The 57,671-nt window shown below is 41.4% G+C and carries 41 protein-coding genes, 10 tRNA genes and 1 other RNA gene (1 of these 52 running past the window's edge); 36 read left to right on the forward strand and 16 right to left on the reverse strand.

Translation table 11 applies throughout. From position 1 onward, the window contains the following. From AC2IOM_RS08650 to AC2IOM_RS08700, 11 genes are all read left to right on the forward strand, one after another. A protein-coding gene (locus tag AC2IOM_RS08650; protein WP_105171779.1) for an aspartate kinase crosses the window boundary here: on the forward strand, nucleotides 1-799 show its 3' portion. It extends 416 nt beyond the left edge of the window; the window shows 799 of its 1,215 coding nt (coding positions 417-1,215); its start codon lies off the left edge, out of view; the stop codon is at nucleotides 797-799. Nucleotides 800-881: 82 nt separating this feature from the next. Beyond that, a complete protein-coding gene (csrA, locus tag AC2IOM_RS08655; protein WP_010559600.1) occupies nucleotides 882-1,073 on the forward strand; it encodes a carbon storage regulator CsrA in 192 nt (63 codons plus the stop codon). Between the two features lie 117 nt (nucleotides 1,074-1,190). Then, complete coding sequence (locus AC2IOM_RS08660) at nucleotides 1,191-3,011, forward strand: DUF885 domain-containing protein (protein WP_486358126.1); 1,821 nt, start codon at nucleotides 1,191-1,193, stop codon at nucleotides 3,009-3,011. Nucleotides 3,012-3,180: 169 nt separating this feature from the next. Continuing rightward, nucleotides 3,181-3,273: transfer RNA gene (locus AC2IOM_RS08665), tRNA-Ser, on the forward strand. Nucleotides 3,274-3,283: 10 nt separating this feature from the next. After that, nucleotides 3,284-3,360, forward strand: a tRNA-Arg gene (locus AC2IOM_RS08670). A gap of 58 nt (nucleotides 3,361-3,418) precedes the next feature. Continuing rightward, nucleotides 3,419-3,495, forward strand: a tRNA-Arg gene (locus tag AC2IOM_RS08675). A 59-nt stretch (nucleotides 3,496-3,554) separates the two neighbouring features. Beyond that, a tRNA-Arg gene (locus tag AC2IOM_RS08680) sits at nucleotides 3,555-3,631 on the forward strand. Nucleotides 3,632-3,824: 193 nt separating this feature from the next. Further along, nucleotides 3,825-3,901, forward strand: a tRNA-Arg gene (locus AC2IOM_RS08685). 1,025 nt (nucleotides 3,902-4,926) lie between these two features. Beyond that, nucleotides 4,927-5,163, forward strand: a complete 237-nt coding sequence (locus AC2IOM_RS08690) for an OadG family protein (protein ID WP_105171778.1) — start codon at nucleotides 4,927-4,929, stop codon at nucleotides 5,161-5,163. A 17-nt stretch (nucleotides 5,164-5,180) separates the two neighbouring features. Beyond that, nucleotides 5,181-6,971, forward strand: coding sequence for a sodium-extruding oxaloacetate decarboxylase subunit alpha (gene oadA / locus AC2IOM_RS08695; RefSeq protein WP_486358127.1), 1,791 nt, complete (start codon nucleotides 5,181-5,183; stop codon nucleotides 6,969-6,971). Between the two features lie 16 nt (nucleotides 6,972-6,987). Continuing rightward, a complete protein-coding gene (locus tag AC2IOM_RS08700) occupies nucleotides 6,988-8,118 on the forward strand; it encodes a sodium ion-translocating decarboxylase subunit beta (protein WP_100913811.1) in 1,131 nt (376 codons plus the stop codon). A gap of 212 nt (nucleotides 8,119-8,330) precedes the next feature. On the opposite strand, the gene AC2IOM_RS08705 is transcribed toward AC2IOM_RS08700, so the two are convergent. Beyond that, nucleotides 8,331-10,526: a DUF6351 family protein gene (locus tag AC2IOM_RS08705; RefSeq protein WP_486358128.1), complete on the reverse strand. Its 2,196-nt coding sequence runs from the start codon at nucleotides 10,524-10,526 to the stop codon at nucleotides 8,331-8,333. Nucleotides 10,527-10,606: 80 nt separating this feature from the next. Then, nucleotides 10,607-11,923 carry a peptidoglycan DD-metalloendopeptidase family protein gene (locus tag AC2IOM_RS08710; protein ID WP_138634505.1) on the reverse strand — a complete coding sequence of 439 codons (1,317 nt, stop codon included), beginning with the start codon at nucleotides 11,921-11,923 and terminating at the stop codon, nucleotides 10,607-10,609. A gap of 186 nt (nucleotides 11,924-12,109) precedes the next feature. Here AC2IOM_RS08710 and tyrS point away from each other — a divergent pair, with 186 nt between their 5' ends. Both tyrS and AC2IOM_RS08720 read left to right on the forward strand, forming a co-directional pair. Further along, nucleotides 12,110-13,309, forward strand: coding sequence for a tyrosine--tRNA ligase (gene tyrS, locus AC2IOM_RS08715; protein ID WP_486358129.1), 1,200 nt, complete (start codon nucleotides 12,110-12,112; stop codon nucleotides 13,307-13,309). Nucleotides 13,310-13,338: 29 nt separating this feature from the next. After that, nucleotides 13,339-13,842, forward strand: coding sequence for a methylated-DNA--[protein]-cysteine S-methyltransferase (locus tag AC2IOM_RS08720; protein ID WP_486358130.1), 504 nt, complete (start codon nucleotides 13,339-13,341; stop codon nucleotides 13,840-13,842). Here AC2IOM_RS08720 and AC2IOM_RS08725 read toward each other — a convergent pair whose 3' ends face one another. The 4 genes from AC2IOM_RS08725 to AC2IOM_RS08740 form a co-directional block, all read right to left on the reverse strand. Further along, complete coding sequence (locus AC2IOM_RS08725; protein ID WP_486358131.1) at nucleotides 13,843-14,673, reverse strand: cobalamin-binding protein; 831 nt, start codon at nucleotides 14,671-14,673, stop codon at nucleotides 13,843-13,845. Then, complete coding sequence (locus AC2IOM_RS08730) at nucleotides 14,651-15,604, reverse strand: cobalamin biosynthesis protein (RefSeq protein WP_486358132.1); 954 nt, start codon at nucleotides 15,602-15,604, stop codon at nucleotides 14,651-14,653. The genes AC2IOM_RS08725 and AC2IOM_RS08730 overlap by 23 nt, the downstream gene beginning before the upstream one ends. Next, nucleotides 15,605-16,315 carry a 5'-methylthioadenosine/S-adenosylhomocysteine nucleosidase gene (gene mtnN / locus AC2IOM_RS08735; RefSeq protein ID WP_054981341.1) on the reverse strand — a complete coding sequence of 237 codons (711 nt, stop codon included), beginning with the start codon at nucleotides 16,313-16,315 and terminating at the stop codon, nucleotides 15,605-15,607. Between the two features lie 134 nt (nucleotides 16,316-16,449). Then, a complete protein-coding gene (locus AC2IOM_RS08740; RefSeq protein WP_010559613.1) occupies nucleotides 16,450-17,043 on the reverse strand; it encodes a DUF2726 domain-containing protein in 594 nt (197 codons plus the stop codon). Nucleotides 17,044-17,326: 283 nt separating this feature from the next. Between AC2IOM_RS08740 and AC2IOM_RS08745 the strand changes: the two genes are divergently transcribed. Together AC2IOM_RS08745 and AC2IOM_RS08750 are read left to right on the forward strand one after the other, a co-directional pair. Further along, complete coding sequence (locus tag AC2IOM_RS08745) at nucleotides 17,327-19,135, forward strand: type 1 glutamine amidotransferase family protein (RefSeq protein WP_486358133.1); 1,809 nt, start codon at nucleotides 17,327-17,329, stop codon at nucleotides 19,133-19,135. A 41-nt stretch (nucleotides 19,136-19,176) separates the two neighbouring features. After that, nucleotides 19,177-21,501, forward strand: coding sequence for an ATP-binding protein (locus AC2IOM_RS08750; protein ID WP_486358134.1), 2,325 nt, complete (start codon nucleotides 19,177-19,179; stop codon nucleotides 21,499-21,501). Between the two features lie 4 nt (nucleotides 21,502-21,505). Here the strand turns inward: AC2IOM_RS08750 and arcA are convergent, their stop codons facing one another. The 3 genes from arcA to AC2IOM_RS08765 all read right to left on the reverse strand — a co-directional run bounded on the left by arcA (nucleotide 21,506) and on the right by AC2IOM_RS08765 (nucleotide 24,805). Next, entirely contained in the window at nucleotides 21,506-22,219 is a 714-nt protein-coding gene (gene arcA, locus AC2IOM_RS08755; protein WP_010559616.1) for a two-component system response regulator ArcA, read from the reverse strand. A 421-nt stretch (nucleotides 22,220-22,640) separates the two neighbouring features. After that, entirely contained in the window at nucleotides 22,641-23,156 is a 516-nt protein-coding gene (locus AC2IOM_RS08760) for a YfiR family protein (protein WP_486358135.1), read from the reverse strand. After that, complete coding sequence (locus AC2IOM_RS08765; protein ID WP_486358136.1) at nucleotides 23,156-24,805, reverse strand: sensor histidine kinase; 1,650 nt, start codon at nucleotides 24,803-24,805, stop codon at nucleotides 23,156-23,158. The genes AC2IOM_RS08760 and AC2IOM_RS08765 overlap by 1 nt, the downstream gene beginning before the upstream one ends. A 134-nt stretch (nucleotides 24,806-24,939) precedes the next feature. Between AC2IOM_RS08765 and AC2IOM_RS08770 the strand changes: the two genes are divergently transcribed. Further along, complete coding sequence (locus AC2IOM_RS08770) at nucleotides 24,940-25,398, forward strand: hypothetical protein (protein ID WP_486358137.1); 459 nt, start codon at nucleotides 24,940-24,942, stop codon at nucleotides 25,396-25,398. On the opposite strand, the gene AC2IOM_RS08775 is transcribed toward AC2IOM_RS08770, so the two are convergent. After that, nucleotides 25,380-26,402 carry a methyltransferase gene (locus AC2IOM_RS08775; protein WP_486358138.1) on the reverse strand — a complete coding sequence of 341 codons (1,023 nt, stop codon included), beginning with the start codon at nucleotides 26,400-26,402 and terminating at the stop codon, nucleotides 25,380-25,382. The two genes, AC2IOM_RS08770 and AC2IOM_RS08775, sit on opposite strands and share 19 nt — an antisense overlap. A 4-nt stretch (nucleotides 26,403-26,406) precedes the next feature. Next, nucleotides 26,407-27,132 carry a tRNA (guanosine(46)-N7)-methyltransferase TrmB gene (gene trmB / locus AC2IOM_RS08780; RefSeq protein WP_486358139.1) on the reverse strand — a complete coding sequence of 242 codons (726 nt, stop codon included), beginning with the start codon at nucleotides 27,130-27,132 and terminating at the stop codon, nucleotides 26,407-26,409. A 163-nt stretch (nucleotides 27,133-27,295) separates the two neighbouring features. Here trmB and mutY point away from each other — a divergent pair, with 163 nt between their 5' ends. Then, nucleotides 27,296-28,354, forward strand: a complete 1,059-nt coding sequence (mutY, locus tag AC2IOM_RS08785) for an A/G-specific adenine glycosylase (protein WP_486358140.1) — start codon at nucleotides 27,296-27,298, stop codon at nucleotides 28,352-28,354. Nucleotides 28,355-28,385: 31 nt separating this feature from the next. After that, complete coding sequence (locus tag AC2IOM_RS08790; protein ID WP_486358141.1) at nucleotides 28,386-28,658, forward strand: oxidative damage protection protein; 273 nt, start codon at nucleotides 28,386-28,388, stop codon at nucleotides 28,656-28,658. Between the two features lie 308 nt (nucleotides 28,659-28,966). On the opposite strand, the gene AC2IOM_RS08795 is transcribed toward AC2IOM_RS08790, so the two are convergent. Next, complete coding sequence (locus AC2IOM_RS08795; protein ID WP_486358142.1) at nucleotides 28,967-31,717, reverse strand: hybrid sensor histidine kinase/response regulator; 2,751 nt, start codon at nucleotides 31,715-31,717, stop codon at nucleotides 28,967-28,969. A gap of 412 nt (nucleotides 31,718-32,129) precedes the next feature. On the opposite strand from AC2IOM_RS08795, the gene AC2IOM_RS08800 reads away from it, so the two are divergent. The 10 genes from AC2IOM_RS08800 to AC2IOM_RS08845 all read left to right on the forward strand — a co-directional run bounded on the left by AC2IOM_RS08800 (nucleotide 32,130) and on the right by AC2IOM_RS08845 (nucleotide 42,279). Beyond that, nucleotides 32,130-32,205: transfer RNA gene (locus AC2IOM_RS08800), tRNA-Phe, on the forward strand. Between the two features lie 27 nt (nucleotides 32,206-32,232). After that, nucleotides 32,233-32,308 (forward strand) — tRNA-Thr (locus AC2IOM_RS08805). Between the two features lie 57 nt (nucleotides 32,309-32,365). Continuing rightward, nucleotides 32,366-32,441: transfer RNA gene (locus tag AC2IOM_RS08810), tRNA-Phe, on the forward strand. 27 nt (nucleotides 32,442-32,468) lie between these two features. Then, a tRNA-Thr gene (locus tag AC2IOM_RS08815) sits at nucleotides 32,469-32,544 on the forward strand. 46 nt (nucleotides 32,545-32,590) lie between these two features. Next, a tRNA-Phe gene (locus AC2IOM_RS08820) sits at nucleotides 32,591-32,666 on the forward strand. 628 nt (nucleotides 32,667-33,294) lie between these two features. Beyond that, nucleotides 33,295-34,710 (forward strand): efflux transporter outer membrane subunit, encoded by a 1,416-nt coding sequence (locus AC2IOM_RS08825; protein ID WP_486358143.1) that lies wholly within the window; start codon nucleotides 33,295-33,297, stop codon nucleotides 34,708-34,710. After that, entirely contained in the window at nucleotides 34,700-36,004 is a 1,305-nt protein-coding gene (locus tag AC2IOM_RS08830; RefSeq protein WP_486358144.1) for an efflux RND transporter periplasmic adaptor subunit, read from the forward strand. The genes AC2IOM_RS08825 and AC2IOM_RS08830 overlap by 11 nt, the downstream gene beginning before the upstream one ends. Beyond that, on the forward strand, nucleotides 36,001-39,114 hold the full coding sequence (locus tag AC2IOM_RS08835; protein ID WP_105171761.1) for an efflux RND transporter permease subunit: 3,114 nt from the start codon (nucleotides 36,001-36,003) through the stop codon (nucleotides 39,112-39,114). Before AC2IOM_RS08830 ends, AC2IOM_RS08835 begins: the two co-directional genes overlap by 4 nt. 437 nt (nucleotides 39,115-39,551) lie before the next feature. Beyond that, nucleotides 39,552-40,379: a TonB-dependent receptor gene (locus tag AC2IOM_RS08840; protein WP_486358145.1), complete on the forward strand. Its 828-nt coding sequence runs from the start codon at nucleotides 39,552-39,554 to the stop codon at nucleotides 40,377-40,379. A gap of 139 nt (nucleotides 40,380-40,518) precedes the next feature. Next, entirely contained in the window at nucleotides 40,519-42,279 is a 1,761-nt protein-coding gene (locus AC2IOM_RS08845; protein WP_486358146.1) for a TonB-dependent receptor domain-containing protein, read from the forward strand. 107 nt (nucleotides 42,280-42,386) lie between these two features. On the opposite strand, the gene AC2IOM_RS08850 is transcribed toward AC2IOM_RS08845, so the two are convergent. Further along, entirely contained in the window at nucleotides 42,387-46,751 is a 4,365-nt protein-coding gene (locus AC2IOM_RS08850) for an ImpA family metalloprotease (RefSeq protein ID WP_486358147.1), read from the reverse strand. A 150-nt stretch (nucleotides 46,752-46,901) separates the two neighbouring features. Next, nucleotides 46,902-47,084, reverse strand: a non-coding RNA gene (gene ssrS / locus AC2IOM_RS08855) — 6S RNA. 176 nt (nucleotides 47,085-47,260) lie between these two features. On the opposite strand from ssrS, the gene AC2IOM_RS08860 reads away from it, so the two are divergent. From AC2IOM_RS08860 to AC2IOM_RS08895, 8 genes are all read left to right on the forward strand, one after another. After that, nucleotides 47,261-47,821, forward strand: coding sequence for a UPF0149 family protein (locus AC2IOM_RS08860; protein ID WP_010559630.1), 561 nt, complete (start codon nucleotides 47,261-47,263; stop codon nucleotides 47,819-47,821). 15 nt (nucleotides 47,822-47,836) lie between these two features. Further along, the gene (gene pepP, locus AC2IOM_RS08865) at nucleotides 47,837-49,156 is read left to right on the forward strand and encodes a Xaa-Pro aminopeptidase (protein ID WP_336435314.1); all 1,320 of its coding nucleotides are present in this window, start codon (nucleotides 47,837-47,839) and stop codon (nucleotides 49,154-49,156) included. Between the two features lie 16 nt (nucleotides 49,157-49,172). Then, entirely contained in the window at nucleotides 49,173-50,345 is a 1,173-nt protein-coding gene (gene ubiH, locus AC2IOM_RS08870; RefSeq protein ID WP_486358148.1) for a 2-octaprenyl-6-methoxyphenyl hydroxylase, read from the forward strand. Then, nucleotides 50,345-51,511: an FAD-dependent oxidoreductase gene (locus tag AC2IOM_RS08875; RefSeq protein ID WP_486358149.1), complete on the forward strand. Its 1,167-nt coding sequence runs from the start codon at nucleotides 50,345-50,347 to the stop codon at nucleotides 51,509-51,511. Before ubiH ends, AC2IOM_RS08875 begins: the two co-directional genes overlap by 1 nt. 21 nt (nucleotides 51,512-51,532) lie before the next feature. Then, entirely contained in the window at nucleotides 51,533-52,684 is a 1,152-nt protein-coding gene (gene zapE, locus AC2IOM_RS08880; RefSeq protein WP_486358150.1) for a cell division protein ZapE, read from the forward strand. A gap of 121 nt (nucleotides 52,685-52,805) precedes the next feature. Then, nucleotides 52,806-53,036 (forward strand): TIGR02647 family protein, encoded by a 231-nt coding sequence (locus AC2IOM_RS08885; RefSeq protein WP_054980885.1) that lies wholly within the window; start codon nucleotides 52,806-52,808, stop codon nucleotides 53,034-53,036. Nucleotides 53,037-53,112: 76 nt separating this feature from the next. Further along, nucleotides 53,113-53,940, forward strand: coding sequence for a DUF4124 domain-containing protein (locus AC2IOM_RS08890; RefSeq protein WP_486358151.1), 828 nt, complete (start codon nucleotides 53,113-53,115; stop codon nucleotides 53,938-53,940). Nucleotides 53,941-54,170: 230 nt separating this feature from the next. Then, on the forward strand, nucleotides 54,171-54,554 hold the full coding sequence (locus AC2IOM_RS08895) for a DUF1842 domain-containing protein (protein WP_486358152.1): 384 nt from the start codon (nucleotides 54,171-54,173) through the stop codon (nucleotides 54,552-54,554). Between the two features lie 94 nt (nucleotides 54,555-54,648). Here AC2IOM_RS08895 and speB read toward each other — a convergent pair whose 3' ends face one another. Together speB and speA are read right to left on the reverse strand one after the other, a co-directional pair. Next, nucleotides 54,649-55,578, reverse strand: a complete 930-nt coding sequence (gene speB, locus AC2IOM_RS08900; protein ID WP_486358153.1) for an agmatinase — start codon at nucleotides 55,576-55,578, stop codon at nucleotides 54,649-54,651. 3 nt (nucleotides 55,579-55,581) lie between these two features. Next, complete coding sequence (gene speA, locus AC2IOM_RS08905; protein WP_486358154.1) at nucleotides 55,582-57,495, reverse strand: biosynthetic arginine decarboxylase; 1,914 nt, start codon at nucleotides 57,493-57,495, stop codon at nucleotides 55,582-55,584. Nucleotides 57,496-57,671: the final 176 nt, after the last annotated feature.

Raw genomic sequence — 57,671 nt, forward strand, 5'->3', positions numbered from 1 at the left:
TGACATTGAAGGAAATATCACCACGCTTGGCCGCGGAGGCACAGATACCACAGCGGTAGAAGTAGCAGCAGCAATTAACGCGGATGAATGCCAAATTTATACTGATGTAAATGGTGTTTATACAACCGATCCACGAGTTGAGCCAAAAGCAAAACGAATGGACTACGTTACCTTTGAAGAAATGCTGGAGCTTGCTAGCTTAGGTGCAAAAGTACTGCAAATTCGTTCAGTGGAAGCTGCTGGTAGGCATAACCTACCTTTACGTGTGCTTTCAACATTTGAGCCGGATCACGGAACACTGATTAGTTATGAGGAAAACCCTATGAATTCTAAAGTAGTTTCAGGCATCGCGTTTAGTAAAGATGAAGTACTAATTAAAGTGCATAATTTGGATAATACGCCTGAACAACTCGCTGAATTATTAGAAGTATTCTCTGATAATAATATAGAAATTGACATGATCAGTAATTTTTCCTGCAAAGGCGATAAAGTCGGCTATGCTTTAACTGTACATGCAGTCGATTCGCAGTTGGCAGAAAAGTTAATTAAACAAAATCTTACAACTCTTAATGCGGATTCAGTTACAGTTAATGAAACTGTTGCTAAGATTTCTATAGTTGGCATAGGAATGAAATCTAATGCTGGGGTAGCAGGAAGGCTATTTCGTGCATTAGCGAATGAAAATATTAACGTTCAACTTATTTCAACGTCAGAGATAAAAGTCTCAGTTTTAGTAGATGAGAAGTACCTAGAATTGGGAGTTAGAGCTTTACATAGTGCTTTTTCTTTAGACCAGTAAAAGTTTCTAACTTTTTGAATAATATTCATGTAAAATGGAATTGATACGGAATCTTTAAACTTTGGATATTTAGGAGCAAAGAATGCTAATTTTGACTCGTCGCGTAGGTGAAACCCTAATGATTGGGGATGAAGTTACAGTTACTGTACTTGGCGTAAAAGGAAATCAAGTACGTATCGGTGTTAATGCACCAAAAGATGTTTCAGTACATCGTGAAGAAATTTATATGCGTATTCAAGCTGAGAAAGCAGGTGCTGAACCAGGCAACGAATAGTTTAAAGCAGAATTTTAAGAGCCAGCATTTTATGCTGGCTTTTTTTGTTTTTATTGTATTGTCAGAGCCTTGTGGGCTGATATGATGTATACAATTTTAACAATCAGACAGAACGCTATGATCAAACAAACTTCTCTCGCGTTTGCTGTAGGCCTTGCACTAACAGGCTGTATGGATACGCAAACAACTACACAAAAAACATCAGCCGAACAAGCGGCAGCAGAGCAATCAGCTCAAGTCTCAGAAAATCAAAAACTAAATCAACTGGTAGAAACTTACTTCGATGAAGCGTTAGCATTTTCACCTGTGTCAGGTACTTATGTCGGTGAGTCTCAGTACAATAATCAGTGGAGCCCGGCAATTAATGCAGAGAATAGAGCAAAAGCCACTGCATTTACTAAAAAGTATCAGGCTAAACTTGCTGAAATTAACGCATCAAAATTAACAGGGCAAGACCTACTAAGTTATCAAATTTTCAAGCGTGATTTAGCACTATCACTTGAAGCAGAGCAATTCCCTAGTTACTTAATTCCCATTGATCAAATGGCGGGTCAGCATAATACCTTTGCCAGCCTTGGCTCGGGCAAAAGTGCGCAACCGTTTTCTACTAAAGCCCAGTTTGACGATTTTATTGGCCGTGCAAATGGTTTTGTGACTTGGCTTGAAAGTGTTGAAGCAAATATGCGCGAAGGCATTAAGCAAAATGTGACTTTGCCGCAAGTACTAGCCAAAAAACTACTGCCACAATTCCAAGCGCACGTTGTAACGGATCATACGCAAAGTGTTTTTTGGATGCCTGTGGCTGAAATGCCAGACAGTATTTCTGCAAAAGATAAAGCGCAAATCGAAGAAGACTATCAAGCGCTTATTCTGAACACGCTGGTACCAGCATACGCAAAAATGGCTAAATTCTTAGAGCAAGAATACATTCCAGCTGCAAACGAGAAAGTAGGCTATGCAAATTTACCAAATGGTAAAGCTTGGTACGAGTTCTTAATTAAGCAACACACCACGCTTGATTTAAATGCCGACGAAATTCACGAAATAGGTTTGAGTGAAGTAGAGCGCATTTTAAATGAAATGAAAGGCGTAAAAGAAGCCGTTGGTTTTGAAGGTGATTTAGCCGCATTTTTTGTTCATTTACGTGATAGCGATGAATTCTACTATGATAAGCCTGAAGACCTTGTAAAAGCGTATGAAGATGTAAAAGTTAAGATTGATGCTCAGTTGCCAAAACTCTTCGATATCGCGCCTAAGGCAGATTACGTAGTTAAACCAGTAGAAGCATTTAGAGCGGCGTCTGCTGCGGGTGCTTCTTACCAAGCCCCAGCACCAGATGGTTCAAGACCGGGTGTGTTTTACATCAATACACATAACCTAAAAGCGCAGCCTAAGTTTTTACTTGAAACGCTCTCTATTCACGAGGCAGCGCCTGGTCACCATTTCCAAATTGCACTACAACAAGAAGTGGAAGGTTTACCACGCTTTAGAAAGTTTGGTGGCTACACCGTGTTTGCTGAAGGCTGGGCACTGTATGCTGAAAGCTTAGGTAAAGAACTTGGTTTATTTACTGACCCTTACATGTGGTACGGACGTTTAGTTGATGAGCAATTACGTGCGATGCGTTTGGTATTAGATACCGGTTTCCATGCCAAAGGTTGGACACGTGAGCAGGGTATTGAATACATGAAAGCAAATTCATCTATGGCTGAAAGTGACATTATTTCAGAAGTTGAGCGTTATATCGGTTGGCCTGGTCAAGCGCTATCATATAAGTTGGGTGAATTTAAAATCCGCGAGCTTCGTGAAAAAGCAAAAGCCGCGCTTGGTGACAAATTTGATATTAAAGCGTTCCATACACAAATTCTAATTGATGGTGCACTGCCAATGCCGATTCTAGAAGCTAAACTAGATAGCTGGATTGAAAGTGTAAAATAGGCAAATTTAAGTAGCAGTTTCGGCTGCTACTTAAGACAAAAACTTGTATATTATAGCCGCCTTAGCTACAAAAATAAGCAAACTGCATATTCTGTGAACGAACAGAAAAAATATGACTAAAATTGTTTGACTTATTTTCAATAGGCTTTAATATACGCACCCACAAGACGGAGAGGTGGCCGAGTGGCCGAAGGCGCTCCCCTGCTAAGGGAGTATAGGGTTTGTAGCCCTATCGAGGGTTCGAATCCCTCCTTCTCCGCCATGTCTTGTACGGACGCGTAGCTCAGCTGGATAGAGTACCTGGCTACGAACCAGGCGGTCGGAGGTTCGAATCCTCCCGCGTCCGCCACTTTACTAAAGTGGTTAAATAAATAGTCATCGACTAAGATGTAAAGTTAGAAATATACGGACGCGTAGCTCAGCTGGATAGAGTACCTGGCTACGAACCAGGCGGTCGGAGGTTCGAATCCTCCCGCGTCCGCCACTTTACTAAAGTGGTTAAATAAATAGTCATCGGCTAAGATGTAAAATTAGAAATATCGCGGACGCGTAGCTCAGCTGGATAGAGTACCTGGCTACGAACCAGGCGGTCGGAGGTTCGAATCCTCCCGCGTCCGCCACTTCTTTTGAAGTGACATCAACCGACAAACGTCGGTTTTTTTGTCTCTATGATTTAATGGAAACAAACATCAGAGTGAGATGTAAACACTAAGCATACAACAAACTCGATGCACAACTGGATAGGTTATTTAGGTTGGCTACGAACAAGGTTCGTAAACATCAGAGTGAGATGTAAAAACTAAAGCATACTGCGGACGCGTAGCTCAGCTGGATAGAGTACCTGGCTACGAACCAGGCGGTCGGAGGTTCGAATCCTCCCGCGTCCGCCACTTCTTATGAAGTGATATCAACCGACGAAAGTCGGTTTTTTTGTGCCTAAATTTCATTACTTATTTATACCTAGATCGAGTTGGCTACGAACACGGTTTGTAAACATCAGTGTTAGATGTAAAAACTAAAGCATACTGTGTACGTGTAGCTCAGCTGGATAGAATACCTAGCTACGAACCAGCCGGTCGGAGGTTCACTCTTTTAGGTAAACAAGTCCCGCGTCCGCAACTTCTTCTGAAGTGACATCAACCATTGAGCGTCGGTTTTTTGTGCCTAAATTTCATTACCTATTTATACCTAGTTCGAGTTGGCAACGAACAAGGTTCGTAAGCATCAAAGTTAGTTTTAAACACTAAGACATATTGCGAACGCGTAGCCCTGCTGGATAGAGTACCTAGCTACGAACCAGGCGGTCGGAGGTTCATTCTTTTAGGTAAATAAGTCCCGCGTCGACCATTTGCTTTAGGAAGCAATTACCAAATTGAAGCAGTTGCCGATATGTGAAATTTAGTTATTCTCTTTCTCAAATCTCAAATCTCAAATCTCAAATCTCAAATCTCAAATCTCAAATCTCAAATCTCAGTCTAGCTACAAACGTATCTGGCTAAATTGCCTATTTTCAAACGCTTTTCATTGTTACTTTACGTTAACGTAAAGTGTACTTTGAATTTGAATAACCATTCTTATCGAACAGTATAAGTTAGAACATAAAAATTGGTCTTACCAATTTCATGTGTTATTTCTAGAATAACTCATTCCGAATAGATTGATTTGATTATAACGCTAGGTGTTTAATTTCTATTGCCTAGCTTGTTAAGCATGACTAATCATGGGGCAAAATAAGTCATGAAATAAGCTCATGTTTGTCATCTTTTTAGCCTATTGTTAATGGAGTGTTTAATAATGTATAGTGTTGTGAATTGGTTTTACCAATTGACAACTAAGTTTAAGTGATCAATATTGATTACCAATTTTGAATAGTTATTAAAAATATTTAACTAAAAATTCTTGATTGAGGTGGGGAATGGACGTATCAGGATTGCTGTTAGAGGCGGCTGTTTTAATGTTAACAGGTATGGTGGTGGTATTTGTCTTTTTGACGATACTGATCTTTACCATCAAAGCAATGTCTAAAGTACTTGCGAATTTTCAAACGCCTGAGGTAACGCCAAATCCAGTTAAATTATCTGGGAATCAAGTACCAACAAGCCACGTAGCTGCGATTGCCGCGGCAGTTAAGCAATACCGCGAAAAGCAATAATAAGAAGGGGCCAAATCATGTCACAACTAAAATTAACCGAATTAGTACTGCGCGATGCACACCAGTCATTACTCGCGACCCGTTTACGCTTAGAAGATATGTTACCAATTGCTGAAAAGCTGGATAAAGTAGGTTATTGGTCAATGGAATCGTGGGGCGGGGCGACGTTTGACGCCTGTATTCGTTATTTAGGTGAAGATCCTTGGCACCGCATTCGTGCGTTAAAAGCGGCAATGCCGAATACCAAACAGCAAATGTTGCTTCGTGGTCAAAACTTATTAGGTTACCGTCATTATGCTGACGATGTGGTAGAGCGTTTTGTTGAACGAGCACATAAAAACGGTGTCGACGTTTTTCGTATTTTTGATGCAATGAATGATGTGCGTAATTTAGAAACCGCTATTAAATCAGCGGTAAAAGTAGGTGCACACGCACAAGGTACAATCTCATACACAGTTAGCCCTGTGCACAACCTGCAAATGTGGCTTGATCAAGCAAAACAATTGGAAGATTTAGGTGTTCATTCTATTTGTATTAAAGATATGGCGGGTCTGCTTAATCCATACGATGCAGAAAAACTAATTACCGGCTTAAAAGAGACTGTTGCTGTACCAATCGCAATGCAATGCCACGCAACTACCGGACTAAGCACCGCAACGTATCAAAAGGCGATTGATGCTGGTATTGATATGCTAGATACCGCAATCTCAAGCATGAGTATGACCTATGGCCACAGCGCTACTGAAACAATTGTATCTATCGTAGAGAATACTAACCGTGCAACCGGCCTTGATATGAACTTACTGGAAGAAATTGCTGCGTACTTTAGAGACGTACGCAAGAAATACGCTAAGTTTGAAGGCAGCCTGAAAGGTGTTGATGGCCGTATTTTGTTAGCGCAAGTGCCAGGTGGTATGTTAACAAATATGGAAAATCAGCTTAAAGAACAAGGCGCTGACGATAAGTTAGACGATGTATTGTTGGAAATTCCTAAAGTGCGTGAAGATCTTGGCTTTTTACCGCTTGTTACACCTACATCGCAAATTGTTGGTACCCAAGCAGTGTTAAATGTTTTAACCGGTGAACGTTACAAGTCGATCACCAAAGAGACCGCTGGTGTGCTTAAAGGCGAGTACGGTTCTACCCCTGCGCCCGTAAATAAAGAATTGCAAGAGCGTGTACTTGATGGCGCAGAGCCAATCACGTGTCGCCCTGCAGATCAAATTGAACCAGAACTCAGTAAATTAGAGCAAGAGCTTGATGAAATTGCACAAAAAGATAAATTAGATTTAGCCGATGATGTGATTGATGATGTATTAACGTATGCATTATTTCCGCAAATTGGTCTGAAATATCTGAAAAATCGCAATAATCCTGAGGCGTTTGAGCCAGCACCAAGTAATGAGCCACTGCCTACTGAGCAGGTACCCGCGCCAAAACCAAGTGGCAAAACAGAGCATTACAGCATCAGTGTTGATGGCAAAGTGTATGCAGTAAGTGTTGCCCCAAGCGGTGAACTTACCAATATTCAACCAGCACCAAGTGCATCGAGTCAACATACTGATGTATTACCGCAATCAACCTCTGTTGATGCTGCCGAAACGCTAAATTCTCCGCTGTCTGGCAATATTTTTAAAGTGAATGCCAAGCCTGGTCAACAAGTGGCGAAAGGCGACGTTGTGATCATTATGGAAGCCATGAAAATGGAAACTGAAGTTCGTGCGGCTAAAGATGGCACTATCGCAGAAATATTTGTATCTGAAGGGGATTCAGTTGCAACTGGCGAACCTTTATTGTCGTTAGCGTAAAGGTTGGAGAGTTGTAATGGAAAGCTTAATAACCTTATGGCAAGCCACGGGTATTGCCAACTTAGAACTTCCTCAGCTGATTATGATGCTGGTTGGCGCACTGTTGCTGTATCTCGCAATTGTACGCAACTTTGAGCCATTGTTATTGGTGCCAATTGGCTTTGGGGCAATCTTAACCAACATTCCACTCGCTGGTTTATCAGAAGCCGGTGGATTGCTGTACTACGTGTATAAAATTGGTATTGATTCAGGGGTGTTCCCGCTGCTTATTTTTATGGGCGTAGGCGCGCTTACTGACTTTAGTGCATTGATTGCTAACCCTAAAATGTTGCTGTTAGGTGCAGCGGCACAATTTGGAATTTTTGCTACATTATTTGGCGCGATTTTCTTAAACTACATTCCAGGTTTTGAATTTACGCTACAAGATGCATCGGCAATTGCCATTATTGGTGGTGCAGATGGTCCAACGGCTATCTTCTTAGCGTCTAAACTTGCCCCTGATCTATTGGGTGCAATTGCTGTTGCTGCGTATTCTTATATGGCGTTAGTGCCGATTATTCAGCCGCCAATAATGAAGTTGTTTACCACAGAAGAAGAACGCAATATTGAAATGCCACAGTTACGCCACGTTAGCAAAGCGGAAAAAGTGATATTTCCATTATTAGTGCTAGTGCTTATTGCCATGTTCTTGCCAGCAGCTGCACCACTTGTGGGTATGTTCTGCTTAGGTAATTTAATGCGTGAGTCAGGTGTGGTGGATCGTTTGAGTAAAACCGCGCAAAACGAGCTGATTAATATTACAACCATATTCCTTGGCTTGGCTGTTGGTTCAAAGCTTGCGGCTGATCAGTTTTTAACAGTTGAAACCTTAGGTATCTTAGCACTTGGCGCGGTGGCGTTTGGTATTGGTACGGGTTCAGGTGTTCTGATGGCAAAGGCAATGAATAAATTCAGTAAAACACCTATCAATCCATTAGTTGGTGCGGCGGGCGTATCTGCAGTACCAATGGCTGCACGTGTTGTTAACAAAGTTGGTTTAGAAGCAAACCCACATAACTTTTTACTAATGCATGCAATGGGTCCAAATGTGGCAGGCGTATTAGGCAGTGCAGTTGCTGCCGGTATATTACTTGCCATGGTGGGATAAGTTTCATCGTAGAGCTCAACCAGCTCATTTTGCGGCCGTTAACTCGGCCGCTTTTTTATCTTCACTTTTCTCGGTACAATCACTCATAAAGCTTATACATTGGATCGTTTTAATGAATGTTTTTATTTTGTTGATTGCGCTTTTTGTGGCGTTAATAGTGATTATTCCCCTAATTGAGAAATCAGGTGTACGCTTTTCAGATCAACAAACGGCTAAGATCGCCCGTTGGATTTGGCCACTTGTGATGATTTCAATGGTGGTAAGTCTGATTTATCATTTAGTACGTTAAACGGATTACCTAAATCAGGTTTATCGTAATCACACACACCATCGGGAAAAGTGCGCTTTAGTTCAGCAAGGTACGGCGTCATATCGATGGGCGCATACACTCCGTTTGCTATCGCTTTTTCTACAGCAATACGCTGACATTTAAAAATACTGCCAGAAAATGGCCCGCCGGCTTGAATTCGTGAATTAGTATAAATGGGAAAATGTTTTGTACATGCACCTTCTGGCTGATTATTCCAATCTCCGTGCCATACATTTTCACCTTGCGCGATTATCTCACCCGACTTATTAAAACAGCGATCGCTTGAATCATCTGGTGCATGCTGAGTAGTCAGCCATTTATCAATAACAGAAAAAGCTTCATTGAGCGGTGTGTAGTGCTTATCAGCAATCCAAATACGGTGGTTTTTGAGATGCCCTTGTTGTTTTAAGATTCTAAGTCGCGTGGCAAATGACGTAGAGATATGGTGCATATCAAGCTGATCTTCGAGGTAGTGATGAATATCGATTGTAGGTATGCTGTTAAATCCCAAATACACTTGACCATAGCGATAAGCTTGTCTTACGGCTGCTAGGTTCGCCACCGTACGCTTGGCTGGCTTTTTTCCTGCAACATAAATATTGTGCCGGCTCCACTGTGTAAGCCAAATAGGGGTTTTTACAAATGGAAAAAACAGTAGTTGTTCAGGGCGCTGCTCTGCTTGTGCTTTCCACCCACCAATATGATAGTTTAAATGCAAAAACTCAGTCGCTGATAAACTGCCTTGTTTAAGGCCATTTAAGCCATATTGAACCCCTTGGTTATCCCAAAGAGCGGGTGCACTTGTTGCAGCATTAGGTGCTTGTGTTATTAAGGCCAAATCTTGCCAATAACTCCAGTTAGTTTGGTGATTAACCGTTTGGCTAAATATAGGCTTTAGAAAGCCTTGTGCGGGATTATTAACAAGACTGCTTAGCCCAAAGTAGCCATGCACACACTCGCTATATATTTTAGGGCGATAAAACGCCTTACCAGTGAGAAATTGATTTATCGGCGTATAAAACCAAGATTTATGTTCAATCTCGGCATTGTTTAAACCTTCAATTGCACGTTTTTTGTCACTGTTATCCCAGTTAGCTAAATCACTTTTAAAGTGGTAATAGGTATTGAATAAATCGCAATCAAGGGCATAAATCGTTTGTGACACCATATCTGGGTAGGAATAGAGCGGTATGGCTGCATCAATTAAACCAGGGCTATTTTGTGCAATTAAGTACTGTGCCAAACCGCCACCTGAGCCACCAATGCCAACGGTGTAAATGGGTTTGCCATAAAGTGCTTCAAATTGTTTTTTTACCCGCCATGCTGTGTCTTCGGCAAGCAGCATATTATAAGTGTAGCTGGTTTTGTTGGCGCTTGAGGTGATCACTGCATAGCCGTTATGTAGTTGGCTAAAGCGCCGCTGTAATAGTTTTTTAGGATTTACTTTGCCTTGGCGAAAGCCAATACCAACACCGCCAGCAAATTGATAAATAAGTTTTTTGTTCCAAAGAGAGCTTGTTCGCCAAGTGTTAAATTCCGTTTTTTTGATTGGCATTGCAATGGTATAAATATGTCGATTTATCGTGCCTTGCTCTAACCTAACGAGTTGTTGATTGCTATCGAATTGATGTTTATCAAGGGATGAAGAATCGGTAATTTCTTCACTTTCGCCGTTTAAGTTCACTACAAAGTAGCGCAATGTTGAGGGCACTAAACAGTCTTTGCTGTAGCCAATAACGGTGTTGCTTAAGCTGCCGTCTGGATTTTCTCTGAAAACCGCAGTGCCGAGCGCTTGTTGATTATCGACTAAGGGCTGTCCAAGCCCTGAGCGAACAGTATCACATGAGAATGGATAGCGATTGCTACCGGCGTAAAGAGGCTTTATCGGCCCAACATCACCGAGCGCAATGGGGTATTGAGTATTATCAGCCGGGCGTGGGGTCGTGCGAAGGTGATTAGTGACATTTATGCGATTAGATTGCTGTTCGGGAGCGGTATTCAGTACGCGAAACTGTGAATGGGGCACAGGCGTACACGTTAACAATAAAGAGCAAAAGGTGATCAGCATTAAGCGTTTAATAAGCACAAGTAACAACATAACTACCTCCTGCATTAAGTATAGGCAGAAGATTTTTGCTCTGTTAGAACGAATAAGGCACCGTTAGGTGCCTTATTATTCTATTTTGCTAATGCGAGCTGTAACTCTCTGTTTTTCTGTAAACTTACAAGCATCTCTTGCGCGTATGGCCTGAAATTAGCAAGTTCAGATTTAGGCAGTGATTGTGCCTTTGGTAACTTAACTGTTCGTGGATTACGGTGTACACCGTTAACTAAAAACTCATAATGTAAGTGAGCGCCAGTAACGCGACCGGTTGCCCCAACAGTACCGATTAGTTCACCTTGTTTAACTTTTTCGCCGCGTTTTACCTTGCGTTTATGCAGGTGTAAGTACTTAGTCACATATTGTTGACCATGACGAATAAATACATAGTTACCATTGTATTTATTGTAACCCGCTTTAATCACAGTACCGTTACCCGCTGCAACCACAGGTGTGCCAGTTTTCGCTGCGTAATCGATACCGCGGTGCGCTTTAACTCGGCCTGTAACAGGGTGCTTGCGACGTGGGTTGAAGTTTGAACTTATATATCTAAAGTTAACAGGAGCGCGTAAAAATGCTTTACGTAAGCTACGCCCTTCAGGGGTATAGAAATTATCATCGGTATGACGCACCGCGGCATAGCTTTCGCCTTGGTTAACGAATTCAGCGGCAAGAATTTTACCGGTACCAATAAACTCACCATCAACGTAGTGGTTTTCATAGATCAGAGTAAACGAATCGCCTTTACGAAGATCGTTGGCAAAGTCGATATCCCAACCAAAAATATTGGCAAAGCTAATAATTTGTTTTTCATTTAGACCAGCGCTAAGACCTGCGTTCCAAAAACTTGAATCAATCGTGCCCGACGCGTAATCAGTGCGTTTTTCAATTGCTTTTTTGTCTAGGCTAGAACTAATGGTTTGATCGTCATTAAGTTTAACGACCAAAGTTTCTGTGCGGCTAATTTGATAGTTTAACTGAATTAGTTCGTTGTTTTCATTAGCTGCGAAAAATAATGAGTCACCAGGATGAATTTTAGTTAACTGTTTATTGAGTTTGTTGGCATTAACTATTTTATGAAGTGTGGAAGCCGAAAAACCTGCGCGTTTAAATATTTTAGCTAGGTTATCGCCTTTTTTAACTTTGAACTCTTTAAAATTAAGTGTTACTTCTGGCAACACCTCTTCTGCTTTGGCGGTAACAGCTTCTTGTTCTAACTTTTCTACTTCAATTGCTAATTCATAACGCTTGCCAATTTCTAGCGCATCATGATTTGTATGCCTTGATGCGCTCGCCTTCTCAGAGGGTAGCAGCACCAATGCGGAAATAAATGTAACTACCCCAGCGAGCAACAATTTATGTTTTTTCGGTAGTTTTTGTACTTGCAAAACCATAATGTGCCTTTTGCTACATTAATTAAATAAAAGTGAATAAAATCAGAATAACCTTATATCACCTGTAGCGCCAGTGTTTTGTGCATTTAAAGTGACCAGAATATAGGGTAGAATCAAGAAATTGTTATCTTAAAAATGAATTTTTTGCAAAAGTGCGACAACGTGCTTTTTCGAATGGAGAAATACATGGCTGATATCCAAGCAGCGTTAGCAGAAATAAAGCGTGGCGCTGAAGAGATCCTGATAGAAGATGAGTTAGTTGAAAAATTAAAGTCAGGTAAAAAATTAAAAATTAAAGCAGGCTTCGATCCAACGGCACCGGATCTTCACTTAGGCCATACTGTGTTAATCAATAAAATGAAAACTTTCCAAGACTTAGGTCACGAAGTTATCTTTTTGATTGGTGATTTCACGGGCATGATTGGTGACCCTACAGGTAAAAATGTAACGCGTAAGCCACTTACTCGTGACGATGTACTTGCTAATGCTGAAACATACAAAGAGCAAGTATTTAAAATTTTAGACCCTGCGAAAACTACGGTTGCATTCAACTCACAGTGGATGGAGAACCTAGGTGCAGCAGGTATGATCAAACTAGCTGCGCGTCAAACGGTTGCGCGTATGTTAGAGCGTGACGATTTCAAAAAGCGTTATGCAGGTGGTCAGTCAATTGCTATTCACGAGTTCCTATACCCATTGGTACAAGGTTGGGATTCAGTTGCACTAGAAGCAGATGTTGAACTCGGTGGTACCGATCAGCGTTTTAACTTGCTAATGGGTCGTGAGCTACAAAAAGACGAAGGTCAAAAACCACAAACCGTATTAATGATGCCTTTACTTGAAGGTACTGACGGCGTTCAAAAGATGTCTAAGTCATTAGGTAACTATATTGGTATTACTGATGAACCAAACGATATGTTTGGTAAAGTAATGTCGATTTCAGATGATCTAATGTGGCGTTACTACGAGCTACTTAGCGCATTAAGCATTGAAGAAATTGATGCACTGAAAGAAAAGGTAGCAAATGGCACAAATCCACGTGATATCAAAATTGAATTCGCGAAAGAGATGATTGCACGCTTCCATTCAGAAGAAGCAGCTGAAGGTGCGCACCAAGATTTCATTAAGCGTTTCCAAAAGAATGCGTTGCCGGATGATATTCCAGAAGTAACGATCACTGTAGATGGCGAACTAACCATTGCAAGCTTACTAAAAGAAGTTGGCCTTGTGGCAAGTACATCTGAAGCAATTCGCATGATCAAGCAAGGTGCGGTAAAGATTAACGCGAAAGAAAAAGTTTCAGACAGCAAAATGTTGATTGAAGCTGGCACAACGGAAGTTTACCAAGTTGGTAAGCGTAAGTTCGCTAAAGTAACTGTTAATTAATGAGAGCCCACGAAAGTGGGCTTTTTTATATGTCTAAAATACTAACGACCGAATATTTAAGCCCTGTAGGCAAATTACTAATAGGCTCGATTGATGAGCAATTATGTTTGTGTGACTGGCAAGAGCGAAAAGCCCGCAGTACTGTTGATAGTCGCTTAGCGAAAGGGTTAAGCGCAGAGTTTGTTTGCGCAAACAGTGATTTTAACCAGCAGGTTATAAATCAACTAGAAGCTTACTTTGCAGGCGAATTAACACAATTTTCAATCCCTTTAAAGTTGGTGGGCACTTACTTTCAAAAGTTAGTTTGGCAAGGGTTACAAACAATAGGCTATGGTCAAACGCAAAGCTACGGTGAATTGGCAACAAAGCTTAATATGCCAAGTGCCGTGCGCGCAGTTGCGAATGCCAATGGTGCTAACGCAGTTTCGATAATTGTGCCATGCCACCGTATTATTGGCAGCAATGGCAAGCTAACGGGTTACGCAGGTGGTTTAGCCGCGAAAAAGCGATTACTCGAAATTGAGGGGGGTTAGTTAGTTTTGAAAGGCGCTGACCTTTTCGCATAACTCATTTGCGGCAATAAGCACTCGATTGGTGTAGCGGTGTAAGTGATCAGGGTTGAGTTTTATTATTTGACCTTTTTTAACCGCTGGAATTGAATTCATATCACGCCAAATTTTTGCTTGTGTGTTGTCTTCATCCATTTCTGAAATCACAATAAATTCTGGCTGTTTTAACATGACCTGCTCTTTATTAACGGTTGGGTAATTAACCGAGCTGTCGGCAAATACATTGCTTAGGCCGCAGATGTCAAAAATTTGATTAACCAAAGTATGTTTATTGGCTGTCATAATCGGTGTATGCCAGAGTTGAAAAAATGCAGTGGCAGGCTTTTCTTTTTGATAGCGCGTTTTTAACTCGTTAATCTCATGCTTAAATTGTGATGTGTAGTCAATAGCTTTGTTTTTGGCGTTTAATGTTTCGCCCAGCGCAAGTACTTCGTTTTCTATATCTTCTAAAGTATGTGGGTTGGAAATAAACACATTTAAACCCAGCTTTTTCATTTTCTCAATTTGGCCAAGTTTAGCGTTAGAGCGCCAGACCAGTACAAGATCTGGGTTTAACTCAACTAATTTGGCTAAGTTAATACCATTAGCATCGGCTATTTCTGGGTGCTTTTTTGCATCTTCAGGAAAATCACTGTAACTGCTTACGGCGACAATATTTTCACCTAATCCTAGCGAGTATGTCCACTCAGTTAAATGGGGGGCAAGTGATGCAATGCGTTTAGGCGTCGCTGAAAGCGGTAAGCTTAACAATAAAGTAAAAACAAATATAAGCTTAGAGATGGTTAGTCGCGGCATAAATAATTTCCAAGAAAAGAATAAGGCAAAGCCAAAATGCACTGGCAAACATCAGTGCGTTTTTCGCTTGTTTAATTGCTTTTTGCTGTGGCAGTGTTTTAGGTCCGATGCGTGTTTTGCTGTAGCGCTTACCAGAGTAAAAAGCAGGACCACCAAGTTGTACGCCAAGATATCCACTAAGACAAGCAAGCAAAAAACACGAGTTTTTTTGATAACCATTATCTACAAATAGCGCTAAGTAATGAAAACCTTGGGTTTTAGGTTTAAGCAGTAAAGGCAAGCAAAAAAGCCTAATCGGTAAAAATTCTAAGTAATAAATAATGGCGTTGGTTGCGTTACTGAACTGGCTATCTGGTGGCGCAGTTTTAGAAAATACATTGGCACAATGTAAAAATAGGCAATAAATAAGTGCCGCGTTAAAACCCAAGCAGTAATAAAGAATAAGCGGCAAAAAAAAGTGGCGAAAATAGCTTAAACTTTGGTGTTCAATGATTGCCTTTATTAATCCAGACTCTGATAAGTTGTTACTATCACGACGTAAAAACTGGCTTAAAATATCACGTACCACGGGCTTTTGTTGTTGTGTTAATAGCCATGCTGCGCGTTTTAATTTAGCGTTACTGTAAGGATTGTTGATCAGTAAAAATAAGATTAACAACTCAAACGCAACGGGGTATTGTGCAAAGCTTGTGATGCCAATCGCCAAGATTGCGACGCAGCCCACAATTAAACAACTTAGTAATAAGGAAGAAAAGGACGCGTACACATTCGATGCGTTTGCATCATAAATACGCCCAGCCATTTTGCTTATCAGTAGGCGAAAAAGCGGAGTGGGGTGATATTGCGAGGGGATAACTAATAGTGAGCTAACCAGCGCAAGCAATATTGTTTGCCATGCGCCGGTTGAAAAAAATGGCAGCTCAAATGCCACTTACAGCGAGACCTGCTTTAGATTCTTTAACAGTGCAATCACCATCTCTGATGAGTTTTCTGATGCTTTCACTAAATAAGACTCGAATGATTCTGGTGATTCTTTACCAGCAATATCTGACAGCGAGCGAATCACTACAAATGGTGTATTTAGCTGATGACATACTTGTGCAATTGCTGCACCTTCCATTTCAACCGCTAACATATTTGGAAATTGTTCGCGTGTTTTGTCAATGCGCACAGGATCACACATAAATGAATCACCGGTACAAATTTGGCCAACCATTGTTTTAATGCCTTTCGACATTTCAGCAATCGCTTTCTCAGCATTTTCTACAAGTGTTTTATGTGCAATAAACGCTGGTGGCATTTGTGGTACTTGACCCATTTCATAACCAAAAGCAGTAACATCAACATCGTGATGACGCACTTCACTTGAAATAACCACATCGCCAACGTTCAGGCTTTGCTCAAAACCACCTGCAGAACCAGTGTTGATAATGCAATCTGGTGCGAACAACTCAATCATTAGCGTAGTAGCGAGTGCCGAAGCCACTTTACCAATACCAGATTGAACTAAAATAACGTCTTGATCAGCAAGTTGACCTTGGTAAAACGTGAAGCTACCGCGCTCAGTAATTTTAGTGTTTTCAATCGCAGCTTTTAAAATAGCTACTTCTGGCTCCATTGCGCCAATAATACCGATTTTCATAATGGTTACGCCTATTTATAGGGAATAAATAAAATATGGCGGAATTATAGCTAGGTTACTAATAAATTCACAGACAAAATAAAACCCGCAATATGCGGGTTGTTAGGACGGAAAGAACAACACGCTGTAAAAAATTAAACTTGTGCCAGAGCCGTTGACTGCGACTTAACCTGTGACGGAGACAACACTGCCGTAGGTTTACTGGTTGCTTTTCGAATAGGTGGTTTAGAATTGGTTACTTGTTTACCCAATTTAAATAAAATGGCCTGTCTTACTTCCTGTGGCTTGTAACCTGTTTTAACTTTTATGCGAATAAGCGGTACACCGGCAGATTCTAACGCGCCATTTACAAACCAGTCTTTTTTCGCTTTGTGACCATTTTTACTAGCATTATTGACTAAGTCGATTGCTGCAACAATCTTCAAGCTTTCCTTATCCAATAATACGTAATCAAGCTGTTTATTTTGCGCTTTAGCAAGTGCACTGCGACGTGACTTGTCATCGGTGCCCGGTTGAAAATCTAAAATATCAACCAACCTAACGCGACTTACAATTTTGTAGTCAGAGCCAATCGCTTTTTCCAGCAAATTTAAAAACGCCGTTTCTACCTGAGTAAATAACGATTTTTTTTGTGTAAACGGGTAAGGATTTCCCGAATGGGTAAATTTTGACGCAACAAACGCCGCCATAACCACTAACACTAGAATTAATAACGAAACAAGTTCCATAGATACTCCAAATCAAAACTTTGACGCAAACTTTTTCAAAATGAATTAAGCAATAAAAGTGCCAAAACTTTATTACTACGTCTAATAGGTTTTATGGGAATTTTGTTGGCTTAACAGCGCTACTACTTGTTACTCGCGCAGATACTGGGTAAAATTCAAGATTCCGTTGTGCTCATTCGAATTTGGGGTTTGCCGACTCGCTCTGTTCGGTATCTAGATTGACGCAATAAAATAACAATAAATGGTGTTACTTATGCGCTTCGCTCGACTTTGCTTGTTTAAAATGACAAATAAAAAAACGTTTAGTAAGAACGTACAAACTTTTGTTAGTTCAATAATCGCAACTTCTTTTGTTGCGTTCACACCCGTGGCGGCTGTTTCGGCTAACACATTGCTTATGCTCTCAGACGACCTTAAGGTTTGTTCCAGTGAAAATCAACGTTTCTGTACTAAAGAGGGTAAAGAATCGTTTTCCGATGATGTAAAACAAAAAGCAATTTTTGATATTACCGATGAAGCACTGTTACGGGTTTCTGAGTATGCTTGGACTGAACAAGAAGAGTTAAAGAAACAAGTTGCTGATATTCTAAAAGCGGTAAAACCTAAGTTTGAGAACAAAACACTAACTGAGCGCCAGTTTGTGAGAGCGCTGCGTGGTGTATCAATTGAAGTTGGCACAGAAACAGTTTCGGGTCGTGATATTTGGCAGAGCTTGTACGAATTTGAAAAGCGCAACTTGTTCGATTTGTTAGAGCAAAAGCAGGCTGAAAGTCGCTCTAAACGCAAAAAAACCGAAGTTAACTGGGCGCAAAGCACAAACTTAGAGGCAACACTTGCTTACCAAAAGTTATTTGATTTAAGTGTTGAAATTTCAGGACCTAAGCGCAAACCGCGTATTGCTGTAGTAACAGGCACAGATCGCGACCCATATGCACGCGTTGACTATTACCTAGGATTGTTCGAGCAAATTGGATTTGAAGCGACTTGGTTGCCAATTGATGCAGCAATGCAAACGGCTATTACGGCAAAAGAATATGAAAAGTCGTCTTGCGATAGTCTAGAAGAATTCCAAATAAAGCGTTTAGCGAGCTTTCGCCGTGAAGTACTTTACCCAGATTTATATCGTCAGCAAGTAAGCGAATGTAAAAAGTCGTCGCCATTAATTGACACAATCAAGCGAATGGATGCGATTTATATTGCTGATGGTAGCCCGCTATTAAGTTACCACGCGTTTTACACGCCAACCGGTGCACCTAGTGAATCGCTTACGAAAATCATTGATATGTTTAATAAAAATGAAGTGTTAGTGGCGGTTGAAGGCGGCAGTGTAAATGCGATCACCAATGCTAGAAAACCACTTAGCATTTTGGCGGGCGCTGTTAATGAAATTAATACGATTGTGCCTATGTCTTTCGCATCTGGCCATGACGCATGTAGCTTAGGTGCTGATTGTATTGCACTTGAAAGCGAACGTGACTTTACAGTTGTTGAATCACCAATTCTACCATTACTACCGTTTGGTATTGTTGACACTCAAGTATCGAAACGAGGTAAACAATTACGCGGCCTACATGCAGCACTATTCAGTGATAATCAGCGTATATTTGGTTTAGATGATAAAACAGCTGTCGTTGTTACCAATCAAGACAATAACCTTGAGCTAGAAGTGATTGGCTCTGGCGGTATGTGGTTGTTTGAAGTAAACAGAGAAAATAATGAAGGTGGTGTACGCGAGTTTACAAGTCACTACTTCACACATGGTGATCATATTGCAATGCGCAGCGGTGGCGTTTCGGTGGAGTTCCCAAGTTGGAAGTATGCAACTCAGTTAAATGGGTCTCAGCCACAAGTAACTTCAGCACAGGCGCTATCACGCAACAACTTCTTTAAGTTGAACGAAATGATGTGTCAAACAGGTGCTAAGCAGGCACTTGGCAACGACCGAATTAATGAGCAAGACGTTAGTTTATCAATTGCACAAAGCAGTTCAGCATTGGCACGCTTAGGCGTAGCTAAAGTACGTGGCGGCGAGTTTAGAGTATGTTCGCTTTCGCAAGTCGCAAATAAGCTGACGGTTTCACCAAACCTATAACTTTACGTGGTGAGCTATAACTTGAACTATAGTTACATATTATGAATAGCTCACTTTCAAGCTTTTGGGTAATCGCCCTTAACCGATTAATTGACCGCCTTGGCACAGGTAAAGCTGGGGCGGTCATTTTTGTTTTAATTCAACTGATTGCGTTAGCGGTAGCCTGCACTTATTACTATATCTCGTTAGGCGAAGTGCCTTGGTTGGAAGTTGTGGGCATGTTGGTATTTGCCGCAATTCTAGCGCCATTATTTATCATTTCTATCTTTGATATTAACCATCAATTGAGCGCCTCCAATCACTATATTGAAAGTGCGACCAAACAAGAAAAGCTACTTAACCAAAGCCTAAAAGAAAACATTCGTCGTTTAAATAATGAAATTGACGACAGAAAATTGGCATTCCAAGCAAAGCGCCGAGCGATTGAAGAGTTGCGCCGAGAAATTGCTGAACGTAAACGCACACAACAAGAGCTAGATGAGCAAGAAGTGTTGTTGCGCTCAATTGTGGATTCATCTCCCGACTTATTTTATTACCGCGATAACTCAGGCCGTTTTGCAGGTTGCAACAGAATGTTTGAAGAGGTGATGGGGTTGTCGTCGGATCAACTTATTGGACGTCGCGCGGATGATATTTTTGGCAAAGGGTTAACACCATCGGTACTTAATACCGACAACGAAGTTCAACAAAACCATGTTTCTGTCACGCTAGATGTAAGTTGCCAAGTTAATAAAGAATTACGCTGGTTTGAAATGCGTAAGGTGCCGTTCTTTAATCCAAATAACGAATACATAGGCCTGCTGGGTTTTGGTCGAGATATCACATCGCGTAAGCGCGCAGAGCAAGATCTCGAAACTGCATATAAAGACAAGGGTAAATTTATTGCAACCCTGAGCCACGAGTTGCGTACACCGCTTAATGGTATTGTTGGTTTAACTCGCATGCTACTTGATACTGAGTTAAACGATGATCAGCGTAGCTGGTGTAACACAGTATTTTCGAGTGCAGAAACCCTTGGCAATATATTCAACGACATAATCGACCTCGATAAGGTGGATCGAGAGCAATTAGACATAGCATGTGAGAGCGTCAATCTTGCTGATTTTCTCAATGACATCTTTAATTTTGGCGGCTTAATCGCGCAACAGAAAGATCTTGAATTTAAAGTACACCAAGACGGCGTGTTTGATGTACATGTGGAAATCGACCCGACCCGTTTACGCCAGGTATTGTGGAATCTTATTAATAATGCGGTGAAGTTTACGCAGCACGGAACCGTCACTCTCGATTGTAAACGTGTTTATCGCGGTCACACGTCTTATCTCGAAATTAGTGTGAGCGACACAGGTATTGGTATCGCCAAGGACGAGTTAAGCCGAATCTTCGATTTATACTATAAAGTACCTGATTTATCAGGGGGCAATGCACTTGGCTCTGGAATTGGCTTAGCGGTGTCACGTGCACTTATTTTGGCTATGGAAGGCGATATTCACGTTGATAGTAGTGTGGGAGAGGGCAGTACCTTTAATATTGAAATTCCATTGGTATTAACCGAGCAGCCAGTGCAACAAGTTTATGATGGGCGTCCACTAAATATATTATTAGTAGAAGATGTGCCGCTTAACGCAGATATCGCAATTAACTTGCTAGAGCAGCGTGGGCATGATGTGATTTGGGCGGAAACAGGTGAAGATGCACTTTCGTTCATCGAAACCGAAGATGATTTAGATTTAGTGCTGCTCGATATGCAGTTGCCCGACATTAATGGCGACCAAGTGGCGCGAATTGTACGTTCACGTGAAGAGTTTGACCATTTACCATTAGTTGCATTAACTGCAAATGTGCGCCGCGCTGAGGAAGATTTAGCAGGTGTTACTATGCAAGGGTCATTGGCTAAGCCGATTAATACGCGAAAGCTTGATGGAGTACTTGCAGAGTTATTCCCTCATTCAACCAAAGAGGTTGAAGTAGAAGATAAGAGTCACGATAAAAAGTCTACGCTGATTACAACACAGGATAGTGAATTACTAGATGTTGAAACATTAGAAGATTTTGTTGAGTCTATGGGCGCTCAGTCTTTCTTACGTGGTGTGCAGTTGTTTGAAAAGCTATGGCCAAATTACTTAAAAGAGTTGGAACAAGCCCTTGAGCATAAGCAGTACAGCGAATACAAGTCAGTTGCCCATAAACTAAAAGGTGCGGCAGGCTCAGTGGCTTTAAAAGTAGTGCAACAGCTCGCAAAGCGAATGGAAGACAATGCTGAGACTGCTGAGGATAGTCAATTAGCACAGTGGTTGATTGAGTTAGTTTCAGATATAGAAAAAGGGCTTAAAGCCCTTCATCAAGTATTGGATTTAGCTGATTAACTAATTAGTCAATCTTACCAATAAAGCGGTAGCCTTCACCGTGAATTGTGCTGATAAGCTCTGGTGTGTTTGCTTCGCTTTCGAAATGCTTACGAATACGACGAATCGTTACATCTACTGTTCTGTCATTAGCGCGTAATTCACGACCTGTCATGTGCTTAATTAGCTGCTCACGGCTAAAGATACGACCAGGAGCGTCAAGCATTAAACGTAATGCGCGATATTCACCTTTAGGTAAGCGCTTAACATCACCTGTTGGCGAAGTTAAACAACGGCTATTTTCATCTAGCTCCCAGCCATTAAAGGTAAGAAGGCCAGAACTATTGCTTTCGATTTCGTCGCCATTTGAGTTAGTGCGCGTTAAAAGGTTACGTGCACGAATTGTCAACTCGCGTGGGTTGAATGGTTTAGTTATGTAATCGTCTGCACCAATTTCTAGACCAAGAATACGATCTACGTCGTTGTCACGACCAGTTAAAAAGATAAGACCAATATTACGTTGCTGACGAATTTCGCGTGCTAAGATTAAGCCGTTTTTCCCTGGCAGATTGATGTCCATGATCACCAAGTTAATATCATCATTTTGTGAAATACGCTCGTGCATTTCTTCACCGTCAATGGCTTCTAGCACTTTGTAGCCTTCAGCTTCAAATAAGCTGACAAGATTTAACCTAGTTACGTCTTCATCTTCGACGATTAAAATCACAGGCGTTTGCATTCTTATTTAACCCTTATAGGTAAATTAAAATTATTTTCAGTAACTACTTACATTTTAGGATTATAGGGGCTAACACATTAGTAAACAAGTTTTCACGACTAGTGAAAGGGTAGATTTGTGACCTTAGGGGAGATTTTGCAATAATTTGTCGAAGTTAAGCTTTCTGATGCGGATTTTTAGCGTATTGCTTGATAAATTATGCGCACTATTTGGCATGTCATAACCAAGCATTGCATCGCACTCAAACATAGACATTAGTATAGTGCTTACTTAAATAAGCGCGTTGAACAGAATTAAAATGTTGCGTTTTTGTGTTGATTTATCGCTTGACGTTAACACGAGTTTGTTGCACATAAATTGATCGCGCTAATAAGTCTAACTAAAAACCAGAATGCAACTTGTTATCACACTCTCAGGTTATTTAATAAGATGCTACTTTTGCTAATGCCAATAAACGTGCATTAAAACTAATAATGTTTTCGTCCAACTTGGTTTGGTTTATGTGCATACGTATTTTCTTTTGTTCTTGCACTAATGCCATCAGGGCGCCCGCGCTTAACGTTGATTCTTGTTCGCCAACGGTAATTGTGTGATTCGTTATTTTCTCTAAATAGCGGTCGGTATTTTTAATGTCTTTTGATAAGTATAAATACGAGCACTGTTTTAGTTTATCTGAATCTAAATCTAATGTATCAATAACCTGCAGGGAAAAGTTAAGTCTTTGACGTAGCACCTGCTGTTGCGCATTGATCAATTCGCCAACAGGGCCTAATTGTTCGGCAAAACAAAAAGTTATTTCGTAAGGTTTATGATTTGGATCTGTGTAGCGTACGAAAGAAGGAATTTGCATTAAGTAGGCCGCCCGCAATTGCTCCGCGGTTTTTGCTGATACAAATGAGCTGAATAATCCAATAACAACAAGCAGTAGCAAACGCATTACTGAGCTCCTTGTTTGATTGGTAATTCAATTACGAAATGCGCACCTGTTTGTGCTTCGGTATCGAGTTTAATGCTGCCATCAAGGGCTTGGGTTACCAAGTTATAAACTAAATGCAAACCAAGGCCACTGCCACCTTCGCCACGGCGTGTTGTAACAAACGGGTCGAAAATACGGTTGCGAATACTAATTGGCACACCATTACCATCGTCTTGGTAGTCAATTATCGTAGTATGTTCGTTTGCTGATACCGTTATGACGATATTACCTTGCTGCTCGGGGCCAAATGCATGGATTAAACTATTGCTAATAAGGTTTTCAATAATTTGTTGAATAATTGGTGGTTTTGTCCAAATTTCAAGGTGTGTATCACCTTCAATACTTACCTGATGTGGGAATTTGGTTAATTCACCGCTAAGTGTAGTAATGACCTGATTAATAAAATCGTGAAGGTGGATTAATTTATCTTCTTGCGTTTCGTGGGTAACAGCAAGTTGCTTAAAGCTTGAAACCAGTTCAGCAGCGCGATTTAAATTACGATAAATTAAATCTAAGTTTTCAACACCATCTTCAATAAAACGACTCATATGAGATGAGGTAAGGGTTTTATTTTCGAAATTAACTCTAAGCTCTTCAAGCTTGTCTTTTAGCAAAGTAGAGCCAGTAATACCCAATCCAAGCGGGGTATTTACCTCGTGAGCAACGCCCGCAACCATTTGCCCAAGCGATGCCATTTTTTCGTTTTCGACAATTTTTGTTTGGTACTGGTGCATTCGCTCAAGCGTGCTGAGCAGTTCTTGATTGGCCTCTTTTAAGGCTTCTGTACGCTGGTTAACTTTCTGTTCAAGGTTTTGGTTTAACTGTCTTATTTCTTGCTCATCTTTTTTCTGACGTTCTAACTGCGCTAACGTTCTGGCAAATAAGGTATTGATGCTCTTAGCCAACAAATCAAGCTCAGTAATTTTGGCAGTAGGTACAATGACATCGTAATTTTTGTTTTTTGAGACATCTTTAACCACTGTACTGAGTGCTTCAATCGGACGTGAAAAGCGACGCTGAAAGGTGAGCGTTATCAGCAATACAGAAAGCAAAATAACAACGCCGACAACTACATCAACTGAAATTCTATTTTTTAGTGCTTCTTGAATCGGCGCATCGGTTCCCAGTATATACACATAACCGTCAATTTTAGGGTTAGCACTAATTACGTTATCGTTGTCATCGGTTCTAATTGGATAAATTACTTCAATATTGTCGCCATCAATATTTGAGCTTACTCGGTTAGTGAGCTTTTTGACTTTCGAGGCTATAGGAGGATTTTCACCAGTGTTGTAGGTTGCAAAAAGTGAGATTGCACCACTAAACTCATCAACTTGATAAATGTGAATGTTTTTAATGTAATCAATCTTTTCATAGGCTTTTAACTGCTTTTGCATTTCGTCTTGATCGAGAAATACTACGGGCACATAAGCATTAAAAGAGATAATGCCGGCAATCGTATTTAGCTCTTCAATCAGATTTTTTTTCTGATTAGAGACGTCTAATACTGTACTTACGATAACCGAAAGCAATATGCTTAAAGAGGTGATGACAATCACCGCACGGCTTAACGCCTTTCTAATTGTTATTGTTTTATGATTATTTTGCATATGGCATTAAGTTTTCAGGGTTAATTTCATATTACTGAGCGCCATCACGTTAAGCAAATTTATTAAATACGTAAGAATATAAATTGGCGCTATTGCAAGTTTAGACGTTAATTTGGTGGATAATCAATAAGGTTATGGAAAATAACAGTTTGGCATTGTGGCAAATATATCAAACAGCGAGATTTAGTCAGTTTTCGCACGACTCGCGGACTAACCGTGTTTTAGTCGTTTTGAGTGTTTGGAATGCGCACGGAAAAACCTGCTCTGCCATGCAAAATCGCAAACTGGCGGCCTTTGTTGCTGCGCTACTTAGAAAGCGAGGGATTCAGTTTCAAACTCTTTGGGGAGGCTCAGAGAATATGTGCTATCGCGAATTAACTTTTGCTTTTTATGTAAGTAATACAAACGATGCGTATGTCTTTGCAAGACTCGCTAAGCAAAAGGCGTTTTATATTGTGAAAAATCGCAAACTTACTTTATGTGCGACAAATAAACGCTATTTGCCAAAAACGCTTGGCAACGTAAAAGAGTATTTGGTTGCTGTGGCGAAAAGGCAGTTAATCTATGCTAATAATCAGGCAATTGCTGAATAAATCGTGAATTTTTTGTTGTCTTTTAGTTTGCTGAAGTCACCAAACTCATCACGCAATGCATCGGCATAGGGTAAAAAGCTGTTAGCAACAATAAGCAATTCACCGCGTTTATTTAAGCGCTTTTTTGCATCCGCGATAAACAGTTGGGTGATGTCGTAGTTAGTTGAAAGGCCAGTATGAAATGGCGGATTAGAGACAATATAGTCAAATTTTGCATTTATTGATGAAATACCATCAGCCAGTTTTAATTCGGCATTTACCCCATTTTTGGCAAAGGTTAGCTCTGCAGCTGCCAATGCAAGCGCACTTACGTCTGATGCAACAATCTTACACTCAGCATAGTGCTTGGCTAAAAATGTAGAGATAACACCACAGCCGGTTGCAAAGTCCAAAAGCGTTTTAGGATTGTTTAGCTTAATTGTTTCAAGCAGCAACTCAGTCCCTTTATCAAGTTCGCCGTGGCTAAATACGCCTGGTAAAGTTACTAAGCTGAGCAGTGTTCCCGCAACATTGATTTCGAACTGTTTTGCGTAGCTGGCTAGTTGGAAATCAGGATTAACGGTTAAACCTGTGAACTGAAACAAACTGCAATGACGAGCCGAGTCGACTTTACGGGAAAATTGCGCATCTGCTTTAAGTTGTTTTACAACAGACTTAACGCCACCTTTGTTTTCACCAACTACCAATAAGCGTGTTGACTCTGTACTGATAGCACGAATGTTATCAAGCAACATTTGCGCTTCAGCTTTTGCTTTCGGATAGTAAAAAACTACCAAGTCGAATTGCTTTTTAGGCAAGCTAGCAGCAATTACTTGTTCAAAATTATCGTTTTGAAAATGGGTTTTGTTGGTCAATATGCTGGTAAACCCGGTGACAGATGCGTTCGGGTATAGGTCGCACAGCTGCTCAGCAAAGCCATCGTTTACATGGTTTACTAATAAAACAGATTCGGCTTCTAAGTATTCTTGATTGCGAATTAATACTTGGCTGGCAGCTGATAGCATAGTGTTATACCTTTCTTTCGAACATTAAGTCCCAAACACCATGACCTAAACGGTGGCCGCGCTGTTCAAATTTAGTCAATGGACGGTCGTCCGGACGCGGTACGTAATCGTTAGTTTCTGATTGGTTTTGGAACTTTTCAGCCGCAGTCATCACTTCTAACATGTGCTCAGCGTAGTTTTCCCAGTCAGTTGCCATGTGGAAAACACCACCGATTTTAAGTTTGCTGCGCAGGTTTTCAACGAATTCAGGTTGCACAATACGACGCTTGTGATGGCGCTTTTTATGCCATGGATCAGGGAAAAACAGCTGTAACTTAGCGAGTGAACCATCGGCAATGCAGTCGGCAAGTACTTCAACTGCATCGTGCTCATAAACACGTAGGTTTGTTACGCCGGCTTCGCTTGCATCCATTAAACATGCACCTACACCTGGGCGGTGAACTTCAATACCGATAAAGTTTGTATCTGGCGCATTTTTTGCCATTTCAACTAAAGACTTACCCATACCAAAGCCAATCTCAAGTACAACTGGGTTGTCGTTGCCAAACACTTTGGTGAAATCAAGCAGGCCGTCTTGGTGGTTTAATCCCGTAGTCGCCCAGTTATCCTCAAGTGCTTTTGCTTGCCCTTTGGTTAAACGACCTTCGCGTTTTACAAAGCTGCGAACTTTACGAATGTATTTACCTTCTTGTTCTGCTTGCTCTAAAGCAGTTTTAGATGTATCGCTCATATCTCACCGACGTTGAAAATTTGGTGGCGTATTATCCCTGCAACTTGCTTTTAGCTCAAGTAACCGAACGGCTTTTTTATAAGAAATAGCAACAATTCCTTGAATTTTCAGTTTGCCTTTATAGACTGGCGACGATTTTGATGAAATCTATTTAGGGTCGTGCGTGAAAATAGAAAAGAAAGAAAGAGAGTGGTTTTCTAACCAAGTGGTTGAATGGTATCACTTATATGGTCGAAAGACGCTGCCATGGCAACTCGGCAAAACGCCATATAAAGTATGGGTGTCGGAAATTATGTTGCAACAAACCCAAGTGATTACGGTTATTCCATATTTCGAACGCTTTATGGCAAGTTTTCCTACAGTGCAGGATTTAGCGCAAGCAGACGAAGATCAAGTGCTACATCATTGGACTGGTTTAGGGTATTACGCACGTGCTCGTAACTTGCATAAAGCTGCAAAGATTATTGTTGATAAATACAATGGGCACTTTCCAGAAGACATTGATGAAGTTATTGCATTGCCAGGCATTGGGCGTTCTACCGCGGGCGCTATTTTGTCACTATCTCTTGGCCAACATCATCCGATTTTAGATGGTAATGTTAAGCGTGTATTGGCGCGCTTTTTTATGGTGTCAGGTTGGTATGGTGAAAAGAAAGTAGAAACCTTATTGTGGCAGCTTTCAGATCAAGTGACGCCAAAAGGAAATGTGGTAGAGTTTAATCAAGCCATGATGGACTTGGGAGCGAGCCTTTGCTCTCGTACCAACTTTGATTGCGATCCTTGTCCATTAGTTGATAAATGTGGCGCACATAATGTCGAACGTGTAAAAGAGTTCCCAAATCCTAAACCGAAAAAAACCAATCCAACAAAGTCATGCTTGATGGCAATTGTTAAAGTAAATAATCAAGTGCTAATGGAAAAGCGTCCATCATCGGGTATTTGGGGTGGGCTATTTGGCTTTTTTGAATTTGCTAACGAAAATGAATTAGAAAATTGGCTGTTAAGCAATGGGTTGGCAGGTGAAAAAACATATCTAGATGAGTTTAAACATGTGTTTAGTCATTTTAATTTAATGATTACACCTGTTGTGATTGACGTTACTAAGCTGCCATTGAATGTCGCTGAAAAAGAGGTTTTGGCTTATAACTTAACGCAGCCACAAGAAGTGGGGCTTGCTACGCCTACAAAGAAAATAATTAAAACTTTAACCAGAAAAGGGTAAACTGAAAACAAAGTTTACAGTGAGATTGATTATGGCACGTATCGTTTTTTGTCAAAAGCTACAAAAAGAAGCAGATGGTTTAGATTTTCAACTTTACCCAGGTGATGTGGGTGAACGCATCTTTAATAACATTAGCAAAGAAGCATGGGCTCAGTGGCAACACAAACAAACTATGCTAATTAATGAAAAACATCTAAATATGATGGATCCAGAACATCGCGGGTTTTTAGAGGAGCAAATGGTTGGCTTCTTGTTTGAAAACAAAGATGTTGAAATTGAAGGTTACAAACCGGTAGAAAAATAAAAAGGCGCCAATTGGCGCCTTTTTTGATTTTTGTTTGCTGCTATTAGGGTCTGTTGACCTTTCAAGTTCGTTTTTGCAGCAGTTTGATTGGGTTTTCTACAAGGCAGAGGCTGCGTGGCATAGTTATTCTATGTGAGCCAGCCGATAACACAGTAGAAAAGCCAATCAAGCGCTGCCGAACGGTTCTTTTGAGCGCACTTTTCTCATTGTTGCTCGATATTCGCTTAGATTACTAGGCCACACATCGAGCGCCGCGATAAAAGCACGCTCAAACAGAACAAAAATAGAACAGCAAAGATCAACAGACCCTAGTTATTCAGGCTATTTTTCAAATAGTCATGTATAAACTCATTGGCTTCAAAGAAGCTGCGCTCAAGCTCATCAGCGTAATGCGTTAAGGTTACGCTAGCAATGTCTCTTTCTTGATTAACAAGTGTTTCAATCGCTTGTGCTGCATTGGCAACGCTTACTGCACCAATGGTTTGTGCTGTTGATTTTAATTGATGTGCGAGTTTACCTGCTTGCTCTACATCTTCTTGTTTTAACGCACGTGAAATATCAAACGCGAGATCTTGCCCGTGTTTAGCAAACATATCTAAATAATGTTGATGCTGCTGAACATCATTTCCAACATAACTGATTAACTTTTCGATTAAAATAGGTGTAGCGGTGGTTTGTGCTTGTCCCTGCGGAAGCCATTTATCCATTAGCTCTTCAAGTACATTTAGCTCTACTGGTTTAGTAATGTAGTCGTTCATGCCGCCTTCAATACACTTTTCTCGCTCACCTTTTAGGGCATTAGCAGTAACTGCAACTATGGTAGTCGCAGTTTTTAGGTCTTTACGATACGGAGACTCTTGTCTAATTTTACGCGCTAAATCATAACCAGACATTTTAGGCATATGTAAATCGGTTAATACAAACTCGTACTGGCCGTTTTTCCACATGTCAAAACCTTCTTCACCATTCGAAGCAATATCTACACTGTAACCAAGTAAGTTAAGCTGGTCGCAAATCACTTGTTGGTTCATTAAATTATCTTCAACTAATAATACTTGGCAATGCCCTTTGTTTTGGTGATTCGTTAACGGGCTAATTTGTTTCTTAGTATTAATAACTTTAGGAGACTGCAGCCCTGCAGCAATTAACAATGAGTTAAAAAAGGCTGTTTTACACAGCGGCATTGCCGAAAGGTAAAATAGGTTGTTTAAACTTAGTTTGGCTTCGGTTAAGCGGCCTAAAACAATTGCTTGCTGTTTATGCTCTTCTAAGTTGTAGGCAATTTTACGTAGCAGCTTATTTGCTTCATCCATGTCATGTGTGCCATCAAGCACCCAGATCAGACCCTGTTTAGTTTGCCATTCGGCAAGCTCATCAGATATTTGATTGAACGGTGTTATCTGTGCTCCTAAATAGCTTAGGTAAGATTGTAAACGCTTCTTATTAATGTCTGTTGGGCTAAAGAGTGCAATTTGACGCTTTTGTAAACGTCCGCGGTTACCTTTTTTCGCTTCTGAATCTTTGGTGAAAGGAATGCTCACAATAAATTCACTGCCAAGACCAAGCTCAGAACTAACGCGAATGGTGCCGTACATCAATTCCGTTAAGCTTTTACAAATTGAAAGGCCTAAGCCAGTACCGCCATATTCACGAGTAATGCTTTCTTCAGCTTGGCTAAAGGGTTGGAAAATACGCGCAAGTTGCGTTTTATCCATGCCTTTACCGTTATCGCTAATAATAAAATCGATAGTATCGAAATCATGGCTATTTGAGGCAAGTTTGGCTTCAATAGACACTTGCCCTTGCATATCACTATTGGTTTGGGTGAATTTAATTGCGTTAGAACACAGGTTATATATTACTTGGCGCACGCGCACGGCATCACCAAGCACAGATTCTGGAATTTCGGGGTCAATAAATAACGAAAGTTCTAAATCACTCTTGTGTGCGATCGAACTCATTACTTTTGCAACTTCTTCAACAACATTAACAACGCTAAATGGTTTGTTTTCAACCGTTAGTTTGCCCGCTTCAATTTTAGAAAAGTCTAAAATGTCGTCCAAAATTCCTAACAGCGAAAAAGCAGATTCACGAATAATGCTACTAAGCCTATGCTGAGAGCCTGTTAAGGTTGTATTGCGTAATAAATCAATGGTGCCAATGACACCATTCATTGGTGTACGTATTTCGTGGCTCATGGTTGCAAGGAACGTTGTTTTAGCTTCGCTTGCACGCTCAGCAACTTTAATTGCTTTTTCTAGTTCTTGGGTGCGCGCAACTACCTGATGCTCAAGACTAGATTGTAAGTCTTGTAATTCGTTTTCAGCCTTAATATGCAACTGCTCGCTCTTGTTTACCGCATCAAGTAGCAAGTTAACGCGTTCAGCAGTGGGGGCAAGACCTAACCCGATATTTGTATCGACGCGAAGTTGATAATCACCTTTTTCAGTAATGACGCTAATTTCTTTATCTAGCTTTTCTGTATTCGAGATGATTTTTCGTGAAAGTGCGGTTGGTAAAAAGGTAAAACAAAAAATGCCGCTTAAAATAGCTAATGCTGTCCAAAGGTATGCTGCGGTTGGCGAAGTAACCGTATTTATGATTTGTGATGGTTTTTTGTATTCGATAACAAGTAAGCCATGGTTCTTTCCTGCAAGGGTTAATTGTTGGCTTACGGTAATGGCGCTATCTGTTTCGATTGCGGCGGTTTTGTTTTCAGGGTTTGAAAAGTTGCCACCAGTTTTACTGATTAGCTGTAACTCGTCACGTTTTAAGTTGTAAAGGTAGTAATCAATTCCTTTATCGACGGATTTTAAAGAATGAAGAATTTGAATCGCATTATTAAAACCAAATCGGGTGATGGCATCAACCAATGGTCTATCAACTTTATCTGCAATGGTTTGAATATCGAGTTTGGTGTAGCTGGGGAGTTGTGGTTCGTTAGTCTGTATTTTGGAAAAGCTGTTTATTGCCATATATAACGATGCGGCGAAAATTATAAAAACAATGGCATTAATTGTATGAATAGCTTTTAGCGATAAAAACTTGTTAGTAAGCATTTTAAAACCTTACTCCAGTAATAGGGGCTTCTTTGGATATTATTGTTGCTTTATTTGTACAAGGCCAAAAAATTATGTTTTTGACCCAATTACTAGTACAAAATACCGATAAATCTTACTATTACATACGAATTTAGCAAAGTGAAATCATTTGTAGTGCTTTGTTTGTGTTCAATTTGGCGGATAAGTGTGCAAACGAAAATGAATGTTGAAAAAAGTGTTGACTTGAAGCGGCAAAACCCGTTTAATACGCCGCACGCCCAGACAGGCAGAACGCAAAAGCAAGATGCGAGTAGCGCTCAAATGTTTAGTGAAATTAGTTTCACGTAATGCCCAAGTAGCTCAGTCGGTAGAGCAATTTGGAATAGCATTGAGAATCCTTTTTAGATTTTCTAGTTTACCGAATTAAAACGCCCAGATAGCTCAGTCGGTAGAGCAGAGGATTGAAAATCCTCGTGTCGGTGGTTCGATTCCGCCTCTGGGCACCATCTTTTAAAGATGACCAGTTTTAGTGTGCCTGCTTAGCTCAGTTGGTAGAGCAACTGACTTGTAATCAGTAGGTCGCCAGTTCGACTCCGGCAGCAGGCACCATTTATTTACTCGCAAGAGTGTACTTTAGCAGTACTAAAATAGCTAATGCATTAAAGCGCCCAGATAGCTCAGTCGGTAGAGCAGAGGATTGAAAATCCTCGTGTCGGTGGTTCGATTCCGCCTCTGGGCACCATCTTTTAAAGATGACCAGTTTTAGTGTGCCTGCTTAGCTCAGTTGGTAGAGCAACTGACTTGTAATCAGTAGGTCGCCAGTTCGACTCCGGCAGCAGGCACCATTTATTTACTCGCAAGAGTGTACTTTAGCAGTACTAAAATAGCTAAGCCCAGATAGCTCAGTCGGTAGAGCAGAGGATTGAAAATCCTCGTGTCGGTGGTTCGATTCCGCCTCTGGGCACCACTTATTCTGAAACCCTGACCTTTAGGTCGGGGTTTTTTTATGTCTGAAATTTAGTGTTTTGCGAAATCTCATTATACTAATTGCATTAATTGATAAGTCACTTATTGCGACAGAGAAACGGTTCATAAACAAGGCGAAAAATTTAACATGTAGTTGTTCTACATAAGAATTTTTTAACGCAGTTAATGAGACGTTTAACTCGCTAGAATGACAAAGTAGTTAATAAAATTGGTATGAGTTCGATGAAAAAATACCTACCTGTATTTTCCAAGCCATGCTGCGCATGTTCAAAATTGTTCCTGACAATTTTGTCCGCCTCAATTACCTAGAACCAATTATTCTAACTTCCTTTAATTATTTCTTTTGTTAACTTATATTTTTTAAGTGACTGTTTTAAGTGACTGTTTTAAGTTGACTTTAAGCTCTTTTATCTATTGGCGACTAATTCAATCGTCCATTAACTCCTCACGTACTCGATTAAGTTTTGACGGCAAGCCATTATGATCTTATTGGCAGGTGTTTCTGTATTAGCAATGAATGTAAGTCTATGTAAAGTTTATTGAGACACTTCTTAGACAATTATTAAACTATGATATTGAAGATATTTATTCTCTAGTGAGAAGACACCATGGGCAACAGGTTGAAGCCGCTTTTCAAAGTAAATCTCGTTGTAGGTTTACTGATAACATTAGCTGGCTGTAATACAACAAATAAAATAACGTCAGATTATCGGGCTAACATAAATACCCCCGAAGCATGGCAGGCGCAAAGCCAATACTTGGCGGTGAAAGATAATTGGTTGAACGAATTGCAAAATACGCAAGCGTTCGAGTTGGTTGAAAAAGCACTTGCGAATAACCGCAGTTTGCAGCAAAAGGCATTAGATATTGCCGTTTCGAAGCAACAACTCATTGTGACTGGTAGTGATTTATGGCCAACTCTTGATTTATCGCTTGCAAGTAATCGCCGCTATAATCCAACTACAGACAGCTACTCCAATGGTAATGGGTTAGACCTAAATTTATCTTATGAATTAGATGTTTGGGGAAAATTATCGGCAAAAGAGCGAAACGCTAATTTAAATGTGATGGCATTAGAAGCCGACTACTTATCGCAAAAACAAGCATTAGTTGCTGCTGTCGTTAAAGCTTGGTTTGCCGTAATTGAGGCGAATAACCAAGTTGCACTTCTAAATGAACGGCTTGTGCTTGCACAACAAAATTTAGAGATCATTGAGTCGGGATACCGCCAAGGACTCAATGACGCACTGGATGTGTACTTAACACGCAACGAACTTAACAACGAAAAATCTCGCTTAGTTGCACAGCAAAATACGCAAGTAGAGCGCATTAGGGATTTAGAGTTGCTGCTAGGTGACTACCCATCGGGTTTACTTTCGGTGACTGCTGAGCTGCCGTTATTAACATCAGATATTCCACTTGGTATACCGTCAGAGTTAATCACTCGAAAGCCATCGCTTATTGCAAGTTGGTATAACTTGCTGGCAAAAGATGCGGCGCTTGCCTATGCCCATAAACAGCGTTTCCCTAGTTTAAAATTGACCGGCAGCATTGGGCCAGATAGCAGTGATATCAGTGATTTACTGGCTGGTGGTAATGTTGCGTGGTCGTTGGCGGGGTCACTTACTGCGCCATTATTTAATGCGGGACGCTTAAAAGCTAACGAAGAAAAAACATTGCTCGAACTAAATAAACAAGAGCTTAGCTATTTGGATAGTCTCTATTTAGCATTCCAAAGTGTTGAAAATGGCATTTCAGCTGAGCGTAATTTGCAGCAAAGATACGAATCAACTTTGCTCGCTGCTAATAACGCTAAGCTTGCTGAAACCTTATCATTTGAGCAGTACTTGAAAGGTTTGGTGAGTTATACCACGGTACTTGATGCGCAGAAGCGTTCTTTTGACGCACAAAGTAGCTTAATAACAATCAAAAATTTACTGATAGCAAACCGTGTTGACTTACATGTTGCACTCGGTGGCGATTTTAATGTCGCAGAATTAAAGGAAAACGCTAATGCCAATTAATAAAACACGATTCCCACGTTTTGTAATGCCAGTTTTAATTTTGATTGTGGCGGGCATTATCGTCAGTGTTATTTTTAAAAATCCACCGACAGCAAAGCGTTTTGGTGGCGCTAAACAAGCGCAACTTATTGTTGATGCAAAGACTATTGAACCGCGTTCTTACCGAGTACAGGTAGCAAGCTATGGAATTGTAAAACCGCGCACGCAAAGCGTTTTAGTGGCACAAGTGTCAGGCGAAATCAGCTTTATCAGCGATAGCTTGCGCGATGGTGGTTTTTTCGAAAAGGGTCAAATGTTACTCAGCATTGATGAGCGCGATTATCTTGCTGAAGTAAAAATTGCAGAGGCCAGTTTATTATCGGCAAAGCAAGCGTTAGTTGAAGAGCAGGCGAGAGGAAAGCAAGCGCTGGATGATTGGCAGCGTTTAGGAAGTGGCGATGCACCCAGTGATTTAGTGTTACGTAAACCGCAATTAGCCGCGCAGCAGGCTAACGTATTGTCGGCGCAAGCAAAACTTGAAAAAGCACAGCTTGCACTTGAGCGCACAAAAATTGTCGCGCCATTCTCTGGGCGTGTACTTAAAAAGCATGTTGATATTGGTCAGGTGGTGTCAAACAATGCCCAACTTGCCGAGATTTTCGCCACCGATAAAGTCGAAATTCGATTACCGATTAATAATAAAGATTTAGCCTTTATAAATTTGCCAGAAGTGTATCAAAGTGGTGAAAAAACCAATCAAAATAGCCTTGTTACGTTTAATTCAGATTTAATTGGCGAGCAAACATGGCAAGGCACCTTAGTGAGAACGGAAGGGGCAATTAATGATGCGTCACAACAACTTTATGTCGTTGCTCAAATTGAAGACCCTTACTCAACGCCGGTATCGGGACAAAATCCAGTGAAAATTGGCCAATATGTTAGTGCTATTATTAAAGGTCGTGAAATTCCAAACGCCTTGGTCATTCCAAATAACGCGATTTATCAAGGTAGCTACGTTTATGTGTTGGATAAAGAAAATCAATTACTAAGAAAAGATATCTCTCTTGCTTGGCAGGGCGAAAGTGAGAGTTTGGTCGCAACAGGCTTAATGGCGAATGAGCGCTTGGTAGTAACACCGCTTGGTCAAGTAAGCAGTGGCACACGTGTTGCTGTTATTGGTGAAGCACCAGCAAAAAAACGCGACTCAGAGCAACGTGTAACTAAGTTAAAAGAAATCGCAAAACAGCGCGGAATTACCGTAGAGCAATTAAAAGCGGAACGTAAATCCATGCGTGAACAGGAGAAAGCACTATGATCGCCTGGTTTACACGCAATCATGTTGCCGCAAACTTGTTGATGATCAGCATTTTAATCGGTGGCCTGTTTTCGCTAACAACACAATTACCGCTTGAAGTGTTCCCGTCGTTTGAAACTGATCGCATTAGCGTCAGCATGTCATTGCGCGGCGCAACACCGGAAGATGTAGAGCAAGGTATCACTATTCGCATAGAAGAAGCGGTGCAGGATTTAGAAGGTATTAAAGAAATCCGCAGTCGCTCCTCTGAAGGTTCGGCGTCAGTCACAATCGAAGTCGACACTGGTTACGACCCTCGCGATATGCTGGCCGACATAAAAAGTCGCGTAGATGCAATAAATACCTTTCCAAGTGATGCCGAAAAACCCGTAGTATCACTTGCCCAGCGAAAACGCGATGTGATTAACGTGACAGTTTCAGGCAATTATTCAGAGAAAGAAACCCGTGAATTTGCTGAACAGGTTCGCGATGATTTATTGCGTATTCCGGGCGTAACTCAGCTTGAGCTTGACGGTGTTCGTAACTATGAAATTGCGGTCGAAATAAGCCAAGATAAACTGCGTCAATATCAATTAAGCATTGCAGATATTAGCAATGCGATTGATCGTTCAAGTGCTGATATTTCGGCGGGTAATTTACGCTCAAGTGGCGGTGATATTTTACTGCGCTCGAAAGGCCAAGCGTACTACAAAGATGAATTTGCAAGTATTATTGTAAAGAGCTTGCCAGATGGCTCACTGATCCGTTTATCTGATGTGGCTAATATTCAAGACGGCTTTGAAGAATCACCCGTTCGCACGCGTTTTAATGGTAAACAAGCAGCGTTTATTGAGGTCTATCGCATTGGCGACCAAAGTGCGATTGATGTGGCTGATAAAGTAAAAGAGTATATTCAAAGTCAGCAAGGCAAATTACCCGCAGGGTACGAGCTAAGTTACTGGGATGATGACTCTGTTATCGTCAAAAATCGTATTTCAACATTGACCTCAAATGCATTACAAGGCGGCATTTTAGTGCTTGCTTTATTGACGTTATTCTTACGTCCCGCAATTGCGTTTTGGGTGTTTATCGGTATTCCTGTGTCATTTATGGGTGCATTTCTAGCCATGCCACTTTTTGGCATCACACTCAATATTATGAGTTTGTTTGGCTTTATATTGGTACTTGGTATTGTTGTTGATGATGCCATTGTTACCGGAGAAAACGTTTATACTCACTTAAATGGCTCTGAGTCAGGAGAGGAAGCGGCCATAAAAGGCACACAAGAAGTTGCAACGCCTGTAACGTTTGGCATCTTAACCACAGTAGCGGCGTTTTTACCGCTCGCATTTATTGATGGCGCTCGTGGCGCATTATTTGCACAAATTCCGGTTGTTGTGATCCCAGTTCTACTTATGTCGTTGGTGGAATCTAAATTTGTATTACCGGCTCACCTTAAGTACTTAAAGTTGCGTAAGGAAAAAGGGCAGGTAAGCAAATTTAGTCAGTTTCAACAGAACTTTGCAGATGGCTTTGAACGCAAAATTTTTAAATACTACCGTCCTCTTCTAAACAAAGCAGTGAGTAATAAAGGCATCACATTATCTTTATTTGTGGCGATATTTTTTATTATCTTGTCATTGATTATGAGCGGCTGGACTAAGTTTATTTTCTTTCCACGAATTCCGAGTGAAACCGTACGTGCAAACCTCACCTTACCAACCGGTACGCCTTTTAACGTGACGGCAAAATACATTGACTTAATGGCTGATAAAGCCGAGGTATTGCGAGAAAAGTATCGCGACCCCGATACCGGAGAGAGTGTTATTATAAATGTACTAGCTACCACGGGCGGGCGCGGTGGCGCAACAAACACCGGTGGTGTGCGTTTTGAAATAACGCCACCAGAATCTCGCGCCCTTGATATTGGCTCGCGCGAATTGGTATCCGAGTGGCGCGGTTTAATAGGGCAAATTCCGGGTGCTGAAACGCTAACATTTAGAGCTGAAATTGGTCGTTCAAGCGATCCAATTGATGTGCAACTAACGGGTATGTCTCTGACTACTTTGCAGGAAGTGGCCGACCAAGTTAAAAAGCATTTGGCAACGTACCCTACCGTTTTTGACATCGCAGATAGCTTAAGTGATGGTAAGCAAGAGTTACAATTGGAGCTTACTGCACAGGGTAAGGCGCTGGGTTTAACCCGTACGGATGTAACACGTCATGTACGAAATGCATTTTTCGGTGTTCAGGTGCAGCGTATTCAACGTGGTAGAGACGATGTGCGCGTCATGGTGCGTTTACCACTGAGTGAGCGCAGTTCACTTACTACATTAAATGCGTTGCTGATTGATACGCCAAGCGGTGGTCAAGTACCGTTAAATCATGTAGCAACATTAACGCCGGGTAAAAGCCCATCGAGCATTTATCGTATTGACCGTTTCCGCACGGTAAATATCACCGCGGATATTGAAAAAGCCAATACGAATATGACCGTGTTGCAGGCAGAGCTAAAAGACTTTTTAGATGGCTTAGTTGCAAAGTATCCTGGTGTGCGTCATTCACTGGAAGGTGAAGCAAAAGAGCAGCGCGAGTCGTTTAGTTCCCTTGGTTGGGCGCTGATTTTCGTATTTTTTGTCATTTATGCGCTATTAGCGATACCTTTTAAATCGTATATTCAACCGCTTATTGTTATGAGTGTAATTCCTTTTGGCATGATTGGTGCGGTACTAGGTCATTGGATAATGGCAATGGAACTAACCATTATGAGTTTACTCGGCATGCTTGCGTTAATTGGCGTAGTGGTTAACGACTCCTTGGTATTGGTTGATTATATTAATAAACGACGAAATGATGGCCATGATCTTATGGAAGCCGTGTTAACGGCAGGTGTATCGCGCTTTAGACCAGTAATGCTTACAAGTATTACCACGTTCTGTGGCTTAATGCCGTTATTGTTTGAGCAGCAAACTCAAGCGCAGTTTTTAATTCCAATGGCCGTATCACTTGGCTTCGGTATAATTTTTGCCACGTTAATTACGCTAATTCTGGTGCCAGTAAATTACTTAATTGTTGAGAAGTTAAAGACGGGATATGCAAAACTAACCGAGACAAATCAGCAAACAGCTTAAGTAGCGAGTTACTCTAGTGCCCTAAATATAGCGTACTGAGTGTACTTAAATTTATCGCATTCGAATGGCTATATTTGAGAACTTTGCGCATATTTGGTTGGTACTAAATCTGTTGATGTTCCTGATGCAATAGGTTCGCTAATCAAAAACGTCATTTGTAAAAAGGAGCTTAGGCTCCTTTTTTATTCTTTTTATAAAAATTTTTCGTGATTACATTTAGTCACATGCCTTTTTCTATCCTACTGATAAATAAGTATTAAAAATACTATTGCAGTCAAATCAATAAACCTCTTATTAATATTTTGTATACAAAAGTGTAAAAAAGTATTAATTTATGTAGAAAGTATACAATATATTTTATATAAATTAGCGCGTGTTACGAACTCTCACATCAGTAACACGTACGTAAATTATTTTTATAAATGGCGAGTAAAATAATGAAAACAAATAAATGGGGTTCTCAAACGGGCTTTAAAAAGGCATTACTACCTTTCACGATTTCTTCACTTCTTCTTGGTGCACCAGCACTTATGGCTGCCGAAGAAGATGCAGCAGCAGAACAAGTAGAACGTATTGCAATTACTGGTTCGCGTATTAAACGCGTTGATATGGAAGGGGCGTCACCGGTTATTTCAATTACTGCGGCTGATATGGAATTATCGGGCTTTTCAACAGTAAGTGACGTTTTACGTAACTCAACACTAAACAGTTTTGGCTCATTTGGTGGCGCATCAAACAATGGGTGGAGCTCGCAAGCGCAAGTTGCACTGCGTGGTGCCGATCCTCGTCAAACTTTGGTTTTAATCGATGGCGTTAGACTGACTAAATCACCAGTTACGGGCGGCTCTGCAAACTTAAATATGATCCCAACTGCGGCAATTCAGCGCATTGATATTTTAACTGATGGTGCGTCGGCAGTTTACGGTTCAGATGCCGTAGCGGGTGTAATCAACGTAATTTTAAAACGTGATTATGAAGGCGCTGAGTTTTCAGTAAAACTTGAAACGCCAGATACAATCGATAGCGGCGATTCGCAGCGTTATACGTTTACAGCTGGTGGTTCGTCAGATAAAACATCGTTTGTATTTGCTTGGGAGCACTATAAAGAAGAGCAAGTTCTTTACGCTGACTTACCTTATGCGAAAGCGCAACTTAAAGAAGAAGGGTTAGATCCACGTTATCTTGATAACTGGCATGGTATTAGTCCAACAGGTCGCGCATTAGAGCAATGGTTGGGTAACGCAATCACTAAACCAAGAAAATAACTGTGATGTATATAACGGTCAAGGCTCTGGCACATTTATCGGTCCATTAACGCGTTTATCTGATGAAAGCTACTCAATTTGTGGTTACGACTGGACGCAAGCGGCGCAAGTTTTACCAGAAACGCGTCGTGACTCTGTAATGGCTAACTTCACTTATTCATTAACTGAAGATACAAGCATGTTTGTTCGCGGTATGTGGATGAACCAAAATACAGTCGATGTTTCGGCTGGCGACCCTGCATGGTTCCCAGTAGATGACGCATTGCCAGCACGCACAATTACCACATCAGATGGTACAACACTTAACTTAATGCCGGTGGAAGCGGGCGGTTGGTTCGGCTACCGTATGAATTCAGCGGGCGACCGTACTGCAGATCACAATGACAACTCGCTTGATTTAGCAGTTGGTTTTGACGGTAACTTTGGTGATGTTTACTGGGACCTAAGCGCTAACTATGCACGTTACGATGCATTTACTTGGGGCACAAATTACACAAGTACGCCACAGCTTTCAGGTTCAGTAGGTAGCTTTGATGACGACGGTGTATGGCAAGGTTGGGATCCGCGTGACCCTGAATCTCGTCCACCAGCATCAGTATCAGCAAACTTTGATAAGTTCCGCCGTGCAACACAAACAGCCGTTCGCGGTGGTTTACAATTTGATATCGTAGAATTACCGGCAGGTGCATTGTCAACTTATGTTGGTGCATCACATACCCGTGAAACTTACTACAGCAAAATCGATGGTCAGGCTGAAGCGGGTAACGTAAGTGGCGGTAACGGCGGTAGCGGTGGTGTTGGTTCACGTACTGTTTCTGCAGCATTTACTGAGGTTGCTATTCCTGTTATTGAAGGCATGGAAGTGAAACTAGCCGCTCGTTATGACGATTACAGCGACTTTGGTGGCACATTTAACCCGCAAGCAAATATTAGTTACCGTCCAATCGATAGTCTATTACTTCGCGCTTCAATAGGTAGTGGTTTCCAAGCACCATTATTAACTGATTTATACAGCGATGTAGTGCGCGGTTATGCTGAAAACGAAGTGGATTTTATTGGCTGTTATCAAGATGGCATTAGTATTGGCGATTGTGAATATCGTACATCTTACTGGGCAAGTTCAGGTGGTAACCCAGACTTAGAGCCAGAAGAATCAGATAACACGAACTTGGGTGTAGTTTGGCAGTTCTCAGACGGTTGGTCTCTTTCAGCCGATTACTGGACGCTTGATGTAGAAGGCCGTGTAGATACGATTGACCATGAATTACTGCAAATTATGCAAATTCAAATTTGGGAAACTGAAGGTCAAAACGTACCAATTTCAGCGCGTTTACCGGGTGTTGATATTCTTTACCGTGGTGACAATGTTTCTGAAATTATTAGCCCATTAGCAAACGCTGGTTTACGCGAAAGTGCCGGTCTTGATATGACCCTGACAGGTAAGTTTGACTTTGAAGCTGCAGGTGAACTTGATTTTGACCTAAATTGGTCGCACATGGTGGCGTACAAAACCAGCTTTATTAATGAAGAAGGTGGTGTAGAGCTTGGTGAAGATGAACTTGGTGATGTTTACCGTCCACAAGATCGAATCAACGCTAACATTACTTGGTCACTTGGCGATCACGCTGTAAACCTATACTCATACTACATTTCTGCACAAGAAAATGCGTATGTTGATGATAACGGTGAAAAGCAAGTTACCAATGAGTTGGATTCGTTTACTGGTCACAACTTAACGTACACCTATAACGCGCCGTGGGATGCAACTGTGTCAATTGCTGCGTTAAATGTACTTGATGAAGATACGCCACGCGAAACCAGTTCACCGCGTGAACCTGTGTTATCGCTTTATGATGTGCGTGGTCGTGTATTTACGTTGAACTACACACAGCGTTTCTAACATCAACCTAATTATTAACTCTCTTAATTTCCCTGGAGTTAGTTAGCGAAAGCCCAGTTTAATAACTGGGCTTTTTTTGTTGTTGCTGTTGTAAAAGGGTGGAGTGGTTAGTTATGTGGCCATGTTTGTGTGCCATCAACCGGTAACTCAGTTTGATTTAAACTCGAGCAATAACCCGTACCGTCACTTGTGTAAAATACTTCTGCTAGTTCGTTAAAACCATTCGATTTTACCTGTGTTTGCGCTTTACCTGATACGGTGAATCCGTACATGGTAAACCACTTGGTTAAATCAAGCTGCGTAATGTGGCTCAATGAAATATACAGCCAATCGTTGCGCGCAATACTGGCAACTTCCGCTCGGGTGTAATTGGCAAAGCCCAATCCTACTTTTTTACTTTCCCACGTGCTATCTGAATCATCAGCTCGATAAAATTCTCGCTCCCAAATATGCAAGCGTGGGTAAACATACCAGCCGTTATTTAGCGTGTTTCGTGCTTGTGCGGCCATCATAAGCTGCATGTAAATAGCATGATGCTCAGACCAGCTTTTCGTTAAGTTAGCTTGCATATAAGCGACAGGGTCGGCATCAAGTTTACTTTGCTGCAGTGTATTAAATAGTTCTTTAAATGGTAGGCTTTGGCAACTTGCAGACTCACCTGTTTCATCTTCGTAAACTGATTTACTAAAGTACGAATAAAAGTTTGTATTGGAGTGACCGCCATAGCCTTCAAAGCGCATGCTACCACGTTCTATGCCATGGCCAAGTTCGTGTAAGTCACCATGACCCGTTGGGCTAAAGTTCCAGCCTGCATCATATGGGTTGCCACTACAACCCCAGCCACAAGTGGGTTGGTCGGCATTCATGTGCTTAACAATATCAATGGTATCAACGTCCAAACCTCGAGCGGTTACAAAGTCGTGTATTTCTGGTTCAACATCAATGCCAGGTCCTTTAAAACCTGCAAGCACATGCACTAAGTTATGAGTATAGCGAGACGTTGCATTGGCAAAGTCAGATGCCACAGGCCAAATGCTACCAGCTAGCGATGCTTCTAATTTAGTCAGTTTTGAATGCACTTCAAAGCCGGGAGTTGCAATTTCTGCCCAGTCATAATCGCCGCTTGCCATACGCTCTGCAAAAATGGCGTCGTCAGCTTTATTGCGCCAGTGCGGGTGACGACCAATGTGGGTAAAGCTAAAGCTCACATCCACATCTTTTTTATTAAATGCGATTTGAATTGGCCCACCATAACTTGAAGTAAGGGTAACTGATTCGTTGGGTTGTACTTCAATTTTTTGCGTTTGCAGTAGATAAGGTCGGTTGTATTTATTTTCATTAAATATATGCGTTGCGCCGGTACGCAGCGTATTAATAAACACGTGGGTTGAAACATCTTGGGTGTCGGTGCGTGTCACGGTAAAGCTTTGCCCAGGAATAGCGTACACCCCAGCAGAGCGAAAGTATGGTTTTGCCGTTAGCGTAACTGAAGCATGCTCTGGGGTAATGTGACTGAAATCAGAGCGACTAAAGTTACCCATATCTGGCTGAATAGGGTTGATATCTCGTACATTGTAAACCGCGTAATCGGCATACAAAGATTTAAAAAATGAGGTAGTGTCCGTCGCGATTTTATCCATCGGGAAACTAACCGTTTGACGATAATGATCAGCCAGCAAAATCAGCAGTTTATTTAAACGATAGTCAGCACTTGTAAAAATATTACGTTTTTCACTATCAAACCTGTTAAACATTGCTTTGACGGCATCGGCACCGGCAAAAAATTCGCTCTGAGTATTTGATTCTGCAGGGCAGCTGCGCGTTTCACAATTTGATAAATCGACATTAAAGTTACCCGCTTTAAAATTATTTAGCAGGGTATTTATTGCCACCATATCGCTTGGCAAGGTATTAAATACTGTACTTGGATTAAAGTCGTCCAAGTAAAGCTTCCACCAATAGTTATCATTTTGATGGCTAATATTTAGCAGTTGTAATAACTTACGGCCATGATCGCCTATACCACCATCATACTGGATGTATATTACAGGGATATCTTGTTCGAGAGCCGAGCTAACCGCATCTAAAACGGCTTGTTTGTCATCACCATCACGCACCATACGAGAAATAATAATTACATCGGGCTTAGCAGCAATACACTGAGCTAGTTTAGTGCCATCGCAATCACCTGCTTGGTTGTAAGAAACATTGCTGTAGTTATTATCAAACCACGCGCGCGTTAAACTGCGATCTCTAAACCAGTAGCTTTCGTCAAGCTGAGTTAGCACCACATTAAATTGGCTTTTAGTGGTTGTGGATGTTTGTGTAAGCCAATCAAATGCATTGGTCATAAAGGTTAGCATTTGGTCGTTTACCGTGTTTCTAAATGGGTTGCCACCATATGCGAGGTATCTGCCTGTGTTTTCAGTTTTACTGCCGGCAATGGCGATAGGTAATATTCTATCTGGCCCGCCAGATTGATTTGAGTTGGTGGTGTAAAGCACAGTATCGTTAAACGGGTATTGGCCTTGTAAAATCGCAGCGTCATGCGTTGGGTCCCAATCAATCGCGGTTAGCACGCCACCTTGTGCATTTTGTTTAAACAATTGTGATTTAATCGAGTTAAAACGCGCCTTATGTGACGATAACTCGTTAATAGCAGCATTTAAGATGGTATCACTTTCCTTAACAACTAAGGCATTACCGGTTTCAATGGCAATTGTCAGCCAGCTCTTTTCAACGTCTAAAGTGAGTGATTGAGTATTACTTTCTTTACCGTCAGATAAGCTAAACGTTAACTGCTGTGAGCCAACATTGTCATCATTCGCACTGCCCGTAAGCGTCTTAGTATTTTGATTAAACGAAAGCCATGTTGGTAAGTTAACCGGGGTAATAGTGATTGTATCGTTATCATCGTCTTTAACGTTTAGCGCTAGGCTAAATGGTTCATCCGCTCGTGTTTTAGCTGTTGTTGTGAGCAGTACAGGCAGACTGTTAATTGCTTCAACGGTTATCTCAATAGTGAGTGTTGCTTCGGCCTTACCGTCAGATACGCTAATTGCGATATTAGAATACGTTGCCACGTTATCCTTAGTTGGCGTACCAAATAGGCGACCCGTTTTATTATCAAAACTTAGCCAATTTGGTAAGTTTTTCACGCTAAAGTTAAGACTATCCCCATCGCTATCTTTCGTGGTTGGAATAAATTCGTAAGCAGTGTTTACTACCGCATTATTAGGTGTACCTGAAATTTCAGGTGGGTTATTGGTAATTGGCGCAGCATCCACGGTAATGCTCACGGTCATACTCGCAGTATCTTTGCCGTCATTAACGGTAATTACAATATTGTTATAGGTACCAACGTTTTGTTCATGCGGCGTTCCGTAAACTTCACCCGTAATAGTATTAAACGCAGCCCAACTTGGCAGATTACTTACACTAAAGCGTAAAGAGTCACCATCAGCATCATTTGCGGTTGGAATAAACGAGTAAGGGTAATTAGCTTGTGCAGTAGTTGGTGTGCCTGAAATTTCCGGTGGGCTATTGGTAATTGGCGCAGCATCCACGGTAATGCTCACTGTCACACTCGCAGTATCTTTGCCGTCATTTACGGTAATTACAATATCGTTATAGGTACCAACGCTTTGTTCATGCGGCGTTCCGTAAATTTCACCCGTTAAAGTATTGAATGCAGCCCAACTTGGAAGATTACTTACACTAAAGCGTAAAGTGTCACTATCAGCATCACTTGCGGTTGGAATAAATGAGTAAGGATAGTCAGCTTGTGCAGTAGTTGGTATACCGGATATCACTGGTGGGTTATTGGTAGGTTCGGCAGCTAATACAGTAATCGAAAAGGTTATTTCGCTTTGCAGCTTGCCGTCACTTACAGTTAGGTTGATGTTATTGTGTTGTCCAACATTGTCGCTTGATGGGGTGCCACTAAAAGTGGTGTTTGACTCATCAAACGAAAGCCATGTTGGAAGGTTATTAACCTCAAATGAGAGTGTATCATTTTCTTTATCGGTAACAGAAAGCACAAATGTATATGCTTTGTTTTCATATGCGTTTGGCGGCGTACCTGAAATTTCAGGCGCTGTATTGGTTTCTTGTGAGTCAATGACTTGAAGGCTGTATGTATAAGTTGATGAGCCTTTGCCATCCGATGCAATCAATTCGAATGTAGTACTTCCTAAATCCGTCACGGCTGGTGTGCCTGTTAGTATGTTATTAGAAAGCGTCAACCAACTGGGCAAATTGTTCGCACTTATTGAAACAAGATCGTTGTCTTTATCTGTAACAGTTGGCTTAAACTCGAACATTTTGCCAACGAAGGCATTGTCTGGCTCGCCAGTTAATGTAGGAGGAGTGTTGAGTACTATTTGCGTATTCTCTTCGCTGCTATCGCCACCACCACAGCCCGATAACGTAAGAGATGCAACAGCAAGAAAGATTGCACTGATGTTTTTCATTGTTATTGTTATTGTTGTTAATTTTGCATTTAAGTTGAGTTTTAACTCTAACATTTGTGTAATAACAGAGGTATAACCAAAAAGTCGGTTTTTTAAGCTATGAATCAAAAAGTTAGCTTAAGGTAGAAAGGGAAATCACAAAGCAAGGAAGGTGTTCCCAAAAGTGCGGTATCAGGTGTCAGCCCTTGAACCCTAAGGCTCAAGGCGGAGCGCAGTTAGTTACCGTAGGCTTCTCGGTACATGCCGAGCTTGCGCAATAGCAATCTGAACTGAGTTCCTAAGAAAAGTTTATCGGCTCAGGGACGTAACCTTTCTCCAACACTCGAGGGAACTTCTTTATTATAAGAAATATTGCCGAGATAACTAGTGCAAATCTAAGATTGTTTGATCAAGTGCAGCAAAAGTATTCAAATTGTGTGTGTTTTCAACACTGTTGTCTAAAACAATGGCGTGAATAGGGCGTCAGTGTTAGCATTATCATTGAACTACAGCAACTCAAATAGCGCGTTATGTCACAAGATTATCAAGCAACTCAAGTTACTCTCGAACAAAATGAACTGTTTATTATGCCAAGCGAAGTACACGGCGTTATTACCGGCTTACTTGCTTGCGGCATTGATATTGAAGATAAAGAATACCTAACAATTTTAAGCGATGTGTTTAATGACGGCATTGCATTTTCTGGCGATCTGAAAAAGTTATTAGTGGGCTTTTACAGCCAAATTCGCAGCACGCTAGACAATCGAGAACTGCAATTTGAGTTGTACCTGCCAGACGAAGATGAATCGCTACATGACAGAGCAAACGCTTTAGTATCATGGGTGTCAGGTTTTCTACTGGGTTTTGGCTTAAAACAAAAAGACTACGGCAAGTTATCCGCAGAGGTAAAAGAAGTTATTCACGACTTTACCGAGATTAACCAAATGGATACAACCTTTGATGAAAGCGAAGAAGATAAACAAGCGTTTCACGAAGTAGTTGAATATGTGCGTATTTCGGTGCATTTATGTTTTGCTGAACTAGGCAAAATTGAACAACAAAACGCCGCGGTTAACACCACCATTCACTAAGCAGTAGGAAGTAATATGACACACCCACTTTCAATTTCAGTTGAAGAAGTAAATGCGCGTCGCAGTAAATTACTTGATGCAATGGCAGATAACTCAGTTGCGATTATTCCTGCCGCTGTTGAAATAACCCGTAGTCGTGATACTGAATTTGCGTTTCGTCAAGACAGTGATTTTTTCTATTTAACGCAATTTCCAGAGCCTGACGCAGTGCTCGTACTGGTAAAAGGCGAAACGGCAGAGTCGCACTTATTTTGTCGCGAGAAAGATAAATTAGCAGAGATTTGGTGTGGTCGTCGTATCGGTGCTGAAAAAGCAAAACAAGACTACGGTTTTGATAATGCATTCACATTAGCAGAACTTGACGACAGCTTGATTGATTTAGTGTCTGGTAAACAAACACTGTATTACGCACAAGGCACTTACAAAGAATTCGATGACAAAGTATGGTCGCTGTTAAGCACATTACGCGGTGCGCCAAAGCGTGGCTGGAAAGCACCAACGGTGATTAGTGATATTCGCAGCGCTTTGCATGAAATGCGTCTGTTTAAATCAGACGCCGAGCTTGCAATTATGGCTAAAGCAGGTGAAATCAGTGCACAAGGCCATATCCGTGCAATGCAATTTGCTAAAGCGGGAGCGACCGAATACCAATTAGAAGCTGAACTTCATCACCATTATGCAATGAATGGTGCGCGCCACCCAGCGTATGGCACTATTGTTGGCGGCGGCGATAACGCTAATATTTTACACTACACCGAAAACAGCGATGTACTCAATGATGGCGATTTAGTGCTGATTGATTCTGGTTGTGAGCTAAATGGCTATGCAGCAGATATTACCCGTACCTTCCCAGTAAATGGCAAGTTTAGCGACGCGCAGCGTGAAGTATATGACTTAGTCTTAAAAGCGCAGCTAGCGGCACTTGAAATGGTAAAACCAGGCAATACCCTAAAACAAACCGCTGATGTTGTGGTGCGTATTTTAACGCAAGGATTAGTTGATTTAGGTATTTTAAACGGCGATATCGACAGCCTGATTGCAAACGAAAAATACAAAGATTACTACATGCATGGCTTAGGCCATTGGTTAGGGTTAGATGTACACGATGTTGGTGAATATAAATTAGACGACCAAGATCGCCCATTTGCGCCAGGCATGGTACTGACTATTGAACCGGGTTTATATATTGCTAACGATAGTGACGCACCAGAGAAGTACCGTGGTATTGGTATTCGCATTGAAGATGATGTGGTCGTTACAGAGCAAGGTCATCAAAATCTTACTGCAAGTGTGCCAAAAGCGATTGACGAAATTGAAGCAATAATGGCTCAGTAATCTCAGGTATAAAGCTATGTTCGACATTGTAATTGTAGGCGGTGGTTTAACTGGTGCGTGCGCAGCCCTTAGCTTAAAGTTGCGCAACCCAAAGTTAACTATTGCCGTGATAGAAGCGTTTGTTGCAACTGATGAAAGTCAACCAAGCTTTGACGACCGCAGTATTGCATTGGCAAGTGAATCATTTAAATATTTATCGGCACTTAATTTGTTAGATGCCAATAATGACTTTACTGCCGCAATAAACGATGTATTAGTATCTGATCGCGGCCATTTTGGTAAAACCCAAATATCGAGCGCGGAATATCAAGTACCAGCGCTTGGTTATGTGGTTGAGGTAAGACCATGGGGCCAACAATTACATAAAAAGATGGCATCACAAGGCATAGAATTGTACTGCCCAGATAAGGTGAGTACTTACCAACAGCACGTGAGCAGTGTTGACCTCACGCTTGAGTCAGGCGCTGAGATCAGCACCAAATTGATGCTGGTGGCAGATGGCGCGCATTCTAAAACATTGGCGCCATTGCACATTCATACCGAAACCCTTGATTATGACCAAGTGGCACTGATCGCCAATATTGAGGTGGCAGACGGTCACCACAATAAAGCATTTGAACGTTTTACAGAAACAGGCCCAATGGCACTATTACCAATGACGAAAAATCGTTTTTCATTGGTGTGGTGTGTTAAACCTGAACAGCAAGAGACCTTATTAGCACTGCCAGACGACGAATTTATAGCACAATTACAGACATCATTTGGCTATCGAGCGGGACTTTTCACCAAAGTGGGTATGCGTGCAGCGTATCCTCTTAAAGTGGGTAAGCCGGAGCGTTTAATGCATCATCGCGTTGCGATTTTAGGCAATGCTGCTCACCTTGTTCATCCTATTGCAGGTCAAGGCTTTAACCTTGGTTTGCGCGATGTGATATTACTTGAAAAGCTCGTGACTGACGCGCTTGCAGCAAAACAAGATATTGGCGATGTAAGTCTGCTTAATCGATACCAAGTTGAGCGAAATCAAGATGTTGACACTGTGTTGTGGTTAACTGATGCTCTCGTTAGAGGATTTTCTAATGATAACCGTGCGTTTGCATTAACGCGCAGTCTTGTTTTAACCGCTATGGCCAAGTGTAAACGTGTAAAAGCGCCACTAGCAAAACAACTGATGGGGAATGTAGGTTAGTGAAACAGGTTCAAGCAATTGTTGTTGGTGGTGGCTGCATTGGGTTAAGCGCAGCGCTAGGCTTAGCTAACCTTGGCAAAAAGGTACTGTTGATTGATGCAGGCAAGCCAGCTCAGGTAGATAGCGACGAATTTGGTTTACGAGTCAGCGCGATTAGTAAAGCAAGCCAAGGTCTTTTTGAAAAGCTAGGGATCTGGCAGGGCATTGAAGCACAGCGCTTAGCTGCTTACACAAATATGGATGTACGTGATAAAGATTCAATTGGTCGCATTCACTTTGCTAGTAACGAACTCGATTTATCTGAGCTTGGTCATATTGTCGAAAACGAAGTGATCCGTCAGGCGCTGATTACTCAATGTGAAAAAAACGACAATTTAGAAATTTTGTTCGAAACACCGTATAGCAGCATTCATCAAACCGATGAGCAAGTATTGGTTACCCTTGCTTCTGGTGAGCCGGTTATGGCAGAGCTGTTAATTGCGTGTGATGGCGCAAATTCAGCAATTCGCAGTCAATTTAAAATGCCAATTACGTTTTGGGATTACGACCATCACGCAATAGTGGCAACCGTAACAAGCCAAGTTCCACACGCAAATACAGCGCGCCAAGTGTTTTTACCTACAGGCCCGCTCGCATTCTTGCCATTACCTGAGCAAAATACCCACTCAATTGTGTGGTCTACTTCGCCGGAACATGCCAAACAACTATTGGCAATGGAAGAGGGCGAATTTAATAAAGCACTTACTGCTGCATTTGATAGTGAACTAGGTTTATGTCGTGTAAATAGCCAACGACTGAGTTTCCCACTTAAAATGCGCTATGCAAGAAAGTGGGTCGAAAATCGCGTGATGTTAATGGGGGATGCGGCGCATACCATTCACCCGCTAGCTGGCCTTGGCATGAATTTGGGCTTAAAAGATGTAGCAAAATTACTACAGTTAGTTGCAGATGACCAAAGTAGTGTATTTGCCAATGGCAAACTATTGCGTCAATACGAAATGGCACGAAAAGCCGATGCACAAACGCATATTGCAATGATGCAAGGTTTAAAAGAGCTGTTTGAGGGCAGCAACCCAGTTAAAAAGCTGATCCGTGGCATTGGTTTAAATGTGGTTGATGCCGCTAAACCAATAAAGCACTTGTTTGCTGAAAAAGCACTGCAATAACGTCTCCCAGTTTGGCGCATAATGCGCCAAATCTTTGCACTTATGTCTATCTCTCAAACAGCCATCGGACCTCTCGATACATACAACAACGCGTTAGCCAAGGGTTTTAAACATGATGCGGCGCAAGCGGTTGCTGTCGCTGCGCTGCAAGATTGTTATTTAGCGCTGGAAAATAAGCGAAAAGCCGTAACAGGCGTTTATTTATATGGCCCTGTTGGACGCGGTAAAACCTGGTTGATGGACAGCTTTTTCAACGCGTTAACCGTGCCTGCAAAGCGTCAGCATTTTCATCACTTTATGCGCTGGGTACATCAACGCTTATTTCAATTAACAGGTCGTGAAAACCCGCTTAATGTGCTTGCAAGTGAACTGGCAAGTGAAGTTGATGTACTGTGTTTTGATGAGTTTTTTGTTAGCGATATTGGCGATGCAATTTTATTAAGTGGTTTGGTACAGGCGTTTTTTGACCAAGGTTTAGTGCTGGTGGCCACCTCTAATCAGCACCCTAATGCGCTTTATGAAAATGGTTTTAATCGTGAAAGGCTGCTTCCTGCCATTAATGCGTTAAAACAGCATATGCAGGTGTTAAGTGTTGATGGTGGGCAAGATCATCGCTTACACCCAGGTGAACAATTTTGTCGCTATTGGGTTAACCAAGCAAGCGCATTAGAGACGAGTTTTACCAATACGTTTTTAGCACTGGACCAGCAGCAAATGTTAACCACACCGTTTGAGTTAGGTCACCTGCAAATTCCAATACATAAGCGCAGCGAGCAATTGCTTTTGTGTGATTACAGTGCGTTATGCGAGCAACCATTAGCTGCGGTCGATTTTATTGCTTTATGTGATTCGTTTAAGGCCATATTTTTAGACAAGGTACCGCAACTTTCATGTCAATCGGTTACTAAGCAAATAGCGCGGGGCACTGAAGATGGTGCGGTGCGCGTTGCTGCTGGCGATCGTGAATTGCCAATGCTGTCGCGAAAAGACGATGGCGTGCGCCGCTTTATCGCGTTAGTTGATGAGTGCTATGACCGTTCAATTCCACTTTACATTAATGCCGATGTGCCTTTAGATGAACTATATACGCAAGGCATTTTGGCGTTTGCATTTAGGCGTACACTAAGTCGTTTGAATGAAATGCAGCTTGCGCGTTTTCAGTACAAATCTTAAACAAAATACTGTGTAAACAAAGTATTATTGAAAATTCAGTGTTTTACATGAGCAAGATCAAGCAATTTTAAAAAGCTTATCTATACTGTGTAACGGAACCAATAATAAAAAAGGAAACACAATGAGCCTAGCGACAGAACAAATCACCGATTTAGAATTACTTTTAAAATTCCCTACAGCGAGTGCGATGCAAGGTCTTAAAATTCATCATGATGCGCCAGAAAGTATGCAGGCCTCGGCAAAACGTTTATTTGACCGTGGCATTATTGATCAAGTAGATGGTGGCTATCTAACCGAGTTAGGCCATGAACTACAACAACACGCGTTACATTTAACCAACGCACTAAAATAATACCGCGCAAAATAAACAGTCCAAAACCTGTCTAGATTGGTGTAATCTAGACAGGCTACGTTAAATAAGGACTGTTATGTTTAATCTTAAATTTCCCCTTTTATCTGTTTGTTTATTTAGTAGTTTTGCGTCTTATAGTGCAATTTATAAGTGCGAAATTGATGGTGTACTAACGTTTAGCGATACCCCATGCAGTGATAAATACGAGAAAATCGAAGTCAGTCCACAAGTAATCAAAAAGCGCCCGCAGTCGGGAGCGAAGCAAAATACCGATTCAACCGATAACTATGTTAAATCTCGTCAGTTAAAGCGCGATATAGATAAAGTGAAAGCGCGTATTAAAAAGCTACAAAAAGACATGGATGCCGAGATAAGCGAGGTTAAAAACATGACAGTGCGTACTGCAAATAACCTTTATGGTGCCACTCGTTCAGAAGCGTTAGCACTTGAAATGAATGCCATTACAGAACGTTACAAATCGTCTATTGAGTTAGAGCAAGGTAATTTAGAGCGTTTGCAAAAAGAGCTAAATAATCTTAATAGCAGTAGTCAAAGTAGCGGTTTTAGCGGTAACTCACACGAGCAAGAATTAAATCGCATTGGCAGTTATGTTGAACAGCGCGCGGTAGAACGAAAAATAGCGAATAATAATGCCCAAATAAAGCGTTTACAGCGTGAAATGAATGACGAATTAGCAGCCTTAAAAAATCAATCTGGGCAAGCCAAAAGCAATATAGCTGGCGCCAAACTGCAGCAATCGCTGGCACAAGAAATGGCCGCAATTAACAAGCAATATCAAGTAAAAATCGATGCGTTGGCAAAAGATAATACACTGCTACGAGCACAAAAAAATAAAGCGCCAAAATCATCCTCGCAGAATTTTAACGGTGATGGAGAACAATAAATACCGTTATACTACCTTTTGACAATCTTGAATTAATTTCTACCTAGATAAGCAATTGATTTTGAATGGCTATTTGTTTTTTTAAATCCTTTCTTTTTGGCATGTTATAAGATGTGATAACCAAATATAGCTACGTAAACTAGCCTTTTTGATGGTTGATAACTGTTCAATCAAACATTGCTTAACCTGAATTCAGGTTGCTTAGCCAATTCATTAAAGAGGAACTTAACATGGCTGATTCAAGTTTATATTTGGTAAAACTGCAATTTAAACCCGATGCACTAGGTGCAGGATCTATGGTGTTACAGCTCGCCGTTAATCCAAGCACAGGTACAATTAACGGTGCAGCAGAAGGACATATTTTAGAAGGCACGCAGCATTCACCAAGCTTTACAGGAAGTGGTTCAGGGCATTTGCATGCAACAGGCTTAGGCACAAGTACAAAAGTGGCGGCATTAACCGGTAACGCTGTTGTGTCATTCCCACCACCTGCGATTGGCAGTTATCAAACTAATTTCACCGCATCGCTTTCTGTTGATAATAACTGGAGTGGCACTGGCAGTTTCTCTGTAGGTGATAATACCTATGCATGTCAGGTATCTATGATTGATTAATAGGGCTTGAAAACCCTATAAAAAGTAAACACGCCCCTAAAAAAAAGCCTGTGAAAACACAGGCTTTTTGTTGGGTGCCAAAATATAAACGAGGTTAATTGCCAAGCTTATGTTTATATGTCCACAGATGCAGCATTTCGAGCGCAATGGTGGCGCCTGCAAGTGCGGTTATTTCGCTGTTATCGTAAGCCGGAGCAACTTCTACCACATCCATTCCGACAATATTCAGCCCTTTTAATTCGCGAAGAATATTGAGCGCTTTGTCGGTCGTTAAGCCACCACATACTGGTGTGCCCGTACCTGGTGCAAACGCAGGGTCAAGCGCGTCAATATCAAATGTTAGATAGACAGGTAGCTCACCCACTGAGTGTTTAATCATCTCGGCAATCGTGTGTGCCGATAGTGCATTACTTTCAGCGCCATCAATCACTTTAAAGCCATGCTCAGCTTGGGTGTAATTAGTGCGAATACCCACTTGCACCGAACTGTTTTTGTCGATGAGTCCCTCGTTTGGCGCATGGTAAAACATAGTGCCATGATCATACTGACTGCCATTAGCATAGGTATCTGTGTGCGCATCAAAGTGAACTAACGCCATTTTGCCAAAACGTTTTGCATGGGCGCGTAAAAGCGGCAAAGTAACAAAGTGATCGCCACCAAAACTTAAAAGGCTTTTACCTTGTTCTAAAAGTTGTGTGGCTGCATCTTCTACTTGTTGTGTAAAACCTTCGCTATCGCCCGGTGCAAACACCAAGTCGCCTGCATCAATTACAGTACAATGGTCGTTTAGTGTAAATGGCCAAGGGTAACGGGTTTCTTCCCATGCAAGATTAACAGATGCGCGGCGCATCGCATCTGGGCCCATGCGGGCACCAGAGCGACCAGAAGTTGCCATATCAAATGGCAAGCCCAGTATAACCACATCAGCATCATTTGATGTTGGGTCGTTAACTAATGGCTGACGCATAAAGGTTGCGCCATTGCCAAAAAGCATGCCATTGTGTTTTTCAAAAACTTTAACCATAGGTTAAATATCTTCCAAATAAGTGTAGCCTTTTAAACCTGCATCTAGCTCAGCAAGAACTGCGCTGCGCTCATGCTCTGGTAATTTGCTATTCGCTAATTGAGCAAATGCGTGTCTAAATTCTTCTGCATCTAAGTGTACATAACGCAGCATATCTTCTACGCTGTCGCCTTCGTTAATTTCAACAATTTCGCTGTTGCCATCTTCATTTACATTCACTACCACACTGTGAGTGTCACCAAATAGGTTGTGCATATCACCTAAAATTTCTTGATAAGCACCCACTAAGAAGAAGCCTAACAAGTAAGGTGAATCGGCTTGCCAATTTGGCACTGGCAAGGTGGTTTCAATGCCTTGTCCATCTACATACTGGTCGATTGTGCCATCTGAGTCACAAGTAATATCAAGTAGCACTGCACGGCGATCTGGCATAGTTTCTAAGCCAGAAAGCGGTAACACTGGAAACACTTGATCAATACCCCATGCATCTGGCAGCGATTGGAACAGCGAAAAATTAACAAAGAATTTATCTGCTAATCGCTCGTTTAACTCGTCCATAATTGGCCGATGAAAACGATTTTTGCCATCCATCAACTGCTGTAATTCGTAGTTGATACGCAATGTAATTTGCTCTGCCCATGCACGTTGCTCTAGGCTTAAAAGGCCCATTGCAAACTGGCTGTGGACTTCGGCTAGGTCGTTAATGCAATCGTGATAAATCTCAATCAGTGCTCTGTCATCAACACGGTTATTAAGTTGTAACCATGAACGCCACATGTTTTGTAAAAGTAGTGGTGCATCGCTTTCAAGCGCTGGCAATTCTTCAACCTGATACGATTCAGTGCCAATCACATTGGTGATAAGTACTGCGTGATGCGCTGTTAACGCGCGGCCTGACTCTGAAATAATCATCGGCATTGGCTGCTCATATTGTTTACACATGTCGCCAATGGTGTAGACAATGTTATTTGCATATTCAGCAAGTGAGTAATTCATAGAATTGCTCGATTGGCTGCGCGTGCCGTCGTAATCAATGGCTAAACCACCACCCACATCCATACAGGCTAAATTTGCACCTAAACGGCGCAATTCACAGTAAAAACGTGCTGCTTCACTGACACCTGTGCGCACATCGCGAATGTTCGCCATTTGTGAACCTAAGTGAAAGTGAACGAGTTGTAGTGCGCTTTCCATTTTGTGCGATTTAAGTTCAGCTAATACGCTTAATACTTGTGATGCAGATAAACCAAACTTTGATTTTTCACCACCGCTTGCTTGCCACTTGCCTTTACCTTGCGATGCTAAACGTACGCGCACACCTAAGCGTGGGCTTACGCCAAGTTTGTGTGCTTCTTCAAGCACCATTTCAAGTTCAGAACGTTTCTCAAGCACAATATTAACTTTGTGACCAAGCTTTTCGCCGATAAGTGCCAAGCGAATGTATTCACGGTCTTTATAACCGTTACACACAATCACAGAGCTGACTTTTTGTGCCATCGCAAGTACTGCGAGTAGCTCAGCTTTACTGCCAGCTTCTAAACCTAGTTGCTTTACTGATTGGCTCGCTTGGCTTGCTAAAATTTCTTCCACCACTTCGCGTTGCTGGTTTACTTTAATTGGATAAACCAATAAGTAGTTGTTGCTGTAATCATAGCTTTCAATTGCCGTGTTAAAGGCATTGCATAAGCTATGTACGCGGTGGTGTAAAATTTGCGGAAATCGCACAAGCGCTGGTAACGATAACCCTTGCTGTTGAATTTGTTCGGCAATTTTAGACAAACTTACTGCATGCATTGGTTTCGCCATATTTGGTGACACAGTAATTTCGCCTTGGTCATTAATGCCATAATAACCTTGGCTCCAATGAGGTACATTGTAGCTTGCACGAACATGTTCAATTGCAGTGGTTTCTTTCATTTCTACCCTTAAAAAATAAATCGGTCATAAGACCAAAAAGTGCGCGCATTTAAATGGAATAGGGGGGTGAAGTCCAACACAAAATTTTTGTCGTATCGACAATTATTATGTTGTGAAAAAGCGCATTAAAATAATTTATTTTTAACGAGTTACAGGCTATAAACCAAAAGCAAATT

The organism is Pseudoalteromonas sp. NS-SX12 (assembly GCF_057367955.1).

Coding starts and splice junctions, on each gene's coding strand:
- AC2IOM_RS08725 (WP_486358131.1), bottom strand. CDS start 14,673: ATGCCGCGACTAACCATCTCTAAGCTTATATTTGTTTTTACTTTATTG.
- AC2IOM_RS08770 (WP_486358137.1), top strand. CDS start 24,940: ATGGAAAATAACAGTTTGGCATTGTGGCAAATATATCAAACAGCGAGA.
- AC2IOM_RS08765 (WP_486358136.1), bottom strand. CDS start 24,805: ATGCAAAATAATCATAAAACAATAACAATTAGAAAGGCGTTAAGCCGT.
- AC2IOM_RS08700 (WP_100913811.1), top strand. CDS start 6,988: ATGGAAAGCTTAATAACCTTATGGCAAGCCACGGGTATTGCCAACTTA.
- speB (WP_486358153.1), bottom strand. CDS start 55,578: ATGGTTAAAGTTTTTGAAAAACACAATGGCATGCTTTTTGGCAATGGC.
- ubiH (WP_486358148.1), top strand. CDS start 49,173: ATGTTCGACATTGTAATTGTAGGCGGTGGTTTAACTGGTGCGTGCGCA.
- AC2IOM_RS08835 (WP_105171761.1), top strand. CDS start 36,001: ATGATCGCCTGGTTTACACGCAATCATGTTGCCGCAAACTTGTTGATG.
- AC2IOM_RS08750 (WP_486358134.1), top strand. CDS start 19,177: ATGAATAGCTCACTTTCAAGCTTTTGGGTAATCGCCCTTAACCGATTA.
- AC2IOM_RS08850 (WP_486358147.1), bottom strand. CDS start 46,751: ATGAAAAACATCAGTGCAATCTTTCTTGCTGTTGCATCTCTTACGTTA.
- AC2IOM_RS08885 (WP_054980885.1), top strand. CDS start 52,806: ATGAGCCTAGCGACAGAACAAATCACCGATTTAGAATTACTTTTAAAA.
- AC2IOM_RS08845 (WP_486358146.1), top strand. CDS start 40,519: ATGGCTAACTTCACTTATTCATTAACTGAAGATACAAGCATGTTTGTT.
- AC2IOM_RS08790 (WP_486358141.1), top strand. CDS start 28,386: ATGGCACGTATCGTTTTTTGTCAAAAGCTACAAAAAGAAGCAGATGGT.
- AC2IOM_RS08740 (WP_010559613.1), bottom strand. CDS start 17,043: ATGGAACTTGTTTCGTTATTAATTCTAGTGTTAGTGGTTATGGCGGCG.
- AC2IOM_RS08775 (WP_486358138.1), bottom strand. CDS start 26,402: ATGCTATCAGCTGCCAGCCAAGTATTAATTCGCAATCAAGAATACTTA.
- oadA (WP_486358127.1), top strand. CDS start 5,181: ATGTCACAACTAAAATTAACCGAATTAGTACTGCGCGATGCACACCAG.
- speA (WP_486358154.1), bottom strand. CDS start 57,495: ATGAAAGAAACCACTGCAATTGAACATGTTCGTGCAAGCTACAATGTA.
- trmB (WP_486358139.1), bottom strand. CDS start 27,132: ATGAGCGATACATCTAAAACTGCTTTAGAGCAAGCAGAACAAGAAGGT.
- AC2IOM_RS08795 (WP_486358142.1), bottom strand. CDS start 31,717: ATGCTTACTAACAAGTTTTTATCGCTAAAAGCTATTCATACAATTAAT.
- arcA (WP_010559616.1), bottom strand. CDS start 22,219: ATGCAAACGCCTGTGATTTTAATCGTCGAAGATGAAGACGTAACTAGG.
- AC2IOM_RS08745 (WP_486358133.1), top strand. CDS start 17,327: ATGACAAATAAAAAAACGTTTAGTAAGAACGTACAAACTTTTGTTAGT.
- pepP (WP_336435314.1), top strand. CDS start 47,837: ATGACACACCCACTTTCAATTTCAGTTGAAGAAGTAAATGCGCGTCGC.
- AC2IOM_RS08860 (WP_010559630.1), top strand. CDS start 47,261: ATGTCACAAGATTATCAAGCAACTCAAGTTACTCTCGAACAAAATGAA.
- AC2IOM_RS08705 (WP_486358128.1), bottom strand. CDS start 10,526: ATGTTGTTACTTGTGCTTATTAAACGCTTAATGCTGATCACCTTTTGC.
- AC2IOM_RS08690 (WP_105171778.1), top strand. CDS start 4,927: ATGGACGTATCAGGATTGCTGTTAGAGGCGGCTGTTTTAATGTTAACA.
- mtnN (WP_054981341.1), bottom strand. CDS start 16,315: ATGAAAATCGGTATTATTGGCGCAATGGAGCCAGAAGTAGCTATTTTA.
- AC2IOM_RS08825 (WP_486358143.1), top strand. CDS start 33,295: ATGGGCAACAGGTTGAAGCCGCTTTTCAAAGTAAATCTCGTTGTAGGT.
- AC2IOM_RS08710 (WP_138634505.1), bottom strand. CDS start 11,923: ATGGTTTTGCAAGTACAAAAACTACCGAAAAAACATAAATTGTTGCTC.
- AC2IOM_RS08830 (WP_486358144.1), top strand. CDS start 34,700: ATGCCAATTAATAAAACACGATTCCCACGTTTTGTAATGCCAGTTTTA.
- AC2IOM_RS08760 (WP_486358135.1), bottom strand. CDS start 23,156: ATGCGTTTGCTACTGCTTGTTGTTATTGGATTATTCAGCTCATTTGTA.
- AC2IOM_RS08890 (WP_486358151.1), top strand. CDS start 53,113: ATGTTTAATCTTAAATTTCCCCTTTTATCTGTTTGTTTATTTAGTAGT.
- AC2IOM_RS08720 (WP_486358130.1), top strand. CDS start 13,339: ATGTCTAAAATACTAACGACCGAATATTTAAGCCCTGTAGGCAAATTA.
- AC2IOM_RS08895 (WP_486358152.1), top strand. CDS start 54,171: ATGGCTGATTCAAGTTTATATTTGGTAAAACTGCAATTTAAACCCGAT.
- zapE (WP_486358150.1), top strand. CDS start 51,533: ATGCGCCAAATCTTTGCACTTATGTCTATCTCTCAAACAGCCATCGGA.
- csrA (WP_010559600.1), top strand. CDS start 882: ATGCTAATTTTGACTCGTCGCGTAGGTGAAACCCTAATGATTGGGGAT.
- tyrS (WP_486358129.1), top strand. CDS start 12,110: ATGGCTGATATCCAAGCAGCGTTAGCAGAAATAAAGCGTGGCGCTGAA.
- AC2IOM_RS08660 (WP_486358126.1), top strand. CDS start 1,191: ATGATCAAACAAACTTCTCTCGCGTTTGCTGTAGGCCTTGCACTAACA.
- AC2IOM_RS08840 (WP_486358145.1), top strand. CDS start 39,552: ATGAAAACAAATAAATGGGGTTCTCAAACGGGCTTTAAAAAGGCATTA.